Raw genomic sequence first — 55,859 nt, forward strand, 5'->3', positions numbered from 1 at the left:
GATCGCAGCCTTCGGCAGCTCCTTGTATATCGACTATCGCCCTGTCAGGAGCGATAGTTCTCGACTGATCATCGAGGGAGGGACTTGGAAGCCGTGCAGCTCCTTAGGCTTTTTGCCTGTGACGTAGATTGTGCTCCAGCCCTCCACACTCACTCATACAGTTCGAACGGTATCTTGGGCCCGCCTCAGGCTAGAGCTCGCATTCGCAAGGTTGGACAGAGTGAAGTGATGATCGCAAAAGGGACCAAGTGGAGAGACGATCATGTCAGGTTTCGTTGGCGTCGACATCGCAAAGAACACCTTTGATATTGCTACACATTTGCCCAATGGCAAGCACAAAACCAAGGCCAAGCTGGGCAACGATCCGAAGGGTTTCAAAGAGTTTGAGACCTGGCTGGACAAACACGTCGAGCGTTCGGCCCTGATCGTGATGGAAGCCACCAGCGTCTACCACCTGGAGCTTGCCGAGTTCGTCTACAACAAGGGTTTCCGGGTCTGCGTAGTGAACCCGGCCACGACCAAAGCGTACGCGGACAGTGAACTGCGCCGAATCAAGACCGATAAAAGCGACGCCAAGCTGATCGCTGACTTCGCCCGAGAAAAAGATCAGAAGCTTCAGCCCTGGGCGCCTGAGCCACTGAAATATCGCCAGTTGAAAGCGATGGTGCGCCGTTTGGATGACCTTCAGGAAATGGAGCAAATGGAGCGTAATCGTCTGGATGTGTCTGACGAAAAGGTCAAAGACTCGATCAACTCCGTTCTGCGCCATATCGAAAAAGAGATCGTAGAAACGCATAAGGCGATCAAAAAGCACATTGATGACGACCCGGACATGCGCCAGATGCGGGATCTGATCGTGACCATCGACGGCATCGGACAGAAAACGCTTGAGCGATTGCTGGCCGAGCTGGGTGACTTGCGCAAGTACAGCGATCCTCGCCAACTTGTCGCCGCTGCTGGGCTGAACCCCAAGTTGCAGGAATCAGGGAAGCTCAAGGGCCACACCCTAATTTCGAGAATCGGCTCAGCACGGCTGCGTGCAGGCCTTTACATGCCTGGCATGGTGGCGCTGAAACACAATAACGCGATCATGGCGATGAAAGAACGCTTGGAGGCCAACGGCAAGGCCCCCAAGCAGATCATCTGCGCAGCGATGCGCAAACTGCTGCACTTCGTTTACGGAGTGCTCAAGTCAGGTCTGCCATATGACCCAAAACTTGCGCTTGCCCGGTGAGATTTAAGACGGTATCTACAGGGGCGCATTTTCTGTAGGAGCTGCCGAAGGCTGCGATCTTTTCAAACAAGAAAAATTATTCAGGCTTCTGGTAGCTATCGATCACTTCCTGCGCCGCCCTGAATGCATCGATTGCCGCCGGCACCCCGGCATACACCGCGCAATGCAGCAATGCCTCGCGAATCTCTTCTACCGTGCAGCCATTGTTCAAGGCCCCGCGCACGTGGCCTTTCAATTCCTGCGGGCATTTGAGGGCGGTGAGGGCGGCGAGGGTGATCAGGCTGCGGGTTTTGAGCGGCAGGCCTTCTCGGCTCCAGACGCTGCCCCAGGCGTGTTCGTTGACGAAATCCTGCAACGGCTGGGTGAATTCGGTGGCGTTGCCCAGGGCACGGTCGACGAACGCGTCGCCCATCACCTGGCGACGCATGTCCAGGCCGGTCTTTGGAGTGTCGGTCATGGCAAATCCCTCTTGTGGTGTTGACGGCGCCAGGCGCGCAAGGAGGTGAACAGCAAAAACGCGAGCAAGGCCGGCAGCACATAGAACAGCATCAGGCGTTCCAGTTGCCCGGCCAGGGGCATGCCGGTGGTGAACGAGACCACATGCAGCCCATAGGCCAGGTACAAGCCCAAAAACAGCAGGCCTTCGGCGCGGGTGACGCGGTAGCCGGAATAAAACACCGGCAGGCACAGCACCGCCACGCCGAGCATCACTGGCAGGTCGAAATCCAGAGCATTGGGGGACACCGAGAGCGGCGAGGGCGCGGCGAGGGCTGTCACGCCCAGCACGCCCAGCAGGTTGAACAGGTTGCTGCCGATCACGTTGCCCACGGCAATGTCTCGCTGGCCCCGCAGGGCGGCGATCAGCGAGGTGGCGAGTTCCGGCAGCGAGGTGCTGACGGCGACGATGGTCAGGCCGATGATGCGTTCCGACAGCCCCAGGTCCGTCGCCACTTCCACCGCCGCGCCCAACAGCAAGTGCCCGGCGAAAATCAGCATCGCCAGGCCCACGACCATCATCGACAGGCTCTTGGGCCATGACACTTGTGCCACGTCCACGCCCATCCCGTGCGGTCGTCCCGAATGCCGCGACTGGCGCAGCAACAGGCCCAGGTACGCCGCCAGGGCCATCAACAGCAGCACGCCGTCCAGTTGCGTCAGTTCCTCGTTCCAGGCCAGTACGAACACCAGCAGGCTGGCGCCGATCATCAGCGGGATGTCCAGGCGCACCAGTTGACGCGAGACGCGCAGCGGAATGATCAGGGCCGACAATCCGAGAGTGACGAGGATGTTGAAGATGCTGCTGCCGATCACGCTGCCCACGGCGATGTCGGCGTTCTGCGCCAGAGTGGCTTGCAGGCTGACGGCCATTTGCGGGGCGCTGCTGCCAAAGGCGACCACGCTCAAGCCGATGATCAGCGGTCGCACCTGCAGACGCGCCGCCAGGCCCACGGCGGCGCGCACCAGCAGCTCGGCACCGACGATCAGCAACAGCAGGCCACCGAACAGTTCGATCAGGCTCAGCAGCGGGATGGCATTGAGTAGGGAAATGACCGGGCTCCGTCTATCAATCGTCGAGGGCTTGCACGCGCACCCGTGCGGTGCCGCTGCGCAACATGCCCAGTTGTTCGGCCGCAGCGCGGGATACATCGATCAGGCGGCCACGAGTGTAGGGGCCACGGTCGTTGATGCGGACCACGACACTGTCGTTGTTTTTCAGGTTGGTGACTTTCACCCGCGTGCCGAACGGCAGCTGGCGATGGGCGGCGGTCAGGCCATGCTGGTTGAAGCGCTCGCCGCTGGCGGTGCGCTTGCCATGGTGCCTGGCACCGTAATAAGAGGCGACACCGGTCTGGTCATAGCCGTGTGGATCGACCGTCCCACTCTGGCTGGCACAACCGGCCAGCAGGGACAGGGCGCAGGCGCCGAGAAGACGCTTCATGGAAAGGATTCCGAAAACAAAATGTTGGAGCAAACCCTGTGGGAGCAAAGCTTGCTCGCGACGAACGATAACGCGGTCCACTGACAGATCCAGGCGTCTTCATCGCGAGCAAGCTTTGCTCCCACAGGCTCGCTCCCACAGGGAATTGAGCCAGACAGCAAGACTGGCCCCATGGTCATCAGCCCTCGAGCTTGCTTTTAAGCAGTTCGTTGACCTGCTGCGGGTTGGCCTTGCCCTTGGAGGCTTTCATGGCCTGGCCGACGAAGAAACCGAACATCTTGCCGCGCTTGGCTTCGTCTGCCGCGCGGTATTGCTCGACTTGCTCGGCGTTGGCCGCGAGCATTTCATCGAGTACGGCGCTGATCGCACCGCTGTCGGTGACTTGCTTCAAACCGCGCTTCTCGATGATCTCATCGGCGCTGCCTTCACCATTGGCCATGGCTTCGAAGACCATTTTGGCGATCTTGCCGGAAATGGTGTTGTCCTTGATCCGCAACAGCATGCCGCCCAGTTGCTCGGCCGACACCGGCGACTGGTCGATCTCCAGGCCCTGCTTGTTCAGCAGACTGCCCAACTCGACCATCACCCAGTTGGCCGCCAGCTTGGCGTCGCCGCCGATGCTCACGACTTTTTCGAAGTAATCGGCCTGTTCGCGGCTGGTGGCCAGGACGTTGGCGTCATAGCTCGACAGCCCGAACTGCGCCTGGAAGCGCTCGCGTTTCTGGGGTGGCAGTTCCGGCAAGGTGGCACGCACGTCATTGAGGAACGAGTCCTCGATCACCACCGGCAGCAGGTCCGGGTCGGGGAAGTAACGGTAGTCGTTGGCTTCCTCTTTACTGCGCATCGGACGGGTCTCGTCCTTGTTCGGGTCGTACAGTCGGGTCTGCTGGATGACCTTGCCGCCGTCCTCGATCAGTTCGATCTGGCGCTGGATCTCGCTGTTGATCGCCTTCTCGATGAAACGGAACGAGTTGACGTTCTTGATCTCGCAGCGGGTGCCGAATTCAACCTGGCCCTTGGGTCGGATCGACACGTTGCAGTCGCAACGCAGCGAGCCTTCGGCCATGTTGCCGTCGCAAATGCCCAGGTAGCGCACCAGCGCGTGGATCGCCTTGACGTAGGCCACGGCTTCCTTGGCGCTGCGCATGTCCGGTTCGGAGACGATTTCCAGCAACGGCGTGCCGGCACGGTTCAGGTCGATGCCGGTGGCGCCGTTGAATTCTTCGTGCAGGCTCTTGCCGGCGTCTTCTTCCAGGTGCGCACGGGTGATGCCGACGCGCTTGACCGTGCCGTCTTCCAGGGCGATGTCCAGGTGGCCCTTGCCGACAATCGGCAACTCCATCTGGCTGATCTGGTAGCCCTTGGGCAGGTCCGGGTAGAAGTAGTTCTTGCGGGCGAATACGTTGTGCTGGCCAATCTCGGCGTCAATCGCCAGGCCGAACATCACCGCCATGCGCACGGCTTCGGCGTTGAGTACCGGCAGCACGCCGGGCATGCCCAGGTCGACCAGGCTGGCCTGGGTGTTGGGTTCGGAACCGAAGATGGTGGAACTACCGGAAAAGATTTTCGACCGGGTGGTGAGCTGGGTATGAATCTCCAGCCCGATCACGACTTCCCATTGCATGTGTTTCTCCTCAGAAGCCGGTTGGGGTGCGGGTGTGCCAGTCAGTGTTCAACTGATACTGGTGAGCCACATTGAGCAGGCGACCTTCCTGGAAATACGGCGCGAGTAGCTGCACGCCTACCGGCAGGCCGTCGACGAAACCGGCTGGCATGGACAGGCCCGGCAGGCCAGCGAGGTTGGCGGTGATGGTGTAGACGTCTTCCAGGTACTCAGCGACCGGGTCGCTGCTCTTGGCGCCGAGTTTCCAGGCCGGGTTCGGCGTGGTCGGGCCAAGGATGATGTCGACCTCGTTGAAGGCGGCCATGAAGTCGTTCTTCACCAGACGACGGATTTTCTGCGCCTTGAGGTAGTAGGCATCGTAGTAGCCGGCGGACAGTGCGTAGGCACCGACCATGATCCGACGCTGCACTTCGGCGCCGAAGCCTTCGCCACGGGAACGCTTGTACAGGTCCATCAGGTTGTCCGGGTTTTCGCAGCGATAGCCGAAGCGCACGCCGTCGAAACGCGACAGGTTCGAGGACGCTTCCGCCGGGGCGATCACGTAGTACGCCGGAATCGCGTGCTGCATGTTCGGCAGGCTGATTGGCTTGATCACCGCGCCGAGCTTCTCCAGCGCCTTGATGCTGTTGTGGGTCAGTTCGGCGATGCGCGGGTCCAGGCCGGCGCTGAAATATTCCTTCGGCACACCGATGCGCAGGCCCTGCAACGAGCCGTTGAGGCTGGCGCTGTAGTCCGGCACGGGCTCATCGATGCTGGTGGAGTCGTTTGGATCGAAGCCGGCCATGCCTTGCAGCAGGATCGCGCAGTCTTCGGCGGTGCGGGCCAGCGGGCCGCCCTGATCGAGGCTGGAGGCGTAGGCGATCATGCCCCAGCGCGAGACGCGGCCATAGGTCGGCTTGAGGCCCGTGAGGTTGGTGAATGCCGCCGGCTGGCGAATCGAACCGCCGGTGTCGGTGGCGGTGGCGGCCGGCAACAGGCGCGCGGCCACGGCGGCGGCGGAACCACCGGACGAACCACCCGGTACGTGTTCCAGGTTCCACGGGTTTTTCACGGCGCCGTAGTAGCTCGACTCGTTGGCCGAACCCATGGCGAATTCGTCCATGTTGGTCTTGCCCAGGGTCACGGCGCCGGCGGCGGCCAGTTTGGCGACCACGGTGGCGTCATACGGAGCCTTGAAGTTGTCGAGCATCTTCGAGCCGCAACTGGTGCGGATGCCTTGGGTGCAGAACAGATCCTTGTGGGCAATCGGAGCGCCGAGCAGGGCGCCGCTCTCACCGTTGGCGCGACGGGCGTCGGCGGCCTTGGCCTGGCTCAGGGCCAGTTCTTCGGTGAGGCTGATGAAGCTGTTGAGCTGCGGGTCGAGCTGGACGATGCGCGCCAGCAGGGTCTGGGTCAGCTCTTCGGAAGAAAACTTTTTATCGGCGAGTCCGCGGGCGATCTCGGCCAGGGTCATGTGATGCATGAGAGGCTCTTTCCCTTTAGTCGATGACTTTCGGAACCAGGTACAGGCCGTTTTCGACCGCTGGTGCGATGGACTGGTAGGCCTCGCGGTGATTGGACTCGGTCACGACGTCGGCGCGCAGGCGCTGGCTGGCTTCCAGTGGGTGGGCCAGGGGTTCGATGCCGTCGGTGTTGACCGCCTGCATCTCGTCGACCAGCCCCAGAATGCTGTTCAGGGCAGAAGTAATGTGTGGAAGATCGGCTTCATCGAGGCCCAGACAGGCCAGATGAGCGATTTTTTCCACGTCGGAGCGTTCAAGCGCCATGGGATTCTCCAGTGGAAAACAAAACGGACGCAATCTGTCCGTGTGTTAGATTGTCGGAACACTACCGCATTTCTACGGTCCAGTGCCCTGTATCACAGATACTGTTCCTTTTTGACGGCGTCTATTGCCGTCATGCTGCGTTGCCGCTTCTCGCCATAGCGGGCTATGACTCGTCGCGGCGCCTTGCCTGACGACAATAGACACTCGTCAAAAAAGGAACGTATCTGCGAAACAGGGCACTGGCCGCGATTGTGGGGTTTGGTGCACATAAAAGCGGCCAATTTAACATATTGGCGCCTTGCCCAAAATCCCTGTCGTTGTTAGAGTTTGCCGCACTTTTTTACCCACGCGTTGCCTAGGGTCCCTTTCCCATGTTCAAGAAACTGCGTGGCATGTTTTCCAGCGATCTTTCCATTGACCTGGGCACTGCCAACACCCTTATTTACGTGCGCGAGCGCGGTATCGTCCTGAATGAACCCTCGGTCGTGGCCATCCGCACCCACGGTAACCAGAAAAGTGTCGTGGCTGTCGGTACCGAAGCCAAGCGCATGCTGGGCCGTACTCCGGGCAACATTGCAGCCATTCGCCCCATGAAGGACGGCGTGATCGCCGACTTCAGCGTCTGCGAAAAGATGCTGCAGTACTTCATCAACAAAGTTCACGAAAACAGTTTCCTGCAGCCCAGCCCTCGTGTGCTGATCTGCGTGCCCTGCAAGTCCACCCAGGTGGAGCGTCGTGCCATCCGTGAGTCGGCCCTTGGCGCCGGTGCCCGTGAAGTGTTCCTGATCGAAGAACCGATGGCCGCTGCCATCGGTGCCGGCCTGCCGGTCGAAGAGGCCCGCGGTTCGATGGTTGTCGACATCGGTGGTGGTACCACTGAAATCGCCTTGATCTCCCTCAACGGTGTGGTCTACGCCGAGTCCGTCCGTGTGGGTGGCGACCGTTTCGACGAAGCGATCATCACCTACGTGCGTCGCAACTACGGCAGCCTGATCGGCGAATCCACCGCCGAGCGTATCAAGCAGGAAATCGGCACGGCCTATCCGGGCGGCGAAGTGCGTGAAGTCGACGTCCGCGGCCGTAACCTGGCTGAAGGCGTTCCACGTGCATTCACCCTCAACTCCAACGAAGTGCTCGAAGCGCTGCAAGAGTCGCTGGCGACCATCGTGCAGGCGGTCAAGAGTGCTCTGGAGCAGTCGCCGCCGGAACTGGCGTCGGACATCGCCGAGCGCGGCCTGGTGCTGACCGGTGGTGGCGCGCTGCTGCGTGACCTCGACAAGCTGCTGGCCCAGGAAACCGGCTTGCCGGTGATCGTTGCCGAAGACCCGCTGACTTGCGTTGCCCGCGGCGGTGGCCGTGCATTGGAAATGATGGACAAGCACACCATGGATCTGCTCTCCAGCGAATAAGCCCGCCTGGATGGTCTATGTTGTTCGCTCCCCGGGCAGCACTTTGCAGTGCTGCCCGTTGACGTTTATCTTCTGTCATTCGTATCCAGGCCGGTTTGATGCCGTATGAATAAAGAAAACATTTGCCTGGGAGGAGCGGCCTATTAAACCGCTTTTCGCCAAAGGCCCCTCATTGGGTGTGCGCCTGCTGGTGCTGACCGTGCTGTCGGTCGCGCTGATGGTGGTCGATGCCCGTTTCACGCTGCTCAAGCCAGTGCGCAGCCAGATGTCGCTGGTATTGATGGAATCCTACTGGATCACCGATTTGCCGCAGCGCTTGTGGCAGGGTGTGGCCAGCCAATTCGGCAGCCGGACCGAGTTGGTGGCCGAAAACGAAAAACTCAAGACCGAGAACCTGCTGTTGCAGGGACGCATGCAGAAGCTGGCGGCCCTCACCGAGCAGAACGTGCGGCTGCGCGAGTTGCTCAATTCCTCGGCGCTGGTCAACGAGAAGGTCGAAGTGGCCGAGTTGATCGGTATGGACCCCAACCCCTTTACCCATCGCATCATCATCAACAAGGGTGAGCGCGACGGTGTTGTCCTCGGCCAGCCGGTACTCGATGCCCGCGGCCTGATGGGGCAGGTGGTGGAGTTGATGCCCTATACCTCTCGCGTGCTGTTGCTGACCGATACCACCCATAGCATTCCCGTGCAGGTCAACCGCAACGGCTTGCGGGCGATTGCCAGCGGCACCGGTAATCCGGAGCGCCTGGAGCTGCGGCATGTCGCAGACACCGCCGACATCAAGGAAGGCGACCTGCTGGTCAGCTCCGGTCTCGGTCAGCGATTCCCGGCCGGGTATCCGGTGGCGACGGTCAAGGAGGTCATACACGACTCCGGTCAGCCGTTCGCCATCGTGCGTGCGGTGCCAACGGCTGCGCTGAATCGCAGCCGATACCTGCTGCTGGTATTCAGCGACAACCGCACCCCGGAAGAGCGCGCCAACGACGCCGCCGTGGCCCAGGAGGCCGAGGACCGGCAGAACGGCGAGTCGACCGCGACCCCGGTTGCCCCGGCGACAGCCCCGGGCACAACACCGGCACCTGCCCCGGCTGCAACGACCCCGGCTCCAACGCCAGCGACCGCTCCGGCTGCGACGCCGGCCACCCAAGCGCCGGCGACTCAACCCGCAAGGCCCGCGGCCAAACCGCCTGTCTCCACGCCGGCCGCCGCGCCAGCCACCAGGGGAGCACGAGAATAATGAGCAGTACACATTCCGGTAACGGCTGGATGGTCTGGCTGACGTTCGCCATCGGCCTGTTGCTCAGCGTTTCGCCGCTGCCACAATTCATGGAAATCCTGCGCCCGCTGTGGCTGGCGCTGCTGCTGGCATTCTGGGCGCTGGCGCTGCCGCACAAGGTCGGCATGGTCACCGCCTGGTGCCTGGGGCTGGCCGAGGACGTGCTTTATGGCACGTTGCTGGGGCAGAACGCGCTGATCCTGACGCTGATCACGTTCCTGGTGCTATCGCTGCAACAACGGCTACGGATGTTCCCCATGTGGCAGCAGTGCCTGGTGATCCTGGTGATTTTTGGCCTGGCGCAGTTGGTGCAACTGTGGCTCAGCGCGCTGACCGGCAATCGCCAGCCGACCCTGGCGCTGGTGCTGCCGGCGCTGGTCAGTGCCTTGCTCTGGCCGTGGGTCAGCTTCGGTTTGCGTGGCTTGCGCCTGCGTTTCAAAATCAACTGATTCGGTCAGGCATTGGCCCGCACCTTGAGAGGGAGATGTCCTGATGAAACCGCTGTACCTCGCCTCAGGCTCGCCGCGTCGGCGTGAGTTGCTCGCACAGATTGGCGTGTCATTCACCGCCGTCAATGCGGACATCGATGAAACTCCCCTGGATGACGAAACCCCTTCGGCCTATGTCGAACGCCTGGCGCGCGGCAAGGCCGAGGCCGGGCGATGTGTTTTGGCCGCAGGCGTGGACGGCTGCGTGCTGGGCGCCGACACCGCCGTGGTGCTGGACGGGCGGATTCTGGGCAAGCCGCTGGATCAGGCCGACGCCATGGCGATGCTTTTGAGCCTGTCCGGTCGTGACCATGAGGTGCTGACCGCCATTGCCGTGCTGGACGCACAACGTTGTGAATCCCGTGTGGTCCGCAGCCGGGTGAGCTTTCGCACCATCACCGAGCAGCAAGCGCTAGCCTATTGGAACAGCGGTGAGCCCCGGGACAAGGCCGGCGGCTATGGTATTCAGGGCTGGGGGGCGGTATTTGTCGCCGGGCTTGAAGGCAGCTATTCAGCCGTGGTCGGCTTGCCGCTGTGCGAAACCTCGGAGCTGTTGGGCCATTTCGGCATACCCTGTTGGCAAACCCTGAGCGCGCGCTGAGCGCCGTCTGACTTGATGCGGCCATTATCGTGAACACGCCTGAACGAGACCCTGCCATGAGTGAAGAGATCCTGATCAACATCACGCCGATGGAATCGCGCGTGGCGGTGGTTGAAAACGGTGTTCTGCAAGAAGTTCACGTCGAGCGCACGCAAAAACGTGGCATCGTCGGCAATATCTATAAAGGCAAGGTGGTGCGGGTGTTGCCGGGCATGCAGGCGGCGTTCGTCGACATTGGCCTGGATCGCGCGGCATTCATTCATGCCTCGGAAATATCCATGCGTGAAGGCCCGGCCGTGGAGAGCATCAGTGCCCTGGTTCATGAAGGCCAGAGCCTGGTGGTCCAGGTCACCAAGGACCCCATCGGTTCCAAGGGCGCGCGCCTGACCACGCAGTTGTCGATTCCGTCGCGCTACCTGGTGTACATGCCGCGTACCGCCCACGTTGGCATTTCCCTGAAGATCGAAGACGAAGCCGAGCGCGAGCGCCTCAAGCAGGTGGTCAGCGATTGCGTGGAGAAAGAGGGCATCAAGGAAGCGGGAGGTTTCATCCTGCGCACCGCCGCCGAAGGGGCCGGGGCCGATGAAATTCTCATGGACATCCGCTACTTGCGCAGGCTCTGGGACCAGATCGCCGATCAGATCAAGACCATCGCCACCCCCAGCGTGATCTACGAAGACCTCGGTCTGGCGTTGCGGACCCTGCGGGACCTGGTCAGCCCCAAGATCGAGAAAATCCGCATCGACTCCCGGGAAACCTTCCAGAAAACCACCCAGTTTGTCGCGGAACTGATGCCGGAGATTGCTGATCGTCTCGAGCATTACCCCGGCGAGCGGCCGATTTTCGACCTGTACGGCGTCGAAGACGAAATCCAGAAGGCCCTGGAGCGCAAGGTGCCGCTCAAGTCCGGCGGCTATCTGGTGGTGGACCCGGCCGAGGCCATGAGCACCATTGACGTCAACACCGGGGCGTTCGTCGGCCATCGCAACCTCGAAGAAACCATCTTCAAGACCAACCTGGAAGCGGCCACCGCCATCGCTCGTCAACTGCGCCTGCGCAACCTGGGCGGAATCATCATCATCGACTTCATCGACATGGAGCATGAAGAGCACCAGCGCCAGGTGCTGCGGACCCTGGAAAAACAACTTGAGCGCGACCACGCCAAGACCAACATCATCGGTATCACCGAGCTAGGCCTGGTGCAGATGACCCGCAAGCGCACTCGCGAGAGCCTTGAGCAAGTTCTGTGCGAACCGTGCAGCAGTTGCCAGGGCCGGGGCAAGCTCAAGACCCCGGAAACCGTGTGTTACGAAATCTTCCGGGAAATCCTCCGGGAGGCACGCGCTTACCAGGCCACAGGTTATAGAGTGTTGGCGAACCAGAAAGTGGTGGATCGCCTGCTCGATGAAGAGTCAGGAAACGTTGCGGAACTGGAGGCCTTTATCGGTCGTACGATTCGCTTTCAGGTGGAAACCATGTATTCCCAGGAACAATACGACGTGGTGCTGCTCTGAAGTGGCTTCATGAGCGGCAGCCCCGCGGATTTGAATACTTTTGCCAGGGGAGCCCGCTGACATGGAGCGTCTGACACGCATTTTGGCCGCGCTGACCCGTTGGGGCCTGGGCCTGTGCGCGCTGCTGTTGGTGCTGGTGGCACTGTATGTCAGCCTCGGACGGGAACTGGCTCCGCTGGTGGCCGAATACCGCGCCGAGGTCCAGACCCGCGCCAGCGAAGCATTGGGTATCCCCGTGCATATCGGCAGCCTGGACGGTAGCTGGAGCGCCCTGGCGCCCATCTTGCTGGCCCACGACGTGATGGTCGGCGAGGGCGCCAATGCCTTGCATCTGGATCAGGTACGGGCCGTGCCGGACTTGTGGGGCAGCCTGGTGGCGCGTCAGGTGCGCATTGCTCACCTGGAACTCAGCGGCCTGAAGATCAGCCTCAAGGAGGGCGCCGACGGCAAGTGGGCCCTGGAGGGGCTGCCAGTGCAGGACGATCAGCCCCTGGATCCTCAGCAACTGCTCGAACGCATGCAGATGATCGCGAAGCTGTCGGTGCTCGACAGCCAAGTGACCTTGCAGCCGCTGGAGCAACCGCCGCTGACCCTGACCTATGTTGGCCTGAGCCTGCGTACCGGTATTGCCCGTCAGCGTCTGGATGCACGACTGACCCTGCCTGACGGCCAGCCCGTCGCGATCAACCTGCGCACCCGTATCCGCGCCAGCGACTGGAAGAACGGCCAGGCCGATGTCTACCTGAGCCTGCCGCAAAGCGATTGGTCCAAATGGCTGCCGGAACGCCTGACCCGACAATGGCATTTTTCCCGGATCAAGGCGGGCGCAGAGTTCTGGCTGAGCTGGGGGGCGGGCACCGTGCAAAGCGCGGCCATTCGACTGAACGCGCCGGACATCCAGGGCGCCTATGCCGAGCGCAAGCCGGTACAGATCCATAACCTGGCGCTCAACGGGTATTTCCAGCGCAGTGGCCAAGGATTCAGCGCAACCTTCGACTCCCTGGCAATGAGCCTGGGCGAAACCCGTTGGGAATCGCGCCTGCAGTTGCAACAGAATAACGCCACCGAAAAAACCGAAGAACTCTGGCACGTGCAGGCTGATCGTCTCGACCTCACACCGCTGACGCCGTTGCTCCATGCCCTGGCGCCGTTGCCTGAAGGCGTTGCCACGGCGATCGACCGGCTCAAGTTCACGGGCGGCCTGCGCAACGTGCTGGTGGACTACCGCCCGCAGAACAGCGGTGATCAGAAAGTCAGCTTCGCCACCAACCTGGACACCGTAGGCTTTGATGCCTATCGCGGCGCCCCGGCGGCGCGCAACGTGTCCGGGAGCCTGAGCGGCGACCTGGGCGGCGGCGAGCTGCGCATGGACAGCAAGGATTTTTCCCTGCACCTGGACCCCATCTTCGCCAAGCCCTGGCAATACTTGCAGGCCAACGCCCGGCTGACCTGGAAGCTGGACAAACAAGGTTTCACGCTGATTGCTCCGTACCTGAAAGTACTGGGGGAGGAGGGCCGGATTGCCGGTGACTTCCTGATTCGCCTGCATTTTGACCACAGCCAGGAAGACTACATGGACCTGCGGGTCGGCCTGGTGGATGGCGACGGGCGCTATACCGCCAAGTACCTGCCTGCTGTCCTGAGCCCTGCTCTGGATGAGTGGCTGCGCACCGCCATCGTCAAGGGCGCGGTGGATCAGGGGTTTTTCCAGTATCAAGGTTCGCTGAACCAGGGCGCCGAAGACGCGGCTCGCAGCATCAGCCTGTTTTTCAAGGTGCATGATGCCGAGCTGGCGTTTCAGCCGGGTTGGCCTTCGGTGAGCAAGGTCAGCGGTGATGTTTTCGTCGAAGACAGCGGCGTGCGTATCTTTGCAAGCCAGGGGCAGTTACTGGACACCCAGGTCAGGAATGTTTCGGTGAACATCCCCCATGTGCCCAGCGGCCAGAACTCCCATCTGCTCTTGGACGGCGAGTTCGCCGGTGGCTTGGGCGACGGTTTGAAAATCCTGCAGACGGCGCCGATCGGTACGGCGCAGACGTTCGCCGGCTGGGAAGGCGAGGGCGGCCTGCAAGGCAGTGTGAAGCTGGATATTCCTTTGGCGAAAGACGAAGAACCGAAGATCCTGGTGGACTTCAAGACCGACAAGGCCCGGCTCAAGCTCAGCGAGCCGGTGCTGGAGCTGACGCAGCTCAAGGGCGATTTCCGCTTCGACAGCAACAAAGGACTGAGCGGCAAAAATATCGCGGCCAGGGCGTTCGACCGACCCGTGACCGCGCAGATTTTTGCCGAAGGCCGTGCTGGTGAACTGACGACGCGGGTGGCCGCCTCCGGACAGGTGGAGGTCAAGAAACTCACTGACTGGCTGAAGGTTACACAGCCATTGCCGGTGGCCGGGGTGGTGCCGTATCAGTTGCAGGTGATCCTCGACGGTGCCGACAGCCAACTGTCGGTCAGTTCCAGTCTCAAGGGCGTGGCCGTGGATCTGCCCGCGCCTTTCGGTCTGGCGGCCGATGCCGGGCGTGACACGGTGTTTCGCATGACCTTGCAAGGCGCCGAGCGCCGTTACTGGGTGGATTATGGCGACCTGGCCAGCTTCACCTACGCGGCGCCGAACGGACAGGTTGCAGACGGTCGCGGTGAGCTCTTGCTCGGTAGCGGTGATGCGATTCTGCCAGGAGGCAAGGGCCTGCGCCTGCGCGGGACATTATCGGAACTGGATGTCAGTCCGTGGCAAGAGCTGGTGGGCAAGTATGCGGGGCAGGATCCGGGCGGTAGCGCCAAACAACTGCTCAGCAGCGTTGATCTGAACATCGGCAAGCTCACTGCCATGGGCACGACCCTGGACCGGGCGTCGGTGCAACTGGACCGCAAGCCTGACGCCTGGGCTTTGCGACTTGCCAGCGAGCAGGCCAAGGGCACCGCCAGTCTGCCGGACGCGAAGGCCGCACCGATCGGTATCAAGCTTGACTACATTCGTCTGCCGGCCGCCGACCCGACGGTCCAGACCGACGAAAACGCGCCGGACCCGCTGGCCTCGGTCGATCCCAGCAACATTCCGGCCATGGATATTGTCATTGACCAGTTGTTCCAGGGGCCCGACCTGATTGGTGCCTGGTCGTTGAAGGTGCGTCCGACAGGCAAGGGCATTGCCTTGAACAACCTGGATATGGGCCTCAAGGGCATGGTCTTGAGCGGCAATGGCGGCTGGGAAGGTGTCCCCGGTTCCACCAGCAGTTGGTACAAAGGCCGCATCGGTGGCAAGAACCTGGCCGATGTGCTCAAGGGCTGGGGCTATGCCCCGAGCGTGACCAGCCAGAAATTCCATCTGGATGTCGATGGGCGCTGGCCCGGCTCACCGGCATGGGTCGCCACGAAACGTTTTTCCGGGAGTCTCGATGCGTCGCTGAACAAGGGGCAGTTCGTCGAGGTAGAAGGGGGCGCTCAAGCGTTGCGGGTGTTCGGTCTGTTGAATTTCAACTCCATCGGCCGACGCTTGCGTCTGGACTTCTCTGACCTGTTCGGCAAAGGCTTGAGCTACGATCGGGTCAAGGGGCTGCTGGTGGCCAGCGACGGTGTCTATGTGACCCGTGAACCGATCACCCTGACGGGGCCGTCAAGTAATCTGGAACTCAACGGAACGTTGGATATGGTGGCCGACCGGGTCGACGCCAAGTTACAGGTGACGCTGCCGGTGACCAACAACCTGCCCATTGCAGCGCTGATTGTCGGCGCGCCAGCGGTGGGTGGGGCGCTGTTTCTGATCGACAAACTGATCGGCGACCGTGTGGCGCGCTTTGCCAGCGTAAGATACGACGTCAAGGGCCCGTGGAAAGAGCCGAAGATTACCTTCGACAAGCCGTTCTGACCGGTTGATGCCGATCTCCTGTGGGAGCGGGCTTGCTCGCGAAAGCGTCGGCACATCCAACATTTGATGGGGCAGGCATACCGCCTTCGCGAGCAAGCCCGCTCCTACAGGTGAGTGATACGAGAAGTGAGGGGAAGCACCATGCCAGTGGCAGTGATTCAAATGGTCAGCCAAAGCGATGTGCTCGCCAATCTGGCCCGCGCTCGTGTGCTGCTGGAGCAGGCCGCCGCTGGCGGTGCAAGGCTGGCGGTGCTGCCTGAAAACTTCGCGGCCATGGGCCGGCGGGATGTGGCGGACATCGGTCGCGCCGAGGCCTTTGGTCAGGGACCGATCCTGCCCTGGTTGAAACAGACCGCCCGTGACCTCAAGTTATGGATTGTGGCCGGCACGCTGCCGTTGCCGCCGGTGGACCAACCGGACGCCAGGGTGCATGCCTGTTCGTTGCTGATCGACGATCAGGGCCAGATCGTCGCGCGCTACGACAAGCTGCACCTGTTCGATGTGGATGTGGCGGACAATCGCGGCCGTTATCGCGAGTCTGATGACTATGCTTATGGCTACAACGTAGTAGTGGCCGATACACCTGTAGGGCGGGTTGGCCTGTCGGTTTGTTATGACTTGCGTTTCCCGGAGCTCTACAGCGAGCTGCGCGCCGCCGGGGCTGAATTGATCACCGCGCCCTCGGCGTTTACCGCCGTGACCGGTGCCGCCCATTGGGAGGTGTTGATTCGCGCCCGGGCTATCGAGACCCAGTGTTATGTGCTGGCCGCCGCTCAGGGTGGGCTGCATCCCGGGCCACGGGAAACCTTTGGCCATGCAGCGATAGTCGACCCGTGGGGCCGTGTGCTGGCGCAACAGGATCAAGGCGAGGCCGTTTTGCTGGCCGAGCGCGACAGCAGCGAACAGGCGTCCATCCGGGCGCGTATGCCGGTGGCTAGCCATCGGCGCTTTTTCTCGCAGGGCGCACGACAGCGGCCTGTCCAAGACGACGAATTCAAGGCGTAGAACATATGAGCGGGTTGTTATCCTCAGTCAGTGAACACCTTTTAGCCCCCGGTGGCGTCACCCTGGAAAGCCTGCAAGGGGTGCTGGGCGACCTGGCCGGCCCGGGCATCGATGCAGCCGACCTGTATTTCCAGGGGCAGATATCCGAGTCCTGGTCGCTGGAAGACGGCATCGTCAAGGAGGGTAGTTTCAACCTTGACCAGGGCGTGGGCGTGCGTGCCCAGTCCGGGGAAAAGACCGGCTTTGCCTACAGTAACGCCATCACCCTTGAAGCACTGGGTGCCGCAGCCCGTGCCGCTCGTTCGATTTCCCGGGCCGGGCAGAACGGCAGGGTACAGGCCTTCAGTAGCCAGGACGTGACGCAGTTGTATGCGCCGGACAACCCGCTGGAAGTCATGAGCCGCGCCGAAAAGGTCGAGCTGCTCAAGCGCATCGACGTCGCCACTCGCGCCCTTGATCCACGCATCCAGCAAGTATCGGTGAGCATGGCCGGGGTCTGGGAGCGGATCCTGGTGGCGTCCACCGACGGCGGTCTGGCGGCGGACGTCCGGCCTCTGGTGCGTTTCAATGTCAGTGTGATCGTCGAGCAGAACGGTCGTCGCGAGCGCGGCGGCCATGGCGGCGGCGGGCGCACCGATTACCGTTATTTCCTCAGCGAAGATCGCGCCATGGGTTACGCCCGCGAAGCGCTGCGCCAGGCCCTGGTCAACCTTGAAGCGATCCCGGCGCCGGCCGGCACATTGCCGGTGGTGCTGGGCTCCGGCTGGTCCGGTGTGCTACTGCACGAAGCGGTGGGGCACGGTCTGGAAGGCGACTTCAACCGTAAGGGCAGCTCGGCCTACAGCGGCCGCATGGGCGAAATGGTTGCTTCGAAACTCTGCACCATCGTCGATGATGGCACCCTGGCCGGGCGTCGCGGCTCCCTGAGCGTTGACGATGAAGGCACCCCGACCGAATGCACCACCCTGATCGAGAACGGCGTGCTCAAGGGTTATATGCAAGACAAACTCAATGCCCGCCTGATGGGCGTGGCCCGTACCGGCAATGGTCGCCGCGAGTCTTACGCACATCTGCCGATGCCGCGCATGACCAACACCTACATGCTGGGCGGCCAGAGCGATCCGGCGGAAATCATCGCTTCGGTGAAAAAGGGCATTTACTGCGCCAACCTCGGCGGCGGCCAGGTGGACATCACCAGCGGCAAATTCGTGTTTTCCACCAGTGAGGCTTACCTGATCGAAGACGGCAAGATCACTGCGCCGGTCAAGGGCGCGACCCTGATCGGCAACGGGCCGGAGGCGATGAGCAAGGTGTCGATGGTCGGTAACGATCTGGCGCTGGACAGCGGCGTGGGGACGTGCGGCAAGGACGGGCAATCGGTGCCGGTGGGTGTCGGTCAGCCGACCTTGAAGATCGATGCGATTACCGTGGGTGGCACGGGCGCTTAAGGATGAGACGGTCCCCTATGAGCTGCGTAGGAGGTGGTGTAGGAGCTGGTGTAGGAGCTGTCGAGTGCAACGAGGCTGCGATCTTTCCCAATACACTTGAGTCTCAAGCGAAAGATCAAAAGATCGCAGGCTTCGCCAGCTCCTACAGTCTCAAGCGAAAGATCAAAAGATCGCAGCCTGCGGCAGCTCCTACAGGGCCGGATGGAACTCAGCGCAGACCGCGTTGGGTCTCGTCCAGCTCACGAATGTATTTGAAGATTTTGCGGCTCGAGGCCGGTGGCTTGTTATGCGCCAGTTCGTGCTGGGCCTGACGGATCAGGGAGCGCAATTGCTGACGGTCAGCCTCCGGGTAGTCGATGACGAATTTTTCCAGCACACCGTCATCGCCTGCGATCAGGCGATCGCGCCAGCGTTCCAGGCCATGGAAACGTTCGTTGTACTGCCGGGTGGAGGCATCGAGTTGATCGAGCAGAACCAGAATGGCGTCAGTGTCCTGGTCGCGCATCAGTTTGCCGATGAATTGCAGGTGCCGTTTACGCGCGATATTCGCGGTGTGCTTGGGCGCATCGGCCAGGGCCCGGCGCAAGGCGTCGGTCAGAGGCAGTTTGGCCAGCAAGTCAGGCTTGAGTGTTGTCAGGCGCTCGCCGAGGTCAACCAGAGCATGCAGCTCGCGTTTGACCTGGGATTTGCTTTTTTCACCCTCGTAGAGGGAGTTGTCGTAAGAATCAACCATGGTGGCAGTCCGCAAAGAAACGCCGCCATGATAACCAGTCGGGGGCCGCTTGTCCGGCCCGGTCGCTCGAAGACCAAGGGTTTGTACAAAAAGTCGCGCAGGCACTTTATGTACAAAGTCTTAACCGAAAGCAGAATTTGAGTGGAGAACACCATGAGTGCAGTTCAGAGCGTCGGCCCGCAAGCATTGCCGGCACTGCAGGAACAAGTCGAGCAGATCCTCGCCGAAGCCAAGCGACAGGGCGCCAGTGCGTGTGAGGTGGCGGTCTCTCTGGAACAAGGTCTGTCGACATCGGTTCGCCAGCGCGAGGTGGAGACCGTCGAATTCAATCGCGACCAGGGATTCGGCATCACTTTGTACGCCGGCCAGCGCAAGGGCTCGGCCAGCACGTCGGCCAGTGGTCCTGACGCCATTCGTGAAACGGTGGCTGCGGCGCTGGCGATAGCCAAGCACACCTCTGAAGACGAGGCTTCGGGCCTGGCCGACGCCGCGCTGATGTGCAAGGAACTGCGAGACTTCGACCTGTTCCACGCTTGGGACATCACCCCGGAACAAGCTATCGAGCAGGCGTTGCGTTGTGAGGCGGCGGCCTTCGACGCCGACCCGCGGATCAAAAACGCCGACGGCACGACCCTCAATACTCATCAAGGCTGTCGTGTATACGGTAACAGCCACGGTTTTATCGGCGGTTATGCGTCGACCCGGCACAGCCTCAGTTGCGTCATGATCGCTGAAGCCGACGGCCAGATGCAGCGCGACTACTGGTATGACGTGAACCGCCAGGGCAATCGGCTCGCGGACCCGGTGAGTATTGGCCGTAAAGCCGCGCAGCGGGCGGCCAGTCGCTTGGGCGCGCGGCCGGTGCCGACCTGTGAAGTGCCGGTGCTGTTTGCCGCCGAGCTGGCCGGTGGATTGTTCGGCAGTTTCCTGTCGGCGGTGTCTGGCGGCAATTTGTATCGCAAATCATCGTTTCTTGAAGGCGCGCTCGGGCAGAAACTGTTCCCCGAATGGATGACCATCGATGAGCGTCCGCACCTGATGCAGGCTATGGGCAGCTCGGCCTTCGACGGCGATGGCCTGGCCACCTACGCCAAGCCATTCGTGGAGAATGGCGAACTGGTGTCCTATATTCTAGGCACCTATTCGGGTCGCAAGCTCGGCATGCCCAGCACCGCCAATGCCGGTGGCGTGCACAACCTTTTCGTGACCCATGGTGAAGAGGATCAGGCGGCTTTGCTGCGTCGTATGGGCCGTGGCCTGCTGGTGACGGAGCTGATGGGCCACGGCCTGAACATGGTCACCGGGGACTATTCCCGTGGCGCGGCGGGGTTCTGGGTCGAGAACGGTGAAATTCAGTTTGCGGTCCAGGAAGTCACCATCGCCGGTAACATGCGCGATATGTTCAAGCAGATTCTGGCGGTAGGGAACGACCTGGAGCTGCGCAGTAATATCCGTACCGGCTCGGTCCTGATCGAGCGGATGACCGTGGCCGGAAGCTGAACTCCCATCGCCACAAAAGAAGGCGCGTCATCCATGGGATGCCGCGCCTTTTTTGTTCATGACCTCCAGGGTGCTCGCAACTCTTGTGTTGCGTCTTATTATCATCTAATAATGAATCTCATTCGCCGAGTGAGCCCCGGTCATGAGTGTCGCCCTGCACGAACAACCCTATCTTGAAAGCTGGCGCTGGATGAGTCGCCAGATCCGCTGTGCGATGAGCCCTGACGAGCCGCGGCTAATCGAACACTACCTGGCCGAAGGCCGCTATCTGGCCTGCTGCACCGCCACTTCGCCGTGGATGGTCGCCGAAACAGCGTTTCGTTTGCTGCTCGACACGGCCTCCGACACGGCGCTGCCCTGGCACTGGCGCACGCTGTGTATCGACCAGGCGTGGCGTCCACTGCGCGACCTCGAACAACAATCGCTTTGCCGTTGCCGCCTCAAGCGCTGGCAGAGCCATGCCTGGGCGCTGGCGACCTGCGCCTTGGAGCCATCCATCCCTCTTAATGAACTGGTGCAAGGATTCCCTGATGAGTAATACCCGTATTGAGCGCGACAGCATGGGCGAACTGCAGGTCCCGATGGGGGCCCTCTACGGTGCGCAGACCCAGCGCGCCGTGGATAATTTTCCTGTCAGTGGCCAACGCATGCCGGCGCAGTTCATTCGCGCCCTGATCCTGGCCAAGGCCGCCGCCGCTCGGGCGAACGTGGAGCTGGAGCAAATCAGCGCGGCCCAGGGCAAGGCCATTGTCGATGCGGCGCAGGGGTTGCTCGAAGGCAACTTCATGGAGCATTTCCCTGTGGATATCTTCCAGACCGGTTCCGGCACCAGCTCCAACATGAACGCCAACGAGGTGATCGCGACGCTGGCCAGCCGTCTGCTGGGTGAGCCGGTCAACCCGAATGATCACGTTAATTGCGGCCAGAGCAGCAACGACATCATTCCCACCAGTATTCACGTCAGTGCTGCGTTGGCCTTGCATGAGCAATTGCTGCCGGCGCTGACGCACTTGGTACAGGTGATCGAACGCAAGGCTGAGCAAGTCCACCCATTCATCAAGACCGGTCGCACTCACCTGATGGATGCCATGCCCGTGCGTTTGAGCCAGGTGCTGGAGGGGTGGGCACAACAACTCAAAGCCAATGTCGAGCATCTGCAAGCCTTGTTGCCCAGTCTGCAATCCCTGGCCCAGGGAGGGACGGCGGTCGGTACTGGGGTCAATGCTCATCCACGCTTTGCTGAGCTGTTCAGCCAGCAACTGACGCAACTGACTCAGGTGCAGTTCACCCCGGGCAAGAATCTGTTCGCATTGATCGGTTCCCAGGACACCGCGGTGGCGGTCTCCGGTCAGTTGAAGACCACAGCGGTGTCGCTGATGAAAATCGCCAACGACCTGCGCTGGATGAACTCCGGGCCGCTGGCGGGCCTGGGAGAGATCGAGCTCGAAGGTCTGCAGCCTGGCTCCTCGATCATGCCCGGCAAAGTCAATCCGGTCATTCCTGAAGCTACCGCGATGGTCGCGGCCCAGGTGATTGGCAACGACACGGTGATCACCGTCGCCGGTCAGTCTGGCAACTTCGAGCTGAACGTGATGCTGCCGATCATCGCCCAGAACCTGCTGAACAGTATCGCCCTGATGTCCACCGTCAGCCGGCTGCTGGCCGACAAAGCCATCGCCACATTCAAGGTCAACGAGGCCAGGCTCAAGGAGGCGCTGTCGCGCAACCCGATCCTGGTCACGGCGTTGAACCCGATCATCGGTTATCAGAAGGCTGCTGAGATTGCCAAGAAGGCCTATCAGCAGGGCCGCCCGGTCATCGATGTCGCCCTGGAGCACACCGACCTGTCGCGAAGCGAACTTGAGGTCCTGCTGGACCCGGAAAAGCTCACCGCCGGCGGTGTGTAACCCGACACCTTTGTGGAGGTACTCATCATGGAGCACTGGAAACGCACGATCGAACGGGCCAATCGCTGTTTCATGCTAGGTGAACTGGTGGACGCCCGCGAAGGCTATCTGCAAGCGCTGGCCCTGGCCCAAGTGTTGTTTGAGCGCTGGGCTGACGCCGATGAAGCGGTCGCCGCCTGCGTCGTCTCCCATCACAACCTGGCGGATCTGCACTTGCGTCTGAACCAACCGGAGGAGAGTGCCGAGTACTTGTGTGCCATCCATCAGCGCCTGTTGCAGGCCATGCAAGACGAGCGTCTTGCCCCCGCTCTGCGCGCGGCCGCGATGCGTCACAGCCACAAGACTTACGTCGAACTGCTGAGTTTCATCAGCGAGCATGGCGAATACCCACGCACCCAACGCCTGCTGCATTGCGATGCCGCTTCACTCCGGCAGCGCAACGCCCCTGTTCATTTTGGAGTTCATTGAAAATGGCTTTTACTTTACCTGCATTGCCTTACGCCTACGATGCCCTGGAGCCGCACATCGATGCGCAGACCATGGAGATCCATTACACCAAGCATCACCAGACTTACATCAACAATCTCAACGCTGCGGTGGACGGCACCGAATACGCCGAGTGGTCTGTCGAAACGCTGCTGTCCAGGGTGGAGCAACTGCCGCAAAGCCTGAGGGGGGCAGTGATCAACCAGGGCGGCGGGCATGCCAATCATTCGTTGTTTTGGGAGGTCATGTCGCCCCAAGGCGGCGGTGAACCCGAGGGCGCTCTGGCGGCAGCGATCGAGGCGCAACTGGGGGGGCTCGAACGATTCAAGGAGGCTTTCACCAAAGCGGCGCTGACCCGTTTCGGCAGTGGTTGGGCCTGGTTGAGTGTGACCCCGCAAAAGACGCTGGTGGTGGAAAGCAGCGGCAATCAGGACAGCCCGTTGATGAGCGGCCATACGCCGATTCTAGGCTTGGACGTGTGGGAGCACGCCTATTACCTGCTGTATCAGAACCGTCGACCTGAGTACATCAACGCTTTCTACAACGTGATCAACTGGCCGGAAGTAGCACGCCGTTACCAGGCAGCCCTTGCCTGAACTTCATAAAAACAATCCAAGGCCGATTATGGATACTCAAATACTGGCGATAGCTAGCGCACGGTTGTTCCGTTATGCCTTGGGGTCGCTGTTGCTGTTGGCAGGGATGACGTTGCTCGCGGCTCAGGGGTTGGCGTGGCTTGATCTGGAGCCGAAACTGCTGCGTGCGCTCCAGGGCGGTGGCCTTTGTGCCTTGGGCACCGCATTGGGCGCGGTGCCGGTGCTGGTTATCCGGCGCATGCCCCAGGCTGTGAGCGATTCGCTGCTGGGCTTCGGTGCCGGAGTGATGCTGGCCGCCACGGCATTTTCGTTGATTGTGCCGGGCATTGCCGCAGCCGAACAATTGGGGCTCACGCCTTGGGCGGCCAGTGGTCTGATCAGCTTTGGAATCCTGCTGGGGGCATTCGGGTTATATCTGGTGGACCGCAAAGTGTCAGCCAGTCCTGAAAGGCTGGTCGAGGTGCCCGGACGTCCGATTATCGCACCGCGGATCTGGCTGTTTGTGTTCGCCATCGTGGCCCACAACATTCCTGAAGGGATGGCCGTCGGCGTATCGGCGGGCGGCGGCATGCCCGATGCCGACAGCCTGGCGATGGGTATCGCCTTGCAGGATGTGCCTGAGGGGTTGGTGATTGCGCTGGTGCTGGCTGCCGCAGGCATGTCACGGCTCAAGGCGTTCGCCATTGGCGCCGCGTCCGGGCTGGTCGAGCCAGTCTTCGCGCTGTTGTGCGCCTGGCTGGTGAGCTTGGCCGAGATGTTATTGCCCCTGGGGTTGGCGCTTGCGGCCGGGGCGATGCTGCTGGTGGTCACCCATGAGGTGATTCCCGAGTCACGCCGTCATGGCTACGACAAGCTGGCGAGCCTGGGATTGCTGGTGGGGTTTTGTCTGATGATGGTGATGGATACCGCCTTGGCGTGACGCAATGCCTGTGTGGCGAGGGAGCAAGCTCCTCGCCACAGGGGTTACTCACCTTCGTCGAAGTAGTTGTTGATCAGCGCCACCAGCGCATCCAGCGCTTGTTGCTCCTGATCGCCTTCGGTTTTCAGATAGATCTTGGTGCCTTGGCCGGCGGCTAGCATCATCATCGCCATGATGCTTTTACCGTTGATCATTTTCTCGGGGTCGCGGCCGACGCTGATCTCACAAGGAAACTGACCTGCCACACCGACGAACTTGGCTGACGCGCGGGCATGCAAGCCCAGCTTGTTGATGATTTCAATTTCCAGAGCAGGCATCGCGATGTGAATCCTTTAGCTGAGGTCGCGGTGGCGAACCTGGACGTTCTTCAGGGACTGTTGCAGGAGCTGACCCAAACGTTCGGTCAGGTAGACGGAGCGGTGATGGCCACCGGTGCAGCCAATGGCAATCGTGACGTAGGCGCGGTTGCTCGCGGCAAAGCGCGGCAGCCATTTGAGCAGGTAGCTGGAGATGTCCTGGTACATTTCCTCGACATCCGGCTGGGCGGCCAGGTAGTCGATCACCGGCTGGTCGAGCCCCGACTGTTCGCGCAGCTCCGGTTTCCAATAAGGATTGGGCAGGCAGCGCACATCGAACACCAGGTCGGCGTCTACCGGCATTCCGCGCTTGAAACCGAACGACTCCACCAGAAATGCCGTACCTGGCTCCGGCTGGTTCAGCAGGCGCAACTTGATGGTGTCGCGCAGTTGATACAGGTTCAAGTGGGTGGTATTGACCTTCAGGTCCGCCAAGTCGGCGATCGGCCCCAGCAACTGACTCTCGTCATGGATGGCTTCGGCCAGGGAGCGGCTTGCGTTGCTCAGGGGATGACGCCGACGGGTTTCGGAGAAACGCTTGAGCAGCGTCTCCTCATCGGCATCCAGATACAGCACGTCGCACTGGATGTGCCGATTACGCACTTCTGCCAGCAGTTCCGGAAACCGCGACAGGTGGCTTGGCAGGTTACGTGCATCGATGGAGACCGCCACCAGCGGTTGCGCCAGTTCGGTATGGATCAGGGCGCGCTCGGCCAGTTCCGGCAGCAGGCCGGCCGGCAGGTTGTCGATGCAGTAGTAGCCGCTGTCCTCAAGCACGTTAAGCGCCGTGCTTTTACCGGAGCCGGAGCGTCCGCTGACAATGATCATGCGCATGTTTAATGACCGTTCTGCTCGTCCAGGACAACCTGATACAAGGCTTCGTTGTTCGGCGCGCTGCGCAATTTCTCGCGCACTTCCTTGCGGTCCAGCATGCTGGCGATCTGGCGCAGCAGCTCAAGGTGCGCATCGGTCGCCGCTTCCGGTACCAGCAGTACAAACAGCAGGTCGACCGGTGCGCCGTCGATGGCGTCGAAATCTATGGGCGCTTCAAGGTGCAGCAGCGCACTGATCGGCGCTGTACAGGCCTTGAGGCGACAATGGGGAATGGCAATACCGTTGCCAAAGCCGGTGGAGCCCAGTTTTTCACGGGCAAACAGCGCCTCGAAGACGTCCTGCATTTCCAGATCCGGCACTTCGCGGTGGATCAGGTTGGCAATTTGTTCGAGGGCTTTCTTTTTGCTGCCACCCGGCACGTTCACCTGGGAACGGCCGGGGGTCAGGATGGATTCTAGTCGGATCATGGATTAGGGGGGTTAACGACCTGTCGCGCCCTGGAGGAGGCTCTGGGTCTTTTCCTTATGCTTTTTGAGTTGGCGATCCAGCTTGTCGGTCAGCAGGTCAATCGCGGCATACATGTCTTCATGCGCAGCATTGGCAACCACCTCTCCGCCGGGGATATGCAACGTGGCTTCGATTTTCTGCAGCAGCTTCTCGACGTTCATCGTGACTTGCACGTTGGTGATCTTGTCGAAATGCCTCTCCAATCGTTCGAGTTTTTCGCCGATGTATTCGCGAAGAGGTTCGGTCACTTCCAGTTGGTGTCCACTGATGTTGACTTGCATACAGCTTCTCCTTCGTTGCCAGTGCATAAAGCGGCAGGCAGAAATGCCTGCCACTGGAACGCTGTGGCGTGGCCTGTTACATCAACCGCTTGCGTTCGCTCGAAGGTGCGATCCCGAGGGATTCACGGTATTTAGCGACGGTACGGCGGGCCACCTGAATGCCTTGTGCCTCCAGTAAACCAGCGATCTTGCTGTCACTCAACGGCTTTTTCTGATTTTCCGCGGCCACCAGTTTTTTGATGATCGCGCGGATGGCTGTGGACGAGCATTCACCGCCTTCGGAGGTGCTGACGTGGCTGGAGAAAAAGTATTTCAGTTCATAGATGCCCCGCGGGGTATGCATGAATTTCTGGGTGGTCACCCGCGAAATGGTGGACTCGTGCATGCCCACTGCCTCGGCAATGTCATGCAGGACCAACGGCTTCATGGCTTCGTCGCCGTACTCCAGGAAGCCGCGCTGATGCTCGACGATCTGGGTGGCCACTTTCATCAGGGTTTCGTTGCGGCTTTGCAGGCTCTTGATGAACCAGCGCGCTTCCTGCAACTGGTTGCGCATGAAGGTGTTGTCGGCGCTGGTGTCCGCGCGCTTTACGAAACCGGCGTACTGAGCGTTGACCCGCAGCTTGGGCACCGATTCCTGGTTCAGTTCCACCAGCCAGCGGTCGTTGTGCTTGCGCACGATCACGTCGGGAACCACGTACTCGGGTTCAGTGGACTCGATCTGCGAGCCTGGGCGCGGGTTGAGGCTCTGGACCAGCTCGATCACCTGGCGCAGTTCATCTTCCTTGAGCTTCATGCGACGCATCAACTGGCTGTAGTCGCGACCGCCCAGCAAGTCGATGTAATCGGTGACCAGTCGCTTGGCTTCGGCCAGCCAAGGCGTCTTGGCGGGCAACTGGCGCAGTTGCAGCAGAAGACACTCGCCCAGGTTGCGAGCACCGATGCCGGCCGGTTCGAACTGCTGGATGCGATGCAGGACGGCTTCGATTTCATCCAGCTCAATGTCCAGCTCGGGGTCAAAGGCCTCGAGGATTTCTTCAAGCGTTTCGTCCAGGTAGCCCTGATTGTTGATGCAGTCGATCAGGGTTACGGCAATCAGACGATCGGTATCGGACATCGGCGCCAGGTTCAGTTGCCACAGCAAGTGGCTCTGCAGGCTTTCGCCGGTGGAGGTGCGGGTGGTGAAGTCCCACTCGTCGTCATCGCTGCTGGGCAGGCTGCTGGCGCTGGTCTGGTAGACGTCTTCCCAGGCAGTATCCACGGGCAGATCGTTGGGGATGCGTTCGTTCCATTCGCCATCCTCCAGGTTATCCACCGTCGGGGCGGTTTCCTGGTAGGACGGTTCCGGGATTTCGGTGTTGGTCTTTTGCTCGACGTTATCGGCCAGCGGATCGGTGTTGTCGAAGTCGTCGCCTTCTTCCTGGCGTTCGAGCATCGGATTGGACTCCAGGGCCTCCTGGATTTCCTGTTGCAGGTCCAGGGTCGACAATTGGAGCAGGCGGATGGCCTGTTGCAGCTGCGGTGTCATCGTCAGCTGCTGGCCCATTCTCAAGACTAGCGATGGTTTCATGGCTGGGGCTTAACACCTTATTCGCCGGCGCACATGCGCCATCCACTACAGGGCGCCGAAGCGCCAAACTTAAGCAAATTATATGCCTGAAACTGAAGTGTTTGCCTAGGGCGTCACGCAATAAAATTAGCGACGCCGAGGTGATTGACCAGACACTTTTCGCTTACAGGCGGAACTCATGGCCCAAATACACTTCCTTGACCAGTTCATTGGCCAGGATGGTCGCGGAGTCGCCTTCGGCAATCAACTGGCCATCATTGACGATATAGGCGGTTTCACAGATATCCAGCGTCTCGCGTACGTTGTGGTCGGTGATCAATACGCCGATGCCCTTCGCCTTGAGATGGTGGATGATCTGCTTGATGTCGCCGACCGAAATCGGGTCCACGCCGGCGAATGGTTCGTCCAGCAGGATGAATTTCGGTGCGGTGGCCAGGGCGCGAGCGATTTCCACGCGGCGCCGTTCGCCACCGGACAGGCTCATGCCCAGGTTGTCGCGGATGTGGCTGATGTGGAATTCCTGCAGCAGGCTTTCCAGTTCCTGGCGGCGACCGGCCTTGTCGAGTTCCTTGCGGGTCTCGAGGATCGCCATGATGTTGTCGGCAACCGACAGTTTGCGGAAGATCGACGCTTCTTGCGGCAGATAGCCGATACCGGCCTTCGCCCGGCCATGCATCGGCTGGTGGCTGACGTCCAGATCGTCGATCAGGACGCGGCCCTGATCGGCCTGAACCAGGCCGACGATCATGTAGAAACAGGTGGTCTTGCCTGCGCCGTTGGGGCCGAGCAGGCCGACGATCTGGCCGCTGTCGATGGACAGGCTGACATCACGCACGACTTGGCGGCTCTTGTAGCTCTTGGCCAGGTGCTGAGCTTTCAGAGTTGCCATTACTGGGCCTTCTGCTCGTCGGTTTTCTTTTTCGGCTGGATGACCATGTCGATCCGTGGGCGCTGTTCGGTGACCGCGCTGCCAGTGGCGCGACCGGCGCTGGCCAGTTTTTTGTTTGTGTCGTAGACGATTTTCTCGCCCTGGGTGGTGTTGCCGTCCTTGTCGATGACCTTGGCGCGATCGATCAGCACCACGCGGTCTTTGGCGGCGTGGTACTGAATGGTTACCCCGTAGCCCTGAACCGGCTTGGTGTCGCCCGCGGTTTGCATCTGCTCGAAGTAGGCCAGGTTGCCCACCGAGGTGACGACGTCGATGTCGCCGGACTGGGTGCGGGTGATGGTCACGGTATTGCCGGTGACCTTCATCGAACCCTGGGTGATGATCACGTCACCTTTATAGGTGGCGACACCGTTCTTGTCGTCCAGTTGGGCGTCGTCGGCCTGGATGCGGATAGGCTGGTCGCGGTCGGTGGGGAGGGCCCAGGCGCTCGCGCTTCCCAGTGCTGCGCCCAGACTGAGCAAAATAGGGAGGGTTTTAGCGAGCTTCATACTGTCCTCTTACGTTCGATAGCAGGTGTATCCTGCTTTCCTTCAAATACGCTTTCATTCCCGTGCCGGTCGACACACCACCGGCGCCGTCGATTCTAACGGGTTGCTCGGTCTGCGCATATTCTCGCTGCGGGAAGACTGTCATACGACTGCTGGTAATGATGGTCGTACGGTTCTTCTCATCGGTCCGGGCGATGCGTACCGAATCAATCAGTTCCACTTCGGTGCCGTCAGGATTGACTTCGGCGCGCTCGCTTTGCACGTGCCACGGAAACTCGGTGCCCCTGAAGATGTTCAGGTCTGGCTTGGTGACCAGTGTGATCTCGCTGGCTTTGACGTGGTCGACCTTGTCGGACGTCATTTCATACTGCACTTTGCCATCGGGCAGGTATTGCAAGGTATGCGTGTTGGTCGCATACCAGTCGATATCATTTTCCTGGACCTTGACCGCGGGGCGGTCGAGGAAGCGTTCAGGGCTGATGTTCCAATAGCCCACCGCCGCGAAAATCGCTGCGATGCAGCTGAACACCACGATGGTGCGAATTTTCTTGCTTAGCATAAATGGCTCACAGGTACGCGGCGTTGGCCGCTTCAAGGCGGCCTTGGGCGCGCAAGATCAGTTCACAGAATTCACGGGCGGCGCCTTCGCCGCCCCGTGCCGTGGTGATGCCGTGGGCGTGCTCACGCACGAAGCCGGCCGCGTTGGCCACCGCCATGCCCAGGCCGACTCGACGAATCACCGGCAGGTCCGGCAGGTCGTCACCGAGGTAGGCGACCTGTTCATAGCTTAGGTTGAGTTGGCCCAGAAGCTCGTCCAGCACCACCAGTTTATCTTCGCGTCCCTGATAAAGGTGGGGGATCCCGAGGTTCTTCGCGCGCCGCTCGACCACGGGGGTCTTGCGGCCGCTGATGATGGCAGTCTGCACGCCGGCGGCCATCAGCATCTTGATGCCTTGGCCGTCGAGGGTGTTGAAGGTCTTGAATTCGCTGCCGTCTTCGAGGAAATAAAGACGGCCGTCAGTCAGAACGCCATCGACGTCGAACACGGCGAGCTTGATGTTCTTGCCTCGTAGCAGCAGGTCGGTAGTCATCACATTACTCCAGCGCGCAGCAGGTCGGACAGGTTGAAGGCGCCGATCGGACGGTCCTCGCTGTCCACCACCACCAGTGCGTTGATTCTATGGTCTTCCATGATTTTCAAGGCTTCGGCGGCCAGCATGTCGGCGCGAGCGGTCTTGCCGTGGAGGGTCATGACTTCGTCGATGGTCGCGCGGCGAATATCGATGGCGCGGTCCAGTGTGCGGCGCAGGTCTCCGTCGGTGAAGATCCCGGCAAGTTTGCCGTCGGCTTCGAGAATGACCGTCATGCCCAGGCCCTTGCGGGTCATTTCCATGAGCGCATCCTTGAGCAGCGTACCGCGTTGTACTTGCGGCAGCTCCTGGCCTGCATGCATCACGTTTTCGACTTTCAGCAGCAGGCGACGGCCCAGGGCGCCGCCGGGGTGTGAGAAAGCGAAGTCTTCAGCAGTAAAGCCCCTGGCCTCCAGCAGGGCAACGGCCAGGGCGTCGCCCATGACCAGGGCGGCGGTCGTGGAGGAGGTCGGCGCCAGGTTCAACGGGCAGGCCTCGTGCTCGACATGCACGTTGAGGTTCACTTCGGCGGCCTTGGCCAAGGGCGAATCCGGGTTACCGGTGATGCTGATCATCTGAATGCCCAGGCGTTTGATCAGCGGCAGCAGGGTAATGATCTCATTGGTGGAGCCGGAATTGGACAGGGCCAGGATGACATCGTCCCGGGTGATCATGCCCATGTCGCCATGGCTGGCTTCGGCCGGGTGAACAAAAAATGCCGTGGTTCCTGTGCTGGCCAGGGTGGCCGCAATCTTGTTGCCAATATGCCCGGACTTGCCCATGCCGACCACGACCACCCGGCCCTTGCTGGCCAGAATCATCTCGCAGGCGCGTACGAAATCAGCGTCGATATGGGGCAGCAAGCCTTGTACGGCTTCGAGCTCGAGGCGAATGGTACGTTGTGCCGATTGAATCAGATCGCTGGATTGGCTCATGTCAGAAATCGTATAGCCCGATGAAAAGGCGGCGATTATAGCGGCAATGAACAATTCCCTCACGTTAGTTCGTCATGCTTTGTGCGAACACCTCCCAAGGTTCGCCCTGAAGCTGGGACTTTCACCTTAATCCACCCTTAACGGGAGGGGGGTAACCCTTGGGCGCGCGACAGTTGCAGTGATATAGTTCGCCGCCGGTTCGGGTGCCCGGCAGTCCGGCGTTTGTCGGTTGGTCAGGGCATTCGGATGTGAGGCTGCATCGCAAGGAGTTTAGATGAGTGCCGACAACGCCTACGCGGTCGAGCTGAAGGGATTGTCCTTCAAGCGAGGGACGCGCAGCATTTTCAATGACATCGATATCCGCATTCCCCGCGGCAAGGTCACCGGCATCATGGGGCCTTCCGGGTGCGGCAAGACCACGCTGTTGCGGCTGATGGGCGCACAGTTGCGCCCCAGTGCCGGCGAAGTCTGGGTCAATGGACAGAATCTTCCAAAGCTGTCGCGCAGCGATCTGTTCGATGCGCGCAAGCACATGGGCGTGCTGTTCCAGAGCGGCGCGTTGTTCACCGATCTTGATGTGTTCGAGAATGTGGCATTCCCCTTGCGGGTCCATACCGACCTGCCGGAAGAGATGATTCGCGACATTGTCCTGCTCAAATTGCAGGCGGTCGGACTGCGTGGTGCCCTGGACTTGATGCCGGACGAACTGTCCGGTGGCATGAAGCGCCGCGTCGCCCTGGCCCGGGCGATTGCCCTTGATCCGAAGATCCTCATGTATGACGAACCCTTCGTTGGCCAGGACCCGATTGCCATGGGCGTGCTGGTGCGCCTGATTCGCCTGCTCAACGATGCGCTGGGTATTACCAGCATTGTGGTGTCCCACGATTTGGCCGAAACCGCCAGCATTGCGGACTACATCTACGTGATCGGCGACGGCCAGGTGCTGGGGCAGGGTACGCCCCAGGAATTGAAGGCCTCGGACAGCCCGCGCATTCGTCAATTCATGAAGGGTGATCCGGACGGGCCTGTGGCGTTCCATTTTCCGGCCACGGATTACCGCACCGATCTGCTGGGGAAGCGCTGATGCGCAAGAAATCACTGATAGAAAGAGTTCGCTTGTTTGGTCGTTCCGGCATCGATGTGGTGGCCGTGCTGGGCCGTTCCTCGCTGTTTCTGATGCATGCCCTGCTTGGGCGTAACTCCACGGGTGGTGGTTTTGGCCTGCTGGTGAAGCAACTGCACTCGGTGGGCGTGATGTCCCTGGTGATCATTGTGGTCTCCGGGATCTTCATCGGTATGGTCCTGGCGCTGCAGGGGTTCAACATCTTGTCCAGCTACGGTTCGGAGCAGGCGGTTGGACAGATGGTCGCGCTGACATTGTTGCGCGAACTGGGGCCTGTGGTGACCGCGTTGCTGTTTGCCGGGCGTGCCGGTTCGGCGCTGACGGCCGAAATCGGTAACATGAAGTCCACCGAGCAGTTGTCCAGTCTGGAAATGATCGGTGTCGACCCGCTCAAATACATCATCGCCCCGCGCCTGTGGGCCGGTTTCATTTCCCTGCCGGTGCTGGCGATCATTTTCAGCGTCGTGGGGATCTGGGGCGGCTCGTGGGTGGCTGTCGACTGGCTGGGTGTCTATGAAGGTTCCTACTGGTCCAACATGCAGAACAGCGTCGATTTTCTCGATGACGTGCTCAACGGCGTGATCAAAAGTGCCGTATTCGCTTTCGTGGTGACCTGGATCGCCGTGTTTCAAGGCTATGACTGTGAGCCCACGTCAGAGGGGATCAGCCGTGCCACAACCAAGACCGTGGTGTACGCCTCGCTGGCGGTCCTGGGCCTTGACTTTATTCTGACCGCCTTGATGTTTGGAGATTTCTGATGCAAAACCGCACCCTGGAAATCGGTGTCGGCCTTTTCTTGCTGGCTGGCATCCTGGCTTTGCTGTTGTTGGCCCTGCGGGTCAGTGGCCTGGCGCCGACCGCAAGCACCGACACTTATAAACTTTATGCTTATTTTGACAATATCGCCGGTTTGACGGTCAGAGCCAAAGTGACCATGGCCGGTGTAACCATCGGCAAGGTCACGGCAATCGATCTGGACCGCGACAGTTTCACCGGTCGGGTGACGCTGCAGCTGGAAAAGCGCGTGGATAACCTGCCGACTGACTCCACTGCATCGATCCTCACTGCTGGGCTGCTGGGCGAGAAATACATCGGCATCAGCGTTGGCGGTGAAGAAGCTTTGCTCAAGGATGGCGGGACCATCCACGATACGCAGTCGTCACTGGTGCTCGAGGACCTGATCGGTAAATTCCTGCTCAATACCGTTAGCAAAGACGCCAAATGAGGAGCTTTTGAATGATCTCTATCTTGCGACGTAGCCTGTTGGTGCTGCTCGCGGCGCTGCCGCTGATGGCCAACGCCGTGGCCGCGCCTTCGGCCCATGAAATCATCCAGGACACTACCACCCGGTTGCTGGCAGACCTGGCCGCGAACAAAGAGAAATACAAGCAGGATCCGGGGGCGTTCTACGACGCGCTGAACGGCATCGTCGGTCCCGTGGTGGATGCCGACGGTATTTCCCGAAGCATCATGACCGTCAAGTACTCGCGCAAGGCGACCCCGGCGCAGATGACCCGCTTCCAGGAAAACTTCAAGCGCAGCCTGATGCAGTTCTATGGCAACGCCTTGCTCGAATACAACAACCAGGGCATCACCGTTTCGCCGGCCAAGGAGGAAAACGGCAACCGCACCAGCGTCGATATGCAGGTCAAGGGCAATAACGGCGCCATCTATCCTGTGTCCTACACACTCGAGAAAATCAACGGCGAGTGGAAGGTGCGTAACGTGATCATCAATGGCATCAACATCGGCAAGCTGTTCCGCGATCAGTTCGCTGATGCGATGCAGCACAACGGCAATGATCTGGACAAAACCATCGACGGTTGGGCCGGTGAAGTCGCCAAGGCCAAGGAAGTTGCCCAGGATGCTCAAGAGAAGCAGGCGCAATGAGTGAGTTGGCGAGTGAGTCGGCCATTCGTCTGGGCGAATCTGGCGAGCTGTTGCTCAGTGGCGTGCTGGACTATCGCACCGGTCCGGAACTGCGCAAGCAGGGTCAGGCGCTGATCGGCTCCGCCGGCGCCGCAGAGCTGGTCATTGACTGCTCGGCGGTGCAGAAGTCCAGCAGTGTTGGCTTGTCCCTGCTGCTGTGCTTTGTGCGTGACGCCGAGGCCGCCGGCAAGGCGTGGAGCATCCGTGGGATGCCCGAAGACATGCGCGAAATAGCCCAGGTCAGCGAACTGACCGAGCTATTGGTGCACTCCTGACCCACATCCCTGAAAAAGCCCCCCGTCAGAGTCCTGCTTCGCGGGGTTCGCAGGCGCGGGGCTTTTTTGTATGATGTGCGACCCGTGCGCACAGGGCGCCGATAGAGGTTGAGCATGCAGGCCGTAGAAGTGAAGAGCTTCCTTGAAGGAAAGCTGCCCGAAACTGTCATTGAAGTTGAGGGCGAAGGCTGCAACTTTCAGCTGAACGTGATCAGCGATGAACTGGCGGCGTTGAGCCCGGTGAAGCGTCAGCAGCAGATCTATGCCCATTTGAACCCGTGGATCGCCGATGGCAGCATCCATGCGGTCACTATGAAATTTTTCAGCCGCGCGGCCTGGGCCGAGCGCACCTGAGCCCAAGGGCGTCGAGATTCTTATGGATAAACTGATTATTACCGGCGGCGTTCGTCTTGATGGCGAAATCCGCATCTCCGGGGCAAAGAACTCCGCCCTGCCGATCCTGGCCGCGACGTTGCTGTGCGATGGCCCGGTGACCGTGGCGAACCTGCCGCACCTGCACGACATCACCACCATGATCGAGCTGTTCGGTCGCATGGGCATTGAACCGGTGATCGACGAAAAGCTCAGCGTCGAGATCGACCCGCGCACCATCAAGACCCTGATCGCCCCGTACGAATTGGTGAAAACCATGCGTGCGTCGATTCTGGTACTGGGACCGATGGTGGCCCGTTTCGGTGAAGCCGAAGTTGCCTTGCCAGGTGGTTGCGCCATCGGCTCGCGTCCGGTGGACCTGCATATCCGCGGCCTGGAAGCCATGGGTGCGGTGATCGACGTCGAGGGCGGCTACATCAAGGCCAAGGCGCCTGAAGGCGGTCTGCGCGGGGCTCACTTCTTCTTCGATACCGTCAGTGTGACCGGTACCGAGAACATCATGATGGCGGCCGCACTGGCCCGCGGCCGCAGCGTATTGCAAAACGCCGCCCGTGAGCCTGAAGTGGTCGATCTCGCCAACTTCCTGATCGCCATGGGCGCCAAGATCAGCGGCGCTGGCACCGATACCATCACCATCGATGGTGTCGAGCGCCTGCATTCGGCCACTTACAAAGTGATGCCGGACCGGATCGAAACCGGCACCTACCTGGTGGCTGCTGCTGTCACCGGTGGCCGCGTCAAGGTCAAGGACACCGATCCGACCATCCTTGAAGCCGTCCTGGAGAAACTCAAGGAAGCCGGTGCCGAAGTCACCTGCGGCGAAGACTGGATCGAAGTGAACATGCACGGCAAGCGGCCTAAAGCCGTCAACGTGCGGACCGCCCCGTACCCGGCGTTCCCGACGGACATGCAGGCGCAGTTCATTTCGCTCAATGCCATTGCCGAAGGCACCGGAGCGGTCATCGAAACGATCTTCGAAAACCGCTTCATGCATGTGTACGAACTGCATCGCATGGGTGCCAAGATCCAGGTCGAAGGCAACACCGCCATCGTGACCGGTACTGAGAAACTCAAGGGCGCGCCAGTGATGGCCACCGACCTGCGGGCTTCGGCCAGCCTGGTGATTTCGGCCCTGGTTGCCGAAGGCGATACCCTGATCGACCGTATCTACCACATCGACCGTGGTTACGAGTGCATCGAAGAGAAACTGCAGATGCTCGGCGCCAAGATCCGCCGCGTACCGGGCTAGGTCCGGCTGCATGGGCGCAGGGACGCGCCTGTTGATTTCGTTTCAGGTCGAGGGTGGTAACACCCTCGATGTGTGTCCGGCGCCGCTTGCGACCGGGCATGAGTACCTTGATAAGGACTGACGTTTCCCATGTTGACCATTGCACTGTCCAAGGGCCGCATCCTTGATGACACCTTGCCGCTTCTGGCTGAAGCGGGCATCGTGCCGACCGAGAATCCGGACAAGAGCCGCAAGCTGATCATTCCCACGACTCAAGCCGATGTACGCTTGCTGATCGTGCGCGCCACCGATGTTCCGACTTACGTTGAACATGGCGCCGCCGACCTGGGCGTTGCCGGTAAGGACGTGCTGATGGAGTACGGCGGCCAGGGCCTGTACGAGCCTCTGGACCTGCGGATCGCCCGCTGCAAGCTGATGACCGCCGGCAAAGTCGGCGCGCCAGAGCCCAAAGGGCGTTTGCGGGTGGCGACCAAGTTCGTCAACATTGCCAAGCGTTATTACGCCGAGCAGGGCCGTCAGGTCGACATCATCAAGTTGTACGGTTCGATGGAGCTGGCGCCGCTGATCGGCCTGGCGGACAAGATCATCGATGTGGTCGACACCGGCAACACACTGCGGGCCAATGGCCTGGAACCCCAGGATTTCATCGCTGACATCACCTCCCGGCTGATCGTCAACAAGGCTTCGATGAAAATGCAGCACGCCCGTATCCAGGCTCTGATCGATACCCTGCGCAAGGCAGTGGAATCGCGACACCGCGGCTGATTCACCTGCGCGACCTTGAGTCGCGCCCGTCTATCCGTGTCATAGCCAATTTTCTCAGGTGCCCACGCGAATGGACTGGTAGCTTAGGGCGCCTGAGCATTTGCCATTAATGAGGCCCTCGCTATGACCGCTCCCACTTCGATTCGCCGACTCAACGCTGCCGATCCGGATTTTGCGCATCATCTGGATCATCTGCTGAGCTGGGAAAGTGTGTCTGATGACTCGGTCAATCAGCGGGTGCTGGACATCATCAAGGCTGTGCGCGAGCGTGGCGACGCAGCTTTGGTGGAATTCACCCAGAAATTCGATGGCCTGCAAGTGGCGTCCATGGCCGACCTGATCCTGCCGCGCGAGCGTCTGGAGCTGGCCCTGACCCGGATCACCGTGCCGCAGCGCGAAGCCCTGGAAAAAGCCGCATCGCGGGTGCGCGACTATCACGAGAGGCAGAAACAGGATTCCTGGACTTACACCGAAGCCGACGGCACGGTGCTGGGTCAAAAGGTCACGCCGCTGGACCGCGCCGGCTTGTACGTGCCGGGTGGCAAGGCGTCGTATCCGTCCTCGGTGTTGATGAACGCCATTCCGGCCAAGGTCGCCGGCGTGACCGAAGTGGTCATGGTGGTGCCGACCCCTCGCGGTGAAATCAACGAACTGGTGCTGGCCGCCGCCTGCATCGCAGGCGTGGACCGGGTGTTCACCATCGGCGGTGCCCAGGCCGTGGCGGCTCTGGCCTATGGCACCGAGAGCGTGCCGCGGGTCGACAAGGTGGTGGGTCCTGGCAACATCTATGTCGCCACCGCCAAGCGTCATGTGTTCGGTCAGGTCGGTATCGATATGATCGCCGGCCCGTCGGAGATCCTGGTGGTGTGCGATGGCCAGACCGACCCGGATTGGATCGCCATGGATCTGTTTTCCCAGGCCGAGCACGACGAAGACGCCCAGGCGATCCTGGTCAGCCCGGACGCCGAGTTCCTCGACAAAGTGGCCGCCAGCATCGATAAGCTGCTGCCGACCATGGAGCGCGCCGAGATCATCAGCACCTCGATCAACGGTCGCGGCGCGCTGATCAAGGTCAAGGACATGGAGCAGGCTATCGAGGTTGCCAACCGCATCGCGCCGGAGCACCTGGAGTTGTCGGTCGCTGACCCGCAAGCCTGGCTGCCGCAGATCCGCCACGCCGGTGCGATCTTCATGGGCCGCCACACCAGCGAAGCCCTGGGCGACTATTGCGCAGGTCCCAACCACGTGTTGCCGACTTCCGGTACGGCGCGTTTCTCGTCGCCGCTGGGGGTGTATGACTTCCAGAAACGTTCGTCGATCATCTTCTGCTCCGAGCAAGGTGCGTCCGAACTGGGCAAGACCGCTTCGGTGCTGGCCCGTGGCGAGTCGCTGAGCGCCCACGCCCGCAGTGCCGAATACCGCATTCTTGACGACAAGCAAGGAGACTGAACATGAGTAAATTCTGGAGCCCGTTCGTCAAGAACCTGGTGCCTTATGTGCCGGGTGAACAGCCGAAACTGACCCGCCTGGTCAAGCTCAACACCAACGAGAACCCCTACGGCCCATCGCCCAAGGCCCTGGCGGCGATGCAAACCGAGCTGAACGACAACCTGCGCCTGTACCCGGATCCCAACAGCGATCTGCTGAAAAACGCCGTGGCCGGCTATTACGGTGTGCAAAGCAATCAGGTGTTCCTGGGCAATGGCTCGGACGAAGTGCTGGCGCACATTTTCCACGGCCTGTTGCAACACGATCAGCCGCTGTTGTTCCCGGATATCAGCTACAGCTTCTATCCGGTGTATTGCGGGTTGTACGGCATCCAGTTCGACGCGGTGCCGCTGGACGCGCAGTTCCAGATCGACCCGGCGGACTATGCCAAACCAAACGGCGGGATCATCTTTCCCAACCCGAATGCCCCAACCGGTTGCCTGTTGGCCCTGGAAGCGGTCGAGCAGATCCTCAAGGCTAGCCCGGACTCGGTGGTGGTGGTCGATGAAGCCTATATCGACTTCGGAGGCGAGACAGCCATCAGTCTGGTGGACCGCTATCCGAACCTGCTGGTCACCCAGACCCTGTCCAAGTCCCGCTCATTGGCAGGGTTGCGGGTGGGCCTGGCGGTGGGCCATCCGGACCTGATCGAAGCGCTGGAGCGGATCAAGAACAGCTTCAACTCCTACCCGCTGGATCGCCTGGCGAACGTCGGTGGCGCGGCGGCGTTCGACGATCGGGAGTATTTCGAGCAGACCTGCCGGTTGGTCATCGAGCACCGTGAATGGGTGGTGGCGCAGTTGCAAGCCAAGGGCTTTGACGTGTTGCCTTCGGCGGCCAACTTCATCTTCGCCCGTCACCCCCGGTACGATGCGGCAGGGCTGGCGGCGAAATTGCGCGAGCAGGGCGTGATCGTGCGGCACTTCAAGCAGGAACGGATTGCCCAGTTCCTGCGGATCAGCATTGGTACGCCGGAGCAGAACCAGGCGTTGGTCGACGCCCTCGGCGAACTCTAAGAGCCCGGTGAAAATCCCTGTGGGAGCAAGGCTTGCCCGCGATGGCGGTGGTTCAGTCAGCATTTAAGTTGACTGACACCGCGCTATCGCGGGCAAGCCTTGCTCCCACAGGTCAATCTTTCCCACTGATCAATGCGCCTATCAGTGTGGGTTATTCGTGATGCTCTTCACCCAGGAAGGTCAGCGAGGTGAACACCCCACGGGTTGCCACGTCCTTGTTGTCCTTGAGCGCAATCTCCATCTGCGCGGCGATCACATTCAACCCCTCGTTACGCACCAGCACTTTGGCCCGGCCTTCGGCGTCGGTTTCAGCCGATACGGTGTCCGGTGCGCTGCGGTAATCACCCACCAGCTTCACCCCGGCGGCCGGTTTGCCGTCCAGCAGCACCCGAACCGGCAGTGACTGGCCCGGGCCTACGCTCAGCGGGTCGACTTCCGGCAGGATCAGGAACTTGACCTGATCGAGTTTTGGCAACTTCGCCCCCGGCTCGTAGATCGCCAGGCTGTACTTGAAGGTGTGGGTCGACTCAATCGCCCCCGGCACCTTGCTGCGACCTTCGTTGATCCACTTCTTGTCGGCGGTCTGGGACCACATGCCGTTGTCCAGCTCCACGGCCATCACGGCGGGTGGCTTGAGGGGTTGCAGGCGAGCATGGTCGGGCAAGCGTTCCACGGTGACCGGGATCATCTTGCCGCCCAGGTCATAGGCCCAGGCGCCGCTGATTTTCTGCGCCTTGAAGGCATTGTCCTCGGCGCCGTGGCCGTAAATCACTTCGATGTTGCCGCGCCGTTGTTCGGTCCACAGGCCATGGGCCGAGGCCTGTGTGGCCAGGAACAGGCTGAGCAGGGCGAAGGTCTTGGAGTATTTCATTGATTTTCCTTTTTACAGATCAAGGGTGAGGCTGACGGTAAAGTTGCGTGGCTCGCCGGGGTTGACCCAGTAGTTGCTGTAGGAGCGCTCGTAGTATTTTTCGTCGAAGACGTTGTTCAGGTTCAGGCCCACGGTGACGTTGTCGCTGGCCTTGTAATGGGCCAGCAGATCCACCGTGTGGTAGGCCGGCAGTTCGAAGTCCTTGCCGGCTTCGCCCGAGCGATCCCCGACGTATGTGAATGCCGCACCCACGTCGGAACCGCGCAGTTGCCCGTCCTGGAACTCGTAGACGCCGAGCAGGCTGCCGCTGTGCTTGGCCACGCCAAGGATCCGGCTGCCGGTGGGAATGGTTTCGTCACCCTTGGTTACCTCGGCATCGATGTAGGCGAAGGCGCCGATCACCCGGATGGCGTCAGTCACCTGTCCGGTGACTTGCAGGTCGACCCCCTGACTGCGGGCCTTGCCCATGGCGCGGCTGGAGTCAGTCGCCGGGTCGAGCGCCAGGACGTTTTCCTTCTCTATATGAAACGCCGCCAGGGTGGTGCTCACACGGTCGTCGAACAGCTCGCTTTTGATCCCCACTTCATAGCCAACGCCTTCCTCCGGATCGAAGGTTTTACCCCCGGCATCCAGGCCATTGTTGGGCTTGAACGAGGTGGAAGCGTTGGCGAACAGTCCGACCTCGGGTGTCAGTTGGTACAGCAGGCCGGCCCGTTGCGTGAAGGCGTCATGACGCTGGCGGCTGGGGACCCCGGTGTTGTGATCGTCAATGCTCTGCTCGAAATGCTCATAACGCACGCCGAGCATGCCCCGCAGTTTGTCGGTGAAGACGATCTGGTCCTGCAGGTTCAACGCACGGCTTTTCACCCGTTCGAAGAAGTCGCTGCCGGTACGTTGACCATCAGGTTTCGGCTGACCATAGACCGGTTGATAGATGTCGATGGGGTAAGTGCCACCGTTGATTCTGGTCACGCGCTCGTTCTTGCGGTAGTCCTCGTATTCACTGCCGATCAGCAGTTCGTGCTGCCAGGGGCCCAGGTCGAACAGGCCCCGCAGTTCCAACTGGGTGATGCTGTCGTGCCAATTGTTGTCGCGCTCACGGTAGCGGCGGTTCACCGTGTGGCCGTCGGCGTTCAGCGGGAGTGCCTCGGAGGCAAAGCCCCAGAGTTCACCCTGCTTGTAATGGCTGGCCAGGCGCAGTTGCCAGGCGTCATTGAGCTGATGCTCGAGGGCGGCCTGGAGCATGTTGTTGTGGTTGTCGATGTCGCCGTCGTTGGGTTCGCCCAGGAAGGTCGAGCGGGAAACGCCGCTCCAGCGGTTGTTCGGGGCGACGATGCCGCGGTCGAATGTCGAGCTGTGGCGCACGATTTCGCTTTCCACCAGCAGACGGGTGTCGGGACTCAGTTGCCAACTGATGGAGGGCGCGACGAAGACGCGCTTGCTCTGGACGTGATCGCGAAAGCTGTGATTGTCCTCGACCGCCAGGTTGACCCGCGACAGCAGACTGCCCTCAGCGTCCAGCGGCGTGTTGACGTCCAGGGCGGTGCGGTAGCGATCCCAGCTGCCAGCGCTGGTTTGCAGGGTGGTGAAGGCTTCGGGCTGGGGTTTTTTGGTGACGATGTTCACCGTGCCGCCGGGGTCGCCGCGCCCGTAAAGGCTGGCCGCCGGTCCTTTGAGCACTTCGATGCGTTCGATGTTGGCCGCGTCCGGCGTACTCGGATAACCGCGGTTGGCGCTGAAACCGTCCTTGTAGAACTCCGAAGTGGTAAAACCGCGCACGCTGTATTCGTAGAGCGTCAGGCCACCGAAGTTGTTTTGCTTCGACACGCCGCCGGCATATTCCAGGGCTCGTTCAACGTTGGTGCTGCCCAGGTCCTTGAGAACGCTGGCGGGGATCACGCTGATCGATTGCGGGATGTCCCGCAGGGCGGTATCGGTTTTGGTGGCGCTGGCCGAGCGAGTGGCGCGATAACCCGTTACGGGACCGGCAGGGGATTCGTAGTCGGCAGAGACGTTGATGGCGTCCAGTTCCATCGGCTGGATTTCCTCGGCCATAACCGGTTCACCCAGCAGACCCAGGGCCAGGCTGGCGAGGGAAATCCGTTTTAGAGATGACATGTTATGTTGTTCCAATTCTTAGAATGGAAACAATATAACACTACTAATGAGAATATATGCTATTCCTGGCTAACTAAAATAACCGAGGCGAACGCGGTCTCTTTAGGGCGAGGGAACTTGCTCCCGCTGGGCTCTGTAGGAGCCGTCGAGTGCAACGAGGCTGCGATCTTGTCCCAGACAGTTGAGTCGCAAGCGAAAGATCAAGATCTAAAGATCGCAGCCTTCGGCAGCTCCTACAGAGCCCAGCGGGAGCAAGCTCCCTCGCCACGGGGTTACTCTTCTTCCTTGAGCACCACCGGTGCCGGCGGTGGGCGCAAACCAATTTCAGCGGTGAGCTTGAGCTCCTTGCCGTTGCGCATCACCTGGATGGTGACCTTGTCGGTGGGTTTGATCCGCGCCACCTGGTTCATTGAGCGGCGGCCATCGCCAGCCGGTTCGCCGTCGATGCTCAGGATCACGTCGCCCAGTTGCAAGCCGGCCTTCTGGGCCGGGCCATCGCGGAAAATGCCTGCTACCACGATCCCGGGACGCCCGGACAGGCCGAAGGATTCTGCCAGCTCCTGGGACAGCGGCTGCACTTCAATACCCAGCCAGCCCCGAATCACCTGGCCGTGTTCGATGATGGACTTCATCACTTCCATGGCCAGCTTCACTGGAATCGCAAAACCGATGCCCTGACTGCCGCCGGACTTGGAGAAAATCGCCGTGTTGATCCCGGTCAGATTGCCGTTGGCATCCACCAGCGCGCCGCCGGAGTTCCCGGGGTTGATCGCGGCGTCGGTCTGGATGAAGTCTTCGTAATTGTTCAGGCCCAACTGATTGCGCCCAGTGGCGCTGATGATGCCCATGGTCACGGTCTGGCCGACGCCGAAGGGGTTGCCGATGGCCAGGGCGACATCGCCGATGCGAATGCTGTCGGAACGCCCAATGGTGATGGCCGGCATGTTCTTCAGGTCGATCTTCAGCACCGCGAGGTCGGTTTCCGGGTCGCTGCCGATCACCCGGGCCAGGGTTTCGCGACCATCCTTGAGGGCCACCACGATCTGGTCGGCGCCGCTGGTGACGTGGTTATTGGTCAGAATATAACCTTCCGGGCTCATGATCACGCCCGAACCCAGGCTCGACTCCATGCGTTTCTGCTTGGGCGAGTTGTCGCCGAAGAAGCGCCGGAACTGCGGGTCTTCGAACAGGGGATGGCTGGACTTGTTGACGACCTTGGTGGTGTACAGGTTGACCACGGCCGGTGCCGCGATGGTCACGGCGTCGGCATAGGACACCGGTCCTTGCTGCAGTGCCTTGGTCTGTGGCGCCTGCTGCAGGTTGACGTCGAGGCTCGGCAGGCCGACCCACTCTGGATAACGCTGGATAATCAGTAGAGCGACAAGCACGCCGGCCAACAGAGGCCAGCCGGAAAAACGCAGCGCCTTGAGCATTAAGCACGTCCTACGAAGGTTGCAGACGGAGTGAGACCGCCCATAATGTCGCGCATTATACGAGGCCGCGCGCGCCTCTGAACGGGATATTTAGGAGTCTTTTCATGGCCGTAGCCCTGAACACCCTGGTAGAAGAAGCGGATCGTTATCTGGCTGCGGGCAGGATTGCCGATTACTGCCCCAACGGCTTGCAGGTCGAAGGGGCCCCTCAGGTCACGCGCATTGTCAGCGGCGTCACCGCCAGCCAAGCGTTGCTCGATGCCGCAGTGGAGGCTGACGCTGATCTGGTGCTGGTGCATCACGGGTATTTCTGGAAAGGCGAAAATCCGTGCGTGACCGGCATGAAGCAGCGTCGCCTCAAAACCTTGCTCAAGCACGACATCAGTCTGTTGGCCTATCACTTGCCGCTGGATCTGCATGCCGAGGTGGGCAATAACGTGCAATTGGCCCGCCAGTTGGACATTACCGTCGAAGGACCGCTGGACCCGGACAACCCCAAGGTGGTCGGTCTGGTGGGCTCTTTGTCCGAACCGATGACGCCTCGGGACTTCGCCCGTAAAGTGCAGGACGTCATGGGCCGCGAGCCTTTGTTGATCGAAGGCGAACAGATGATCCGCCGGGTCGGCTGGTGCACTGGCGGAGGCCAGGGTTATATCGATCAGGCCGTGCTGGCCGGGGTGGATCTGTTTCTCAGTGGCGAGGCGTCCGAGCAGACTTTCCATAGCGCCCGGGAAAACGGCATCAGCTTCATCGCCGCCGGGCACCACGCGACCGAGCGCTATGGTGTGCAGGCATTGGGCGATTACCTGGCGCGGCGCTTTGCTTTGGAGCATATCTTCATAGATTGCCCGAATCCCATTTGATTGCTTATAACTCCTGTGGGAGCGGGCTTGCTCGCGAATGCGGTGGTTCAGTTGCATAAAAGTTGACTGACCCACCGCATTCGCGAGCAAGCCCGCTCCCACAAAGTCTGTGGTAACGCCCGAACCCTCAGGCATATCCATATGCTGTTTCGATCTAGTTGGCGCCCTGATTAGAAGAGGTCGCTGTGCTAGGATTCCCCGCTCGAACACGGCCCGCTGGCCGTTCATAAGAAAGTTTTCGTGAGTAGCCATGGTCGACAAACTGACGCATCTGAAACAGCTGGAGGCGGAAAGCATCCACATCATCCGCGAGGTGGCCGCCGAGTTCGATAACCCGGTGATGCTGTACTCCATCGGTAAAGACTCCGCCGTGATGCTGCACCTGGCACGCAAGGCGTTCTTCCCCGGCAAGCTGCCGTTTCCGGTGATGCACGTCGACACCCGCTGGAAATTCCAGGAAATGTACAAGTTCCGCGACCGCATGGTTGAAGAACTGGGCCTGGACCTGATCACTCACGTGAACCCGGACGGCGTGGCGCAAGGCATCAACCCGTTTACTCACGGTAGCGCCAAGCACACCGACATCATGAAGACCGAAGGCCTGAAACAGGCTTTGGACAAGTACGGTTTCGACGCTGCGTTCGGCGGTGCCCGTCGCGATGAAGAGAAGTCCCGCGCCAAGGAGCGCGTGTACTCGTTCCGCGACAGCAAGCATCGCTGGGATCCGAAGAACCAGCGCCCCGAGCTGTGGAACGTCTACAACGGCAAGGTCAACAAGGGCGAGTCGATCCGGGTATTCCCGCTGTCGAACTGGACCGAGCTGGACATCTGGCAGTACATCTACCTCGAAGGCATCCCGATCGTGCCGTTGTACTTCGCCGCCGAGCGTGAAGTGATCGAGAAGAACGGTACGCTGATCATGATTGACGACGAGCGCATCCTCGAGCACCTGTCCGATGAAGACAAAGCCCGTATCGTCAAAAAGAAAGTGCGTTTCCGCACCCTTGGCTGCTACCCGTTGACGGGCGCGGTGGAGTCCGAAGCCGAAAGCCTGACGGACATCATTCAGGAAATGCTCCTGACGCGAACTTCCGAGCGCCAGGGCCGGGTCATCGATCACGATGGCGCAGGCTCGATGGAAGATAAAAAACGTCAAGGTTATTTCTAAGGGGCTGTCATGTCGCATCAATCTGATTTGATCAGCGAGGACATCCTCGCTTACCTGGGCCAGCACGAGCGCAAAGAGCTGCTGCGTTTCTTGACCTGCGGTAACGTCGACGACGGCAAGAGCACCCTGATCGGGCGCCTGCTGCACGACTCCAAGATGATCTACGAAGATCACCTGGAAGCCATCACCCGCGACTCGAAGAAAGTCGGCACCACCGGTGACGACATCGATTTGGCGTTGCTGGTCGACGGCCTGCAGGCCGAGCGCGAGCAAGGCATCACCATCGATGTCGCGTACCGCTATTTCTCCACCGCCAAGCGCAAATTCATCATCGCCGACACCCCCGGCCATGAGCAGTACACCCGCAACATGGCCACCGGTGCTTCCACCTGTGACCTGGCGATCATCCTGGTGGACGCCCGCTACGGCGTGCAGACCCAGACCCGTCGCCACAGCTTTATCGCCTCGTTGCTGGGCATCAAGCACATCGTCGTGGCCATCAACAAGATGGACCTCAAGGACTTCGATCAGAGCGTGTTCGAGTCGATCAAGGCCGACTACCTGAAGTTCGCCGAAGGCTTGAAGATGAAGCCCACCAGCATGCACTTCGTGCCGATGTCGGCCCTCAAGGGCGACAACGTGGTGAACAAGTCCGAGCGCTCGCCGTGGTACACCGGCCAGTCGCTGATGGAAATCCTCGAGACCGTGGAAGTGGCGGGCGACCGTAACTTCACCGACCTGCGTTTCCCGGTGCAGTACGTCAACCGTCCGAACCTGAACTTCCGCGGTTTCGCCGGCACCCTGGCCAGCGGCATCGTGCACAAGGGCGACGAAGTGGTGGTGCTGCCTTCGGGCAAGAGCAGCCGCGTCAAATCCATCGTCACTTTCGAAGGCGAGCTGGAACACGCGGGCCCTGGTCAGGCGGTGACGTTGACCATGGAAGACGAGATCGACATCTCCCGTGGCGACCTGCTGGTGCATGCCGACAGTGTGCCGCCGGTGACCGACAGCTTCGAAGCGATGCTGGTGTGGATGGCCGAAGAGCCAATGCTGCCGGGCAAGAAATACGACATCAAGCGCGCCACCAGTTACGTGCCGGGCTCGATTGCCAGCATCGTCAACAAGGTCGACGTGAACACCCTGGAAGAAGGCCCGGCCAGCGCATTGCAGCTCAACGAAATCGGCAAGGTGAAGATCGCCCTGGATGCACCGATCGCCCTGGATGGTTACGAGAGCAATCGCACCACCGGCGCGTTCATCATCATCGATCGCCTGACCAATGGCACCGTGGGTGCCGGCATGATCGTGGCCCAGCCTTTGGCCCACGGCCACAGCACCCATCACGGCAAATTGGCCCATGTGTCGGTGGAAGAGCGCGCCCAGCGCTTCGGCCAGCAACCGGCCACGGTGCTGTTCAGTGGTCTGTCGGGCGCTGGCAAAAGCACGCTGGCCTATGCGGTGGAGCGCAAGCTGTTCGACATGGGCCGTGCGGTCTTCGTGCTCGATGGCCAGAACCTGCGTCATGACCTGAACAAAGGCTTGCCACAGGATCGTGGCGGGCGTACCGAAAACTGGCGCCGTGCGGCTCATGTCGCCCGCCAGTTCAACGAAGCCGGGCTGCTGACCCTCGCCGCGTTCGTCGCCCCGAATGCTGAAGGCCGTGAGCAGGCCAAGGACCTGATCGGCAAGGAGCGTCTGCTGACGGTCTATGTCCAGGCCTCGCCAGCGGTCTGTGCCCAGCGCGATCCGCAAGGGCTGTACGCTGCTGCCGGCGACAACATCCCGGGTGAGTCCTTCCCGTATGACGTGCCGCTGGACGCCGATCTGGTGATCGACACCCAGTCGCTGTCGCTGGAAGAAAGCGTCAAGCAGGTGCTGGATCTGCTGCGCAAGCGTGGGGCGATCTAAGGAACGCCGCTGTAACTAAAAGCCCGCAGATGAGTGATCATCTGCGGGCTTTTTATTGTCATCTCAAAGATCGCAGCCTTCGGCAGCTCCTACAGGTGTGCACAAGACCCTGTAGGAGCTGCCGAAGGCTGCGATCTTTTGATTTTAAATGGAGGGATACTCGCGATGCATCTGCTCAAGCAACGCATCCTTGTCCTGCCACAGCTGGTTGATCCAGCCCTGGAACTCCAGGCGATAGGTGCCGTCCTGGTCGTAGTTCCTGCCGATGAACTGCGGCGGGATCTTCAGTTCCTGGAAATGAACCACCACTTCGTCAACTTTCCCGCACAGTAAGTCCCAGTATCCCGGTCGGCCGGCCGGATAGTGGATGGTCACGTTGATGATCGACTCCAGCTGTTCGCCCATGGCATCGAGCACAAACGCAATGCCTCCGGCCTTGGGTTTGAGCAGGTAGCGAAACGGTGACTGTTGCTGGGCATGCTTGCCTTCGGTGAAGCGTGTGCCTTCGACGAAGTTGAAGATGCCCACGGGGTTGTTGCGAAATTTCGCGCAGGTCTTGCGGGTGGTTTCCAGGTCCTTGCCTTTCTTTTCCGGGTACTTCTCCAAGTAAGCCTTGGAGTAGCGCTTCATGAATGGGAACCCCAGGGCCCACCAGGCCAGGCCGATCACCGGTACCCAGATCAGCTCCTGCTTGAGAAAGAACTTCAGTGGACGAATGCGCCGGTTCAGCACGTACTGCAACACCATGATGTCAACCCAACTCTGGTGGTTGCTGGTGATCAGGTAGGAGTGCTGGTAGTCCAGGCCTTCCAGGCCGCTGAGGTGCCAGCGGGTGCGGCGCAGCAGGTTCATCCAGGCCTTGTTGTTGCTGATCCAGGCTTCATGAATGTGGCCCATCAGCCAGTCGGTGAAACGCTGGGCGGCTGGGAAGGGCAGCAACAGCTTGAAGATCGCCACGATGAACAGCGGGGTGCAGCAGGCGATGGTGTTCAACGCCAACAGCAGCGAGGCAATGACGCCGCGCACAGGAGCAGGCAGGAAATCCAGCATTTAAATATCCATGGGTCGGTTGGCGGCCTGGATCGCGGTCAGGGCGATGGTGTACACGATGTCGTCGACCTGAGCGCCGCGCGGCAAGTCGTTTACCGGTTTGCGCAGGCCTTGCAGCATGGGCCCGAGGCTGACGCAATCGGCGCTGCGTTGCACGGCCTTGTGGGTGGTGTTGCCGGTGTTCAGGTCCGGGAAGATGAACACTGTCGCGCGGCCGGCCACCTGGCTATTGGGCGCCAGTTGTCGGGCCACGGTTTCGTTGGCGGCGGCGTCGTATTGCAGCGGCCCGTCGATCAGCAAGCCGTGTTGCGCCTCGTGGGCCAGCAGGGTGGCTTCGCGGACTTTCTCCACCTCTTCGCCGCTGGCCGACTCGCCGCTGGAATAGCTGAGCATGGCCACCCGTGGCGTGATGCCGAACGCGGCAGCCGAGTCGGCGCTTTGCAGGGCAATCTCCGCCAGCTCCGCGGCGCTGGGATGCGGGTTCATCACGCAGTCGCCATAGACCAGCACTTCTTCGGGAAACAGCATGAAAAATACCGAAGACACCAGCGAGCATCCCGGGGCGGTCTTGATCAGTTGCAAGGCCGGACGGATGGTGTTGGCGGTGGAGTGGATAACGCCGGACACCAGCCCGTCGACCTCATCGAGCGCCAGCATCATGGTGCCGATCACCACGGTGTCCTCCAGTTGCTGTTCGGCCATCGGCGCGTTCAGACTTTTGCTCTTGCGCAGCCGCACCATCGGTTCAACGTAACGCTCGCGAATCGAATCCGGGTCGAGAATCTCCAGCCCCGGCGGCAGTTCGATGCCCTGGGCACGAGCCACGGCCTCGACGTCCGCCGGTTTGGCCAGCAGCACGCAGCGCGCGATGCCTCGGGCCTGGCAAATGGCGGCGGCCTGGACGGTCAGCGGTTCGCTGCCTTCAGGCAGCACAATGCGTTTGTCGGCGGCCTGGGCGCGCTGGATCAATTGGTAGCGGAACACCGCCGGCGACAAGCGCATTTCCCGTGGCGTACCGCAACGCTGATGCAGCCACTTGGCATCCAGGTGGCTGGCGACGAAATCGGTGATGATCTCTGCACGTTCGCGGTCGTCGATCGGAATTTCCTTGTTCAAGCCATTGAGCAGGTTGGCGGTGTCGTAAGACCCGGTACTGACCGACAGCACCGGAAGCCCCGCCTGCAAGGCGCCTCGACACAGGTCCATGATGCGCGGGTCGGGCAGGGTGTCGCTGGTCAGCAGCAGGCCGGCCAACGGTACGCCGTTGAGCGCTGCCAGGCTCACAGCCAGGATGATGTCGTCGCGATCGCCGGGAGTCACCACCAGCACGCCGGGCTTGAGCAGCTCCACGGTATTGCGCATGGTGCGGGCACAAATAATGATGTTGCTCATGCGCCGGGTTTCATAATCGCCAGCATTGAGCACCTGCGCGCCCATCAGGTCGGCCACGTCGCGGGTGCGCGGGGCGTTGAGTTCGGGGCGGAACGGGATGCAGCCGAGCAGGCGGAAATCACCGCTGCGCAACAGCGGCGAGTGCTCCTTGAGCCGTGCGGAGAAGGCCTCCATGCTTTCCTCGGTACGAACTTTGTTCAGGATCACGCCGAGGACTTTCGGGTCTTTGGGCCCGCCGAACAGTTGCGCCTGCAGCTCAACGCGACCGGAAAGCTCGGTCAGCACTTCGTTCTCCGGCGCCGACACCAGGATGACCTCGGCGTCCAGGCTCTTGGCCAGGTGCAGGTTGACCCGCGCGGCATAGCTGGCGTTGCGGGTCGGGACCATACCCTCGACGACCAGCACGTCCTTGCCGATGGCGGCCTGCTGGTAGAGGGTGATGATTTCTTCCAGCAACTCATCGAGCTGGCCGTCGCCCAGCATGCGTTCGACGTGCGCCAGACCCAGCGGCTGTGGCGGCTTGAGGCCGTGGGTGCGGGCCACCAGTTCGGTGGAGCGTTCCGGTCCGGTATCGCCGGGGTGGGGCTGGGCGATGGGTTTGAAAAAACCGACTTTCAGCCCGGCTCGTTCGAGTGTACGCACCAGCCCGAGGCTGATGGAGGTCAGACCCACACCAAAATCGGTGGGCGCGATAAAAAAAGTTTGCATGCGAATTCTCTAAAGGTGCATGGCAAAGGCGAGGCTATAACTGCCGTCTACCGTCAATTCAGGCGCCAAGGTTATCGCTAACCGGGGCCTGTGCGCACCAGCCGCAGTCAAAGGGCTGGCCAATTTTTTCAGTACGTTGGACTGGGTCCAGCACCCAGCTGCGTGATTGCCACGGTGGTTGGTGGCGCAGGTGCTGGGTATGGCCGCAGGACAGCTCGGCCACCCAGTGCCCGTCCTCGTCCTGATGAAAACCTGTGACCGTCGGTCTATTCGAGCAGGGCCGTTTGTCCGGGTTCCGTTCGCTTTCGGGCAAATCCTTGTTTAGACTTGTCCGTTCTTCATTCTTATGCAAAAGGTCTCGCCCCATGCTGATCGCCGCCAATAAGGCTGTCTCCATCGACTATACCCTGACCAACGACGCTGGTGAGGTCATCGACAGCTCTGCCGGCGGCGCTCCGCTGGTCTACCTGCATGGCGCAGGCAACATCATCCAGGGTCTGGAAAAAGCCCTGGAAGGCAAAACTTCCGGTGACGAACTGAACGTTACCGTTGAGCCGGAAGATGCTTATGGCGAATACTCCGCCGAGCTGGTCAGCACCCTGAGCCGCAGCATGTTCGAGGGCGTGGATGAGCTGGAAGTAGGCATGCAGTTCCACGCTTCGGCGCCCGATGGCCAGATGCAGATCGTCACCATCCGCGACCTGGAAGGCGATGACGTCACCGTTGACGGCAACCACCCGTTGGCCGGTCAGCGCTTGAACTTCCAGGTCAAGATCGTCGACATCCGTGATGCCAGCCAGGAAGAAATCGCCCATGGTCACGTCCATGGCGAAGGTGGTCATCACCACTGATTTGTGCGCTACGCTCAAGTGAACTGGAAAGGCGCCTTACGGCGCCTTTTTAGTCGGTTGCTGTTAGCATCGTCCATGGCTGTTCGAAAAGATCCGCAAACCTGGAGTTCGTCATGAGTGCTTTTCACGACCTTAAACTTAAAGCCCTGGATGGTCAGGAACTTGATCTGGCGCCGTTCAAGGGGCAAGTCGTGCTGGTGGTCAATGTCGCCTCCAAATGTGGCCTGACACCTCAGTACGCTGCGTTGGAAAACCTCTATCAGCAATACAAGGCCAAGGGTTTCTGTGTGCTGGGCCTGCCTTGCAACCAGTTCGCCGGACAAGAGCCGGGAACGGAACAGGAAATCCAGAGTTTCTGCAGCCTCAATTATGGTGTGACGTTCCCGTTGTCCAGCAAGCTGGAAGTCAACGGGCACGACCGTCATCAGTTGTACCGTCTGCTGGCAGGCGAGGGGGCCGAGTTTCCGGGGGACATCACCTGGAACTTCGAGAAGTTCCTGCTGGGCAAGGACGGGCGGGTGCTGGCGCGTTTCTCACCGCGCACGGCGCCGGATGATCCGGCCGTGATCCAGGCTATTGAAAAAGCGTTGGCTTGATTCCCGGGAATTTGCAGAGGTAGGAGATGCCGAAGGCTCGGGCCGCGTTCGGACGACCCTTTGCTCTTCACTTGAGACTCAAGTGTCAGGGGAAAGATCGCAGCCTCGTTGCACTCGACAGCTCCAACACACCTTCCTTTTGATCCACAATCATTCAAATCAATAGTGCTATCCATTGCTCTCCACGGTCCATATTATCGCTGTCATATTCGACCTGCGACCCTGTTTCCGTGGAGTGTCCCATGCCTGTAAAAGCCTTGTTCAAACCCTTCCATCTCGGTGCGCTGGAGCTGCCGACCCGGGTAGTGATGGCGCCGATGACTCGCTCCTTTTCCCCAGGCGGCGTGCCGAACGCCAAGGTCGTGGAGTATTACCGCCGTCGCGCGGCGGCCGGCGTCGGTCTGATCATCACCGAAGGCACGACCGTCGGGCACAAGGCCTCCAACGGTTATCCGAACGTGCCGCATTTTTACGGCGATGCCGCGCTGGCCGGCTGGAAGCAAGTGGTTGATGCAGTGCATGCCGAAGGCGGCAAGATCGTTCCGCAGCTCTGGCACGTAGGTAACGTGCGGCGCTTGGGGACCGAGCCGGACGCCAGCGTGCCGGGCTATGGTCCGTCGGAAAAACTCAAGGACGGCCAGGTCGTGGTTCACGGCATGACCCAGGCGGATATCGACGAAGTCATTGCAGCGTTCGCCCAGGCGGCGAAAGACGCCCAGAGCATCGGCATGGACGGCGTGGAGATCCACGGCGCCCATGGCTACCTGGTGGACCAGTTCTTCTGGGAGGGCAGCAACCAGCGCACCGACGGTTACGGTGGAAGTCTGGCCAACCGTTCGCGCTTCGCCATCGAATTGATCCGCTCCGTGCGTGCTGCGGTAGGTGAAGGGTTCCCGATCATCTTCCGTTTCTCCCAATGGAAGCAGCAGGACTACACCGCGCGCCTGGTGCAAACGCCAGAGGCCTTGGGCGACTTCCTCAAGCCTTTGGCCGAGGCCGGTGTGGATATTTTCCATTGCTCGACCCGTCGCTTCTGGGAGCCTGAATTCGAAGGCTCCGAACTGAATCTGGCGGGCTGGACCCGCAAGCTGACCGGCAAGCCAACCATCACCGTCGGCAGCGTTGGCCTGGATGGCGAGTTCCTGCAGTTTATGGTCAACACCGACAAAGTCGCGCAGCCGGCCAGCCTGGAGAAACTGCTGGAGCGCCTGAACAATGATGAGTTCGACCTGGTGGCGGTGGGGCGAGCGCTGCTGGTAGATCCGGATTGGGCGCAAAAAGTGCGTGAAGGCCGGGAACAGGAGATCTTGCCGTTCAGCCGTGAGGCGTTGATGACACTGGTTTAAGCGGCGACTGGGCTGGCCCCTTCGCGAGCAGGCTCGCTCCCACATTCGATCTTCAGCGGATACATGATTTGTGTACGACCGGGATCCACTGTGGGAGCGAGCCTGCTCGCGATGGCGGTTTCAGCATCACCGATTCATTAACGCACCGTCGGCGCAGCAGGCATCACTGGCTCGCTAATACAAACCCCACGCAATTGCGTCTCGAACTGCTCGATCACCGATGGCCAGCCCTGGCGACTGGCATGCTGGCGCGCATTGAGCCGCACGCAACGCAAGGTTTCACGCTCCTCCAGTAGCCAGCGGGCCGCTTCGCAGAACGCCTCTTCATCCCCCGGCATGGCCAGTACACCGTTGTGACCGTGACGGATGTGTTGCGCCGCTGCGGCCTGATCATAGGCCACCACGCCCAACCCGGACGCCAGCGCCTCCAGCACCACATTGCCGAAGGTTTCGGTCAGGCTCGGAAAGACGAATACATCCCCGGACGCATAGTGGCAGGCCAGCGCTTCACCACGCTGTGAACCACAGAAGATCGCGTCGGGCAGTTCCTGCTCCAGGGTGAATCGTTGCGGGCCATCACCGACCACCACCAGTTTCATCCGCCGCTGCGGGAAAGCGCTGCACAGCGTGTCGAAACTGCGCTTGAGCAACCCGAGGTTTTTCTCCGGTGCCAAGCGCCCGACATGGATCACGGCGATGTCATCATCGCCCAAGCCCCAGGCTTCACGCAGAGCTGTCGAGCGCTTCATGGGCTGGAACAATTGGCTGTCCACCCCGCGAGACAACAGCGCCACGCGCTCGAAATGCCGGCGTTCCAGCTCCATGCGCTGACTGAGGCTCGGCACCAGGGTCAGGCTGGAGCGGTTGTGGAACCAGCGCAGGTAATGGGTGAGGGCACGACTCAACAACCCGAGGCCATACTGCTGGGTGTATTGCTGGAAATTGGTATGGAAGCCACTGACCACCGAGATGCCCAGGCGCCGGGCCGCCCGCAATGCCGATAAACCCAGCGGCCCTTCCGTGGCGATGTACAGCACGTCCGGGCGATGACGTTTCCAGCGCCGCAGCAGTTTGTGCATCGAAGCCTGGCCCCACTGCAAACCCGGATACCCCGGTAACGGCCAGCCGCGACACAGCAACAACTGCTCGTCACCGGCCTGGCGTTGGTCGCCAACCTGACGGGGCCGTATCAATTCCACCTGATGCCCGCGGGCGCGCAAGCCGTCGCACAGGCGGCCCAGGGTATTGGCCACGCCATTGATTTCCGGCGGGAAGGTTTCGGTGATGAGGGTGATATGCAGGTGTGTGGTCATGACCCCAGTGTCGACCGGGGCCATTTCGCCATTGTGACGCTTGAATGATGGATTTGTGACCGGTCAGCCCTGGCGGGCCAACGCGGTCTCGGCGCCTTGCTCGCGCACCCAGAACAAGGTCGCCCCGGCCACCGCCGCGGGCATCATCAGGATGTTGACGACCGGGATCAGCAGCACCAGGTACACGCTGCCGCCAAAACCCAGGCTCTGCCAGCGTTTTTCCCGCAGCCAGGCGAGCATTTCGTTCCAGCCCAGCTTGTGGTTGTCCGCCGGGTAGTCGATGTACTGGATCGCCATCATCCACACCCCGAACAGCAGCCATAACGGCGCGGCCACGATATTGATCACCGGAATGAAGGACAGCACCAGCAGGCCCAGGGCGCGGGGCAGGAAGTAGCCGAGCTTGCGTGCCTCCCGGGCCAAGGTGCGAGGGATCATGGCGATCAACTCACCCCAACTGAAGGCCGGGAAATCGTCGGTGCCACGGATCACCACTTCGACTTTCTCCGCGAGAAAACCGTTGAACGGCGCGGCGATGACATTGGCGAGCATGGTGAAGGTGAAAAACACCATCAGCACCACCAGCACCACGAACAGCGGCCACAGGACATAATTGAGAAAGCTCAGCCAATCCGGTAACG

The 55,859-nt window shown here is 60.8% G+C and carries 56 protein-coding genes (1 of these 56 running past the window's edge); 31 read left to right on the forward strand and 25 right to left on the reverse strand.

Annotated elements, in window-relative coordinates; all coding sequences use genetic code 11:
* The first annotated feature begins 262 nt into the window (after nt 1-262).
* Nucleotides 263-1,234, forward strand: a complete 972-nt coding sequence (locus tag BM132_RS14110; protein WP_092453883.1) for an IS110 family RNA-guided transposase — start codon at nt 263-265, stop codon at nt 1,232-1,234.
* A gap of 76 nt (nt 1,235-1,310) precedes the next feature.
* On the opposite strand, the gene BM132_RS14115 is transcribed toward BM132_RS14110, so the two are convergent.
* The 6 genes from BM132_RS14115 to gatC all read right to left on the reverse strand — a co-directional run bounded on the left by BM132_RS14115 (nt 1,311) and on the right by gatC (nt 6,563).
* A complete protein-coding gene (locus tag BM132_RS14115) occupies nt 1,311-1,691 on the reverse strand; it encodes a carboxymuconolactone decarboxylase family protein (protein ID WP_003177973.1) in 381 nt (126 codons plus the stop codon).
* Nucleotides 1,688-2,749, reverse strand: coding sequence for a calcium/sodium antiporter (locus BM132_RS14120; RefSeq protein WP_092456523.1), 1,062 nt, complete (start codon nt 2,747-2,749; stop codon nt 1,688-1,690). The genes BM132_RS14115 and BM132_RS14120 overlap by 4 nt, the downstream gene beginning before the upstream one ends.
* Nucleotides 2,750-2,798: 49 nt before the next feature.
* Entirely contained in the window at nt 2,799-3,173 is a 375-nt protein-coding gene (locus BM132_RS14125) for a septal ring lytic transglycosylase RlpA family protein (RefSeq protein WP_092456058.1), read from the reverse strand.
* Between the two features lie 178 nt (nt 3,174-3,351).
* Nucleotides 3,352-4,797, reverse strand: coding sequence for an Asp-tRNA(Asn)/Glu-tRNA(Gln) amidotransferase subunit GatB (gene gatB / locus BM132_RS14130; protein WP_092456062.1), 1,446 nt, complete (start codon nt 4,795-4,797; stop codon nt 3,352-3,354).
* A 10-nt stretch (nt 4,798-4,807) separates the two neighbouring features.
* Nucleotides 4,808-6,259: an Asp-tRNA(Asn)/Glu-tRNA(Gln) amidotransferase subunit GatA gene (gene gatA / locus BM132_RS14135; protein WP_092456065.1), complete on the reverse strand. Its 1,452-nt coding sequence runs from the start codon at nt 6,257-6,259 to the stop codon at nt 4,808-4,810.
* Nucleotides 6,260-6,275: 16 nt separating this feature from the next.
* Nucleotides 6,276-6,563 carry an Asp-tRNA(Asn)/Glu-tRNA(Gln) amidotransferase subunit GatC gene (gatC, locus tag BM132_RS14140; protein WP_047228681.1) on the reverse strand — a complete coding sequence of 96 codons (288 nt, stop codon included), beginning with the start codon at nt 6,561-6,563 and terminating at the stop codon, nt 6,276-6,278.
* Between the two features lie 371 nt (nt 6,564-6,934).
* On the opposite strand from gatC, the gene mreB reads away from it, so the two are divergent.
* The 8 genes from mreB (at nt 6,935) to tldD (ending at nt 18,172) form a co-directional block, all read left to right on the forward strand.
* Nucleotides 6,935-7,972 carry a rod shape-determining protein MreB gene (mreB, locus tag BM132_RS14145; protein ID WP_002555108.1) on the forward strand — a complete coding sequence of 346 codons (1,038 nt, stop codon included), beginning with the start codon at nt 6,935-6,937 and terminating at the stop codon, nt 7,970-7,972.
* 142 nt (nt 7,973-8,114) lie between these two features.
* A complete protein-coding gene (gene mreC, locus BM132_RS14150; protein ID WP_092394130.1) occupies nt 8,115-9,212 on the forward strand; it encodes a rod shape-determining protein MreC in 1,098 nt (365 codons plus the stop codon).
* Nucleotides 9,212-9,700 carry a rod shape-determining protein MreD gene (gene mreD, locus BM132_RS14155; RefSeq protein WP_047228679.1) on the forward strand — a complete coding sequence of 163 codons (489 nt, stop codon included), beginning with the start codon at nt 9,212-9,214 and terminating at the stop codon, nt 9,698-9,700. The genes mreC and mreD overlap by 1 nt, the downstream gene beginning before the upstream one ends.
* Before the next feature lie 43 nt (nt 9,701-9,743).
* Nucleotides 9,744-10,340 (forward strand): Maf family protein, encoded by a 597-nt coding sequence (locus tag BM132_RS14160; protein WP_092456068.1) that lies wholly within the window; start codon nt 9,744-9,746, stop codon nt 10,338-10,340.
* A gap of 56 nt (nt 10,341-10,396) precedes the next feature.
* Nucleotides 10,397-11,854 (forward strand): ribonuclease G, encoded by a 1,458-nt coding sequence (gene rng / locus BM132_RS14165; RefSeq protein WP_047228677.1) that lies wholly within the window; start codon nt 10,397-10,399, stop codon nt 11,852-11,854.
* 61 nt (nt 11,855-11,915) lie between these two features.
* Nucleotides 11,916-15,719 carry a YhdP family protein gene (locus BM132_RS14170; RefSeq protein WP_092456071.1) on the forward strand — a complete coding sequence of 1,268 codons (3,804 nt, stop codon included), beginning with the start codon at nt 11,916-11,918 and terminating at the stop codon, nt 15,717-15,719.
* A 141-nt stretch (nt 15,720-15,860) separates the two neighbouring features.
* Nucleotides 15,861-16,724 carry a carbon-nitrogen hydrolase family protein gene (locus BM132_RS14175; RefSeq protein ID WP_092394121.1) on the forward strand — a complete coding sequence of 288 codons (864 nt, stop codon included), beginning with the start codon at nt 15,861-15,863 and terminating at the stop codon, nt 16,722-16,724.
* A gap of 5 nt (nt 16,725-16,729) precedes the next feature.
* A complete protein-coding gene (tldD, locus tag BM132_RS14180; RefSeq protein ID WP_092394118.1) occupies nt 16,730-18,172 on the forward strand; it encodes a metalloprotease TldD in 1,443 nt (480 codons plus the stop codon).
* Between the two features lie 208 nt (nt 18,173-18,380).
* Here tldD and yjgA read toward each other — a convergent pair whose 3' ends face one another.
* Entirely contained in the window at nt 18,381-18,905 is a 525-nt protein-coding gene (yjgA, locus tag BM132_RS14185) for a ribosome biogenesis factor YjgA (protein ID WP_092456074.1), read from the reverse strand.
* 153 nt (nt 18,906-19,058) lie between these two features.
* Here yjgA and pmbA point away from each other — a divergent pair, with 153 nt between their 5' ends.
* From pmbA to BM132_RS14215, 6 genes are all read left to right on the forward strand, one after another.
* Nucleotides 19,059-20,405, forward strand: a complete 1,347-nt coding sequence (gene pmbA, locus BM132_RS14190; protein ID WP_092456077.1) for a metalloprotease PmbA — start codon at nt 19,059-19,061, stop codon at nt 20,403-20,405.
* A gap of 142 nt (nt 20,406-20,547) precedes the next feature.
* On the forward strand, nt 20,548-20,943 hold the full coding sequence (locus BM132_RS14195) for a FagA protein (RefSeq protein WP_092394109.1): 396 nt from the start codon (nt 20,548-20,550) through the stop codon (nt 20,941-20,943).
* Nucleotides 20,936-22,312, forward strand: a complete 1,377-nt coding sequence (locus BM132_RS14200) for a class II fumarate hydratase (protein WP_092456080.1) — start codon at nt 20,936-20,938, stop codon at nt 22,310-22,312. The genes BM132_RS14195 and BM132_RS14200 overlap by 8 nt, the downstream gene beginning before the upstream one ends.
* Before the next feature lie 27 nt (nt 22,313-22,339).
* Entirely contained in the window at nt 22,340-22,780 is a 441-nt protein-coding gene (locus tag BM132_RS14205; protein WP_092456082.1) for a hypothetical protein, read from the forward strand.
* Between the two features lie 2 nt (nt 22,781-22,782).
* The gene (locus BM132_RS14210) at nt 22,783-23,394 is read left to right on the forward strand and encodes a superoxide dismutase (RefSeq protein ID WP_092394101.1); all 612 of its coding nucleotides are present in this window, start codon (nt 22,783-22,785) and stop codon (nt 23,392-23,394) included.
* Nucleotides 23,395-23,422: 28 nt separating this feature from the next.
* Nucleotides 23,423-24,313: a ZIP family metal transporter gene (locus tag BM132_RS14215; protein WP_092456086.1), complete on the forward strand. Its 891-nt coding sequence runs from the start codon at nt 23,423-23,425 to the stop codon at nt 24,311-24,313.
* Between the two features lie 44 nt (nt 24,314-24,357).
* Here BM132_RS14215 and BM132_RS14220 read toward each other — a convergent pair whose 3' ends face one another.
* The 10 genes from BM132_RS14220 to BM132_RS14265 all read right to left on the reverse strand — a co-directional run bounded on the left by BM132_RS14220 (nt 24,358) and on the right by BM132_RS14265 (nt 31,363).
* On the reverse strand, nt 24,358-24,630 hold the full coding sequence (locus BM132_RS14220) for an HPr family phosphocarrier protein (protein ID WP_092394095.1): 273 nt from the start codon (nt 24,628-24,630) through the stop codon (nt 24,358-24,360).
* A 15-nt stretch (nt 24,631-24,645) separates the two neighbouring features.
* Nucleotides 24,646-25,503 (reverse strand): RNase adapter RapZ, encoded by an 858-nt coding sequence (gene rapZ / locus BM132_RS14225; RefSeq protein WP_047228671.1) that lies wholly within the window; start codon nt 25,501-25,503, stop codon nt 24,646-24,648.
* Nucleotides 25,504-25,505: 2 nt separating this feature from the next.
* The gene (gene ptsN, locus BM132_RS14230; protein WP_092456089.1) at nt 25,506-25,970 is read right to left on the reverse strand and encodes a PTS IIA-like nitrogen regulatory protein PtsN; all 465 of its coding nucleotides are present in this window, start codon (nt 25,968-25,970) and stop codon (nt 25,506-25,508) included.
* Between the two features lie 12 nt (nt 25,971-25,982).
* Nucleotides 25,983-26,291, reverse strand: a complete 309-nt coding sequence (gene hpf, locus BM132_RS14235; protein ID WP_047228669.1) for a ribosome hibernation-promoting factor, HPF/YfiA family — start codon at nt 26,289-26,291, stop codon at nt 25,983-25,985.
* A 76-nt stretch (nt 26,292-26,367) separates the two neighbouring features.
* Nucleotides 26,368-27,861: an RNA polymerase factor sigma-54 gene (locus BM132_RS14240; protein WP_047228668.1), complete on the reverse strand. Its 1,494-nt coding sequence runs from the start codon at nt 27,859-27,861 to the stop codon at nt 26,368-26,370.
* 163 nt (nt 27,862-28,024) lie between these two features.
* Nucleotides 28,025-28,750: an LPS export ABC transporter ATP-binding protein gene (gene lptB / locus BM132_RS14245; protein WP_047228667.1), complete on the reverse strand. Its 726-nt coding sequence runs from the start codon at nt 28,748-28,750 to the stop codon at nt 28,025-28,027.
* Nucleotides 28,750-29,298, reverse strand: a complete 549-nt coding sequence (gene lptA / locus BM132_RS14250) for a lipopolysaccharide transport periplasmic protein LptA (RefSeq protein WP_092394089.1) — start codon at nt 29,296-29,298, stop codon at nt 28,750-28,752. The genes lptB and lptA overlap by 1 nt, the downstream gene beginning before the upstream one ends.
* Nucleotides 29,285-29,857 (reverse strand): LPS export ABC transporter periplasmic protein LptC, encoded by a 573-nt coding sequence (lptC, locus tag BM132_RS14255; RefSeq protein ID WP_092394086.1) that lies wholly within the window; start codon nt 29,855-29,857, stop codon nt 29,285-29,287. The genes lptA and lptC overlap by 14 nt, the downstream gene beginning before the upstream one ends.
* Nucleotides 29,858-29,864: 7 nt before the next feature.
* Entirely contained in the window at nt 29,865-30,389 is a 525-nt protein-coding gene (locus tag BM132_RS14260) for a KdsC family phosphatase (RefSeq protein ID WP_092394083.1), read from the reverse strand.
* On the reverse strand, nt 30,389-31,363 hold the full coding sequence (locus BM132_RS14265; protein ID WP_092394079.1) for a KpsF/GutQ family sugar-phosphate isomerase: 975 nt from the start codon (nt 31,361-31,363) through the stop codon (nt 30,389-30,391). Before BM132_RS14265 ends, BM132_RS14260 begins: the two co-directional genes overlap by 1 nt.
* A gap of 274 nt (nt 31,364-31,637) precedes the next feature.
* Here BM132_RS14265 and BM132_RS14270 point away from each other — a divergent pair, with 274 nt between their 5' ends.
* The 10 genes from BM132_RS14270 to hisC all read left to right on the forward strand — a co-directional run bounded on the left by BM132_RS14270 (nt 31,638) and on the right by hisC (nt 39,601).
* Complete coding sequence (locus tag BM132_RS14270) at nt 31,638-32,447, forward strand: ATP-binding cassette domain-containing protein (RefSeq protein ID WP_092394076.1); 810 nt, start codon at nt 31,638-31,640, stop codon at nt 32,445-32,447.
* A complete protein-coding gene (gene mlaE / locus BM132_RS14275) occupies nt 32,447-33,244 on the forward strand; it encodes a lipid asymmetry maintenance ABC transporter permease subunit MlaE (RefSeq protein WP_092394073.1) in 798 nt (265 codons plus the stop codon). The genes BM132_RS14270 and mlaE overlap by 1 nt, the downstream gene beginning before the upstream one ends.
* Complete coding sequence (gene mlaD, locus BM132_RS14280) at nt 33,244-33,711, forward strand: outer membrane lipid asymmetry maintenance protein MlaD (protein WP_047228660.1); 468 nt, start codon at nt 33,244-33,246, stop codon at nt 33,709-33,711. Before mlaE ends, mlaD begins: the two co-directional genes overlap by 1 nt.
* 11 nt (nt 33,712-33,722) lie before the next feature.
* Nucleotides 33,723-34,376: an MlaC/ttg2D family ABC transporter substrate-binding protein gene (locus BM132_RS14285; RefSeq protein ID WP_092394070.1), complete on the forward strand. Its 654-nt coding sequence runs from the start codon at nt 33,723-33,725 to the stop codon at nt 34,374-34,376.
* A complete protein-coding gene (locus BM132_RS14290) occupies nt 34,373-34,690 on the forward strand; it encodes an STAS domain-containing protein (RefSeq protein WP_092456093.1) in 318 nt (105 codons plus the stop codon). Before BM132_RS14285 ends, BM132_RS14290 begins: the two co-directional genes overlap by 4 nt.
* Before the next feature lie 114 nt (nt 34,691-34,804).
* Entirely contained in the window at nt 34,805-35,044 is a 240-nt protein-coding gene (locus BM132_RS14295; protein WP_047228657.1) for a BolA family protein, read from the forward strand.
* Nucleotides 35,045-35,066: 22 nt separating this feature from the next.
* Complete coding sequence (murA, locus tag BM132_RS14300; RefSeq protein WP_092394064.1) at nt 35,067-36,332, forward strand: UDP-N-acetylglucosamine 1-carboxyvinyltransferase; 1,266 nt, start codon at nt 35,067-35,069, stop codon at nt 36,330-36,332.
* 129 nt (nt 36,333-36,461) lie between these two features.
* Nucleotides 36,462-37,097, forward strand: a complete 636-nt coding sequence (gene hisG, locus BM132_RS14305; RefSeq protein ID WP_047228656.1) for an ATP phosphoribosyltransferase — start codon at nt 36,462-36,464, stop codon at nt 37,095-37,097.
* A 123-nt stretch (nt 37,098-37,220) separates the two neighbouring features.
* Complete coding sequence (hisD, locus tag BM132_RS14310; protein ID WP_092394058.1) at nt 37,221-38,546, forward strand: histidinol dehydrogenase; 1,326 nt, start codon at nt 37,221-37,223, stop codon at nt 38,544-38,546.
* 2 nt (nt 38,547-38,548) lie between these two features.
* Nucleotides 38,549-39,601, forward strand: coding sequence for a histidinol-phosphate transaminase (gene hisC / locus BM132_RS14315; RefSeq protein ID WP_092456096.1), 1,053 nt, complete (start codon nt 38,549-38,551; stop codon nt 39,599-39,601).
* Between the two features lie 151 nt (nt 39,602-39,752).
* Here hisC and BM132_RS14320 read toward each other — a convergent pair whose 3' ends face one another.
* The 3 genes from BM132_RS14320 to algW all read right to left on the reverse strand — a co-directional run bounded on the left by BM132_RS14320 (nt 39,753) and on the right by algW (nt 44,023).
* Complete coding sequence (locus BM132_RS14320) at nt 39,753-40,472, reverse strand: DUF4198 domain-containing protein (protein ID WP_092456099.1); 720 nt, start codon at nt 40,470-40,472, stop codon at nt 39,753-39,755.
* 12 nt (nt 40,473-40,484) lie between these two features.
* Complete coding sequence (locus tag BM132_RS14325; protein ID WP_092456101.1) at nt 40,485-42,590, reverse strand: TonB-dependent siderophore receptor; 2,106 nt, start codon at nt 42,588-42,590, stop codon at nt 40,485-40,487.
* Nucleotides 42,591-42,862: 272 nt separating this feature from the next.
* A complete protein-coding gene (gene algW, locus BM132_RS14330; protein WP_092394046.1) occupies nt 42,863-44,023 on the reverse strand; it encodes a Do family serine endopeptidase AlgW in 1,161 nt (386 codons plus the stop codon).
* Nucleotides 44,024-44,127: 104 nt separating this feature from the next.
* On the opposite strand from algW, the gene BM132_RS14335 reads away from it, so the two are divergent.
* The 3 genes from BM132_RS14335 (at nt 44,128) to cysN (ending at nt 47,962) form a co-directional block, all read left to right on the forward strand.
* The gene (locus tag BM132_RS14335; protein ID WP_092456104.1) at nt 44,128-44,886 is read left to right on the forward strand and encodes a Nif3-like dinuclear metal center hexameric protein; all 759 of its coding nucleotides are present in this window, start codon (nt 44,128-44,130) and stop codon (nt 44,884-44,886) included.
* A 250-nt stretch (nt 44,887-45,136) separates the two neighbouring features.
* On the forward strand, nt 45,137-46,054 hold the full coding sequence (gene cysD, locus BM132_RS14340) for a sulfate adenylyltransferase subunit CysD (protein ID WP_003178041.1): 918 nt from the start codon (nt 45,137-45,139) through the stop codon (nt 46,052-46,054).
* 9 nt (nt 46,055-46,063) lie between these two features.
* Nucleotides 46,064-47,962 carry a sulfate adenylyltransferase subunit CysN gene (gene cysN / locus BM132_RS14345; protein WP_092456108.1) on the forward strand — a complete coding sequence of 633 codons (1,899 nt, stop codon included), beginning with the start codon at nt 46,064-46,066 and terminating at the stop codon, nt 47,960-47,962.
* Nucleotides 47,963-48,106: 144 nt separating this feature from the next.
* Here cysN and BM132_RS14350 read toward each other — a convergent pair whose 3' ends face one another.
* The 3 genes from BM132_RS14350 to BM132_RS14360 are packed head-to-tail and all read right to left on the reverse strand — an operon-like array spanning nt 48,107 to nt 51,509.
* Nucleotides 48,107-49,012, reverse strand: coding sequence for an acyltransferase (locus BM132_RS14350; protein ID WP_092456111.1), 906 nt, complete (start codon nt 49,010-49,012; stop codon nt 48,107-48,109).
* Nucleotides 49,013-51,112 (reverse strand): phosphate acetyltransferase, encoded by a 2,100-nt coding sequence (pta, locus tag BM132_RS14355; protein ID WP_092394032.1) that lies wholly within the window; start codon nt 51,110-51,112, stop codon nt 49,013-49,015.
* Between the two features lie 58 nt (nt 51,113-51,170).
* A complete protein-coding gene (locus tag BM132_RS14360; protein WP_092394906.1) occupies nt 51,171-51,509 on the reverse strand; it encodes a DUF3565 domain-containing protein in 339 nt (112 codons plus the stop codon).
* Between BM132_RS14360 and BM132_RS14365 the strand changes: the two genes are divergently transcribed.
* The 3 genes from BM132_RS14365 (at nt 51,478) to BM132_RS14375 (ending at nt 53,905) form a co-directional block, all read left to right on the forward strand.
* On the forward strand, nt 51,478-51,963 hold the full coding sequence (locus BM132_RS14365; RefSeq protein ID WP_047228645.1) for an FKBP-type peptidyl-prolyl cis-trans isomerase: 486 nt from the start codon (nt 51,478-51,480) through the stop codon (nt 51,961-51,963). The genes BM132_RS14360 and BM132_RS14365 overlap by 32 nt on opposite strands.
* Nucleotides 51,964-52,076: 113 nt before the next feature.
* On the forward strand, nt 52,077-52,559 hold the full coding sequence (locus tag BM132_RS14370) for a glutathione peroxidase (protein WP_092456114.1): 483 nt from the start codon (nt 52,077-52,079) through the stop codon (nt 52,557-52,559).
* A gap of 242 nt (nt 52,560-52,801) precedes the next feature.
* Nucleotides 52,802-53,905, forward strand: a complete 1,104-nt coding sequence (locus BM132_RS14375) for an NADH:flavin oxidoreductase (protein ID WP_092456117.1) — start codon at nt 52,802-52,804, stop codon at nt 53,903-53,905.
* A gap of 137 nt (nt 53,906-54,042) precedes the next feature.
* Here BM132_RS14375 and BM132_RS14380 read toward each other — a convergent pair whose 3' ends face one another.
* Complete coding sequence (locus BM132_RS14380) at nt 54,043-55,242, reverse strand: glycosyltransferase family 4 protein (protein WP_092456120.1); 1,200 nt, start codon at nt 55,240-55,242, stop codon at nt 54,043-54,045.
* Between the two features lie 39 nt (nt 55,243-55,281).
* A protein-coding gene (gene cysZ / locus BM132_RS14385) for a sulfate transporter CysZ (protein WP_092394020.1) crosses the window boundary here: on the reverse strand, nt 55,282-55,859 show its 3' portion. It continues 178 nt past the right edge of the window; only the last 578 of its 756 coding nucleotides appear in the window; its start codon lies beyond the right edge, outside the window — the gene reads right to left on this strand; the stop codon is at nt 55,282-55,284.

It is taken from the genome of Pseudomonas sp. NFACC45, assembly GCF_900113505.1.
Lineage (GTDB): Bacteria > Pseudomonadota > Gammaproteobacteria > Pseudomonadales > Pseudomonadaceae > Aquipseudomonas > Aquipseudomonas tehranensis.

Excerpts from the sequence above, each read along its gene's own strand:
- BM132_RS14200 (WP_092456080.1), top strand. The coding sequence starts at position 20,936 with ATGAGTAATACCCGTATTGAGCGCGACAGCATGGGCGAACTGCAGGTC.
- BM132_RS14370 (WP_092456114.1), top strand. The coding sequence starts at position 52,077 with ATGAGTGCTTTTCACGACCTTAAACTTAAAGCCCTGGATGGTCAGGAA.
- lptB (WP_047228667.1), bottom strand. The coding sequence starts at position 28,750 with ATGGCAACTCTGAAAGCTCAGCACCTGGCCAAGAGCTACAAGAGCCGC.
- BM132_RS14265 (WP_092394079.1), bottom strand. The coding sequence starts at position 31,363 with ATGAGCCAATCCAGCGATCTGATTCAATCGGCACAACGTACCATTCGC.
- BM132_RS14205 (WP_092456082.1), top strand. The coding sequence starts at position 22,340 with ATGGAGCACTGGAAACGCACGATCGAACGGGCCAATCGCTGTTTCATG.
- BM132_RS14170 (WP_092456071.1), top strand. The coding sequence starts at position 11,916 with ATGGAGCGTCTGACACGCATTTTGGCCGCGCTGACCCGTTGGGGCCTG.
- gatC (WP_047228681.1), bottom strand. The coding sequence starts at position 6,563 with ATGGCGCTTGAACGCTCCGACGTGGAAAAAATCGCTCATCTGGCCTGT.
- hpf (WP_047228669.1), bottom strand. The coding sequence starts at position 26,291 with ATGCAAGTCAACATCAGTGGACACCAACTGGAAGTGACCGAACCTCTT.
- gatB (WP_092456062.1), bottom strand. The coding sequence starts at position 4,797 with ATGCAATGGGAAGTCGTGATCGGGCTGGAGATTCATACCCAGCTCACC.
- BM132_RS14115 (WP_003177973.1), bottom strand. The coding sequence starts at position 1,691 with ATGACCGACACTCCAAAGACCGGCCTGGACATGCGTCGCCAGGTGATG.
- mreB (WP_002555108.1), top strand. The coding sequence starts at position 6,935 with ATGTTCAAGAAACTGCGTGGCATGTTTTCCAGCGATCTTTCCATTGAC.
- BM132_RS14360 (WP_092394906.1), bottom strand. The coding sequence starts at position 51,509 with ATGGAGACAGCCTTATTGGCGGCGATCAGCATGGGGCGAGACCTTTTG.
- BM132_RS14240 (WP_047228668.1), bottom strand. The coding sequence starts at position 27,861 with ATGAAACCATCGCTAGTCTTGAGAATGGGCCAGCAGCTGACGATGACA.
- gatA (WP_092456065.1), bottom strand. The coding sequence starts at position 6,259 with ATGCATCACATGACCCTGGCCGAGATCGCCCGCGGACTCGCCGATAAA.
- BM132_RS14325 (WP_092456101.1), bottom strand. The coding sequence starts at position 42,590 with ATGTCATCTCTAAAACGGATTTCCCTCGCCAGCCTGGCCCTGGGTCTG.
- BM132_RS14285 (WP_092394070.1), top strand. The coding sequence starts at position 33,723 with ATGATCTCTATCTTGCGACGTAGCCTGTTGGTGCTGCTCGCGGCGCTG.
- cysN (WP_092456108.1), top strand. The coding sequence starts at position 46,064 with ATGTCGCATCAATCTGATTTGATCAGCGAGGACATCCTCGCTTACCTG.
- BM132_RS14375 (WP_092456117.1), top strand. The coding sequence starts at position 52,802 with ATGCCTGTAAAAGCCTTGTTCAAACCCTTCCATCTCGGTGCGCTGGAG.
- pta (WP_092394032.1), bottom strand. The coding sequence starts at position 51,112 with ATGCAAACTTTTTTTATCGCGCCCACCGATTTTGGTGTGGGTCTGACC.
- mlaE (WP_092394073.1), top strand. The coding sequence starts at position 32,447 with ATGCGCAAGAAATCACTGATAGAAAGAGTTCGCTTGTTTGGTCGTTCC.
- BM132_RS14365 (WP_047228645.1), top strand. The coding sequence starts at position 51,478 with ATGCTGATCGCCGCCAATAAGGCTGTCTCCATCGACTATACCCTGACC.
- ptsN (WP_092456089.1), bottom strand. The coding sequence starts at position 25,970 with ATGATCCGACTAGAATCCATCCTGACCCCCGGCCGTTCCCAGGTGAAC.
- BM132_RS14350 (WP_092456111.1), bottom strand. The coding sequence starts at position 49,012 with ATGCTGGATTTCCTGCCTGCTCCTGTGCGCGGCGTCATTGCCTCGCTG.
- lptA (WP_092394089.1), bottom strand. The coding sequence starts at position 29,298 with ATGAAGCTCGCTAAAACCCTCCCTATTTTGCTCAGTCTGGGCGCAGCA.
- lptC (WP_092394086.1), bottom strand. The coding sequence starts at position 29,857 with ATGCTAAGCAAGAAAATTCGCACCATCGTGGTGTTCAGCTGCATCGCA.
- BM132_RS14270 (WP_092394076.1), top strand. The coding sequence starts at position 31,638 with ATGAGTGCCGACAACGCCTACGCGGTCGAGCTGAAGGGATTGTCCTTC.
- algW (WP_092394046.1), bottom strand. The coding sequence starts at position 44,023 with ATGCTCAAGGCGCTGCGTTTTTCCGGCTGGCCTCTGTTGGCCGGCGTG.
- murA (WP_092394064.1), top strand. The coding sequence starts at position 35,067 with ATGGATAAACTGATTATTACCGGCGGCGTTCGTCTTGATGGCGAAATC.
- BM132_RS14210 (WP_092394101.1), top strand. The coding sequence starts at position 22,783 with ATGGCTTTTACTTTACCTGCATTGCCTTACGCCTACGATGCCCTGGAG.
- pmbA (WP_092456077.1), top strand. The coding sequence starts at position 19,059 with ATGAGTGCAGTTCAGAGCGTCGGCCCGCAAGCATTGCCGGCACTGCAG.
- BM132_RS14320 (WP_092456099.1), bottom strand. The coding sequence starts at position 40,472 with ATGAAATACTCCAAGACCTTCGCCCTGCTCAGCCTGTTCCTGGCCACA.
- hisD (WP_092394058.1), top strand. The coding sequence starts at position 37,221 with ATGACCGCTCCCACTTCGATTCGCCGACTCAACGCTGCCGATCCGGAT.
- BM132_RS14125 (WP_092456058.1), bottom strand. The coding sequence starts at position 3,173 with ATGAAGCGTCTTCTCGGCGCCTGCGCCCTGTCCCTGCTGGCCGGTTGT.
- BM132_RS14195 (WP_092394109.1), top strand. The coding sequence starts at position 20,548 with ATGAGTGTCGCCCTGCACGAACAACCCTATCTTGAAAGCTGGCGCTGG.
- BM132_RS14215 (WP_092456086.1), top strand. The coding sequence starts at position 23,423 with ATGGATACTCAAATACTGGCGATAGCTAGCGCACGGTTGTTCCGTTAT.
- BM132_RS14260 (WP_092394083.1), bottom strand. The coding sequence starts at position 30,389 with ATGACTACCGACCTGCTGCTACGAGGCAAGAACATCAAGCTCGCCGTG.
- rapZ (WP_047228671.1), bottom strand. The coding sequence starts at position 25,503 with ATGCGCATGATCATTGTCAGCGGACGCTCCGGCTCCGGTAAAAGCACG.
- BM132_RS14295 (WP_047228657.1), top strand. The coding sequence starts at position 34,805 with ATGCAGGCCGTAGAAGTGAAGAGCTTCCTTGAAGGAAAGCTGCCCGAA.
- BM132_RS14175 (WP_092394121.1), top strand. The coding sequence starts at position 15,861 with ATGCCAGTGGCAGTGATTCAAATGGTCAGCCAAAGCGATGTGCTCGCC.
- cysD (WP_003178041.1), top strand. The coding sequence starts at position 45,137 with ATGGTCGACAAACTGACGCATCTGAAACAGCTGGAGGCGGAAAGCATC.
- rng (WP_047228677.1), top strand. The coding sequence starts at position 10,397 with ATGAGTGAAGAGATCCTGATCAACATCACGCCGATGGAATCGCGCGTG.
- BM132_RS14220 (WP_092394095.1), bottom strand. The coding sequence starts at position 24,630 with ATGCCTGCTCTGGAAATTGAAATCATCAACAAGCTGGGCTTGCATGCC.
- yjgA (WP_092456074.1), bottom strand. The coding sequence starts at position 18,905 with ATGGTTGATTCTTACGACAACTCCCTCTACGAGGGTGAAAAAAGCAAA.
- BM132_RS14335 (WP_092456104.1), top strand. The coding sequence starts at position 44,128 with ATGGCCGTAGCCCTGAACACCCTGGTAGAAGAAGCGGATCGTTATCTG.
- BM132_RS14110 (WP_092453883.1), top strand. The coding sequence starts at position 263 with ATGTCAGGTTTCGTTGGCGTCGACATCGCAAAGAACACCTTTGATATT.
- hisG (WP_047228656.1), top strand. The coding sequence starts at position 36,462 with ATGTTGACCATTGCACTGTCCAAGGGCCGCATCCTTGATGACACCTTG.
- hisC (WP_092456096.1), top strand. The coding sequence starts at position 38,549 with ATGAGTAAATTCTGGAGCCCGTTCGTCAAGAACCTGGTGCCTTATGTG.
- BM132_RS14160 (WP_092456068.1), top strand. The coding sequence starts at position 9,744 with ATGAAACCGCTGTACCTCGCCTCAGGCTCGCCGCGTCGGCGTGAGTTG.
- mreD (WP_047228679.1), top strand. The coding sequence starts at position 9,212 with ATGAGCAGTACACATTCCGGTAACGGCTGGATGGTCTGGCTGACGTTC.
- tldD (WP_092394118.1), top strand. The coding sequence starts at position 16,730 with ATGAGCGGGTTGTTATCCTCAGTCAGTGAACACCTTTTAGCCCCCGGT.
- BM132_RS14290 (WP_092456093.1), top strand. The coding sequence starts at position 34,373 with ATGAGTGAGTTGGCGAGTGAGTCGGCCATTCGTCTGGGCGAATCTGGC.
- mlaD (WP_047228660.1), top strand. The coding sequence starts at position 33,244 with ATGCAAAACCGCACCCTGGAAATCGGTGTCGGCCTTTTCTTGCTGGCT.
- BM132_RS14380 (WP_092456120.1), bottom strand. The coding sequence starts at position 55,242 with ATGGCCCCGGTCGACACTGGGGTCATGACCACACACCTGCATATCACC.